This window comes from Pseudoalteromonas sp. GABNS16E, from assembly GCF_028598715.1.
GTDB lineage: Bacteria > Pseudomonadota > Gammaproteobacteria > Enterobacterales > Alteromonadaceae > Pseudoalteromonas > Pseudoalteromonas atlantica.
Window position 1 is genome coordinate 1 of sequence record NZ_JAQREZ010000019.1, and the last position, 57,671, is coordinate 57,671.

Consider the following 57,671-nt stretch of genomic DNA (forward strand, 5'->3'; position numbering starts at 1 on the left):
GTACTTATGTGCTGAGCATGTGGACTTTCGTAAATCCATCAATGGCCTTGCGGCGTTGGTGGAATGTGAGCTTGAATTACCCGTGCTATCGGGCGCGCTGTTTGTGTTTTGTAATAAAAAGCGCGACTGGTTTGAAACCATTACGTATGATAATAACGATGAACAAGTTGTACTCACATTAAAGCACGATGGAAAATTTGAGAGTGGAATTGCATCAAGCGAATTTAAAATAGTTGATAGTAGCCATGAATGTAGCCTAATAAGTAAAAGTGGCACTTTTAGATCCATAGAAGGAGGGAAAGCTATCTACCAAATTTCATAAAATTTTATAAAGCGGACAATGCTATTACGTCCGCTTGTCGCTCAAAACAGATCTTTAGAGTATTTGCGTTAACGCGAAATGAGTTAGACCGGAAGGGCATTTGGCACAAACTGGTTATTCATTTTCAGCCCTCAGCAAATAGAATCATTAAAAACTACATCGCATAGACATTAGTAACTCTATTACTATCAGTCACCGAATAGTAATAACTAGCCAATCTTTGTCTTTATTCGATTATAAAACTGTCTCTGTTTGAACCTAATTGTCTTCACTTAGAATCTAATAAACTAACTAAGCATTTTTTCCAGCAACCCATCCACTACTCCAAGCCCACTGAAAGTTGTACCCCCCTAGCCAGCCAGTTACATCAATCGCTTCTCCAATGAAAAATAGACCCGGAACAGATTTTACTTCCATTGTCTTAGAAGATAGCTGATCTGTATTTATTCCACCGATGGTTACTTCAGCTGTACGATATCCCTCAGTATTAGAAGGCTTTATTTTCCATGAATGTAAATTCTCAGATAATAACTGAACCTGCTTATGGTTGAGCTGTTTGATAGGTATATTAGGGATTTCAAATAAAGCTATCAGCTTCTCGGCAAATCTTTTAGCAAAGAAACTAGAAAGTAAATTTTTAGTCGAAATATTAGGTTGTTCTAATAAAGCTTTGTTGATAATTTCTTCTATATCGTGACTTGGAAGTAAATTAACCTCAACTTGATCTCCGGGGTTCCAATAAGAAGAAATCTGTAATATCGCGGGTCCCGATAAGCCTCTATGAGTAATAAGCATATCTTCTGAAAAGGATGTATTGTTTGTTGTTACAGTTACATTGGTTGAAATTCCGGAAACTTCTGAAAGTATTTCCTTTAAAATGGGGTCTAAAGTAAAAGGAACGAGTCCAGCTCTAGTTGGTAATACTGTAAGGCCGAACTGTTTGGCAACTTTATATGCAAAAGGAGTAGCTCCTAATTTCGGCATCGACAATCCGCCTGTCGCGATAATTAATGACTCACACTTATAGCTTTGTTTATTTGTAGATATACAAAACTTGCCATCACTCAGCTTTTCTATTTTAATTATTTCTGTTTGAAAGCTGAAATCAACATGATTTTTTTCACATTCAGCCATGAGCATATTTACAATATCCTTGGCTGAATCATCGCAGAATAGTTGGCCAAGTGTTTTTTCATGATAAGGGATCTGATAATCACTAACTAAACCGATAAAGTCCCACTGGGTATATTGACTAAGTGCAGACTTGCAGAAATGAGGATTTTGGCATAAGTACTTGTCAGGTTCTATATTATAGTTAGTGAAGTTACACCTACCGCCGCCTGAGATTAGAATCTTTTTTCCGGGCTTTTTCGCATGGTCTAATACTGTAACTTTTCTGTTATTTTTTCCTGCGGTAGCAGCTGCAAACAATCCCGCCGCCCCAGCACCAATAACAATTACATCTGCTGTTTCAAAATTCGTCATTAGGCAGCTTCTTTAAAATTAAGTGAATTCTCTTGCTTTGAATTGATCAACAACTTGAGTATTTGATCTGGTTTTTTACTGTTGATCTTATTTCCAGTATAAGTCATTGTATTTTTGATCATAAAAATAAATAAACGATTTTCCTTGCAATGTTTAGTTACCTCGGCGGTACGATAGCCCTCTGTGCCATTAGGTTTTATTTGCCATGCGTGAATATAGCTTGCTAACTCATCTATTTGAGCATGGGTAAGCTGATTAATATTACAATCTGGAATAGCTTTGCTGTCGTGCAGTATGTCTATAAAGCGTTTGGGTAAAATAGTCGCAAGGCTGTTTTTTAATGATTTTTGGGCTTGTGTTTCTCGCCAATCAGCCAGTTGCTGTTTTAAATCGAGATCAGGGAGCAAGTTTATGCTTACTGCCTGCCCTGCTCGCCAAAATGAGCTTATTTGCAATATCGCAGGCCCCGATAAACCTCGGTGAGTAAACAAAATATTCTCTTTAAATACAGTGCCGTCTTCGCTAGACACTTCGCACGGTATACTAATTCCTGAAAGCCCTTCAAAGCGTTCTTTATCGTGTTGATGCAAAGTAAATGGCACAAGCGCCGCCATGGTAGGTAGTACGTTTAAGCCAAACTGCTCTGCAATTTTATAGCCTATAGGAGTGGCGCCAAGCTTGGGCATTGTTAAACCGCCCGATGCGATAACTAGCGATTCACAAGTAAGTGTTTCTTGCTCAGTGGTAACACGGTAGCCAATGTCGGTTTTAGCCACATTTAACACTTCGCTGCGCAATTTAATATTAACACCAGCCCACTCGCATTCGGTAAGTAGTATATCGACTATATCTTGCGCGCTGTTATCGCAAAACAGCTGGCCTAAGGTTTTATGATGGTATGCCAAACCGTGGCGGTCCACCAGCTCAATAAAATCGTGTTGTGTATAGCGGCTTAAGCACGACTTAACAAAGTGAGGGTTACTGCATAAGTAGTTTTCTGGACTGGCATTTTCATTGGTAAAATTACAACGCCCACCACCACTTATTAAAATTTTTCGACCAGGCTTTTTGCCCATATCAAGCACTGTAACGCTACGCCCGCGATAACCTGCTTGTGCTGCACCCATTAATCCGGCTGCACCTGCGCCAATCACAATTACATCTACTTGATTCATTACTTCGCCCTACTCAAAAATTTGCCCGATTATAGCAAAGTTTGTTTAAACACTCTGAATAGAATTTATTATTAAATTTATAGCAACAAATGTAACCAAGGCTAGTTATGGGCTTTTCTAAACAGTGTAAAAATAACAATCCTTTATACTTATTTTTGTTTTATATGATAAATACTAAACAACGACAAAGGCACCGTACACCTAGGTTATAACTAAAAGAAATAGGTACATAAGCAATTATTATTTTAAAGAAATTAACAGATCATTTACCTTTGTTTCTGTTTCGTAATTTAATATTACGAACTAACTAATAACAACTAGGGATAATTATGACAACAAGTAAATCATTTAAGCGTTGCGCTATCGCGCTCACTATTAGTACGGTATTTGCAGCATCTGCAAGTGTTGCTCAAGATGTGTCTACCTCTATGGCAGAAACCACAGCCAAACTACAAAGCCAATCGGGTTTTGAAACTCAGTTTATTATTAAGTACAAAAATAGCGCGAACGATATGCTAAGCACCTCGTCTGCTGACGCAAGCCCTGCAAATATGAAAAAGCGTGCTCAACGCTTTGTAAAAAATTTCGCTTCTAAAAAAGGTAAAGTAAAAGCGAAGTACATCCGTGCAATGGCGCTTAATAACCACCATGTTATGCGCGCAGATAAAAAACTAAGCGCTGCAGAAGCACAAGAATTTATGCAAGAAATGGTTGATTCTGGCAATGTTGAATACATTGAAGTGGATCAAATGTTAAAACCATTTGCAACGCCTAACGACCCTCGTTACGGCGATCAATGGCACTACTATGAGCAAGCGGGCGGCCTAAACTTACCAACCGCATGGGATACTGCAACAGGCAGTGGCGTAGTGGTTGCGGTACTTGATACTGGCTACCGCCCTCATGTTGATTTAAATGCTAACATTTTACCAGGTTACGATATGATCTCTAACCTATCGGTAGCTAATGATGGCGGCGGTCGCGACAGTGACGCACGCGATCCGGGCGATGCTGTAGCTGCTGGCGAATGTGGAAATAACGGCGCACAAGGCTCAAGCTGGCACGGTACGCACGTAGCAGGTACGGTTGCGGCTGTTACTAATAACGGTGAAGGTGTTGCCGGTGTGGCTTATGGCGCTAAAGTTGTGCCTGTACGTGTACTTGGTAAATGTGGTGGTTTAACGTCAGACATTGCTGATGGCATTATTTGGGCATCTGGCGGAAGTGTATCGGGCATTCCTGCCAACTCAAACCCTGCTGATGTAATTAACATGAGCTTAGGTGGCAGCGGCTCGTGTAGCTCTACCACACAAAACGCAATTAACACAGCACGCAGCAACGGTGCAGTCGTGGTTATTGCTGCCGGTAATGATAACGATAACTCAGCAAACTATAATCCAGGTAACTGTAGTGGCGTTGTTAATGTTGCCTCTGTTGGCCGTAACGGCGGACGAGCATATTATTCAAACTACGGTAGCAATATTGATGTTGCAGCGCCAGGCGGCGCACAAAGCTTTGCAAACGACTCTGAAGGCGTCTTATCAACCTATAACTCAGGCTCGTCTACACCTTCAAGCGATAGCTATGCGTTCTCTCAAGGTACATCAATGGCGGCGCCTCATGTTGCCGGTGTTGCAGCCCTGATAAAGCAAGCTAAACCAAATGCTACCCCAGATGAAATAGAAAGCATTTTAAAATCGACCACCCGCTCATTCCCAGCAACGTGTACAAGTTGTGGTACAGGTATTGTTGATGCAGCAGCCGCTGTAGCCGCAGCAAGTGGCGGTACAACACCTCCTACCGGTGGCGATAGCGAACTGACAGATGGCGAAGCTAAAACAGGCTTAAGCGGCGCTGCAAGTTCACAAGCGTATTACACGATGACTGTGCCAAGTGGCGCAACGAATGTTACGTTTACAATGAGTGGCGGTAGCGGCGATGCAGATTTATACGTACGCGCAGGCAGCCAACCAACTACCTCAAGCTACGATTGTCGTCCGTACAAAGGCGGTAATAGCGAAGAGTGTTCTATTGATAACCCAACCGCTGGTACATACCATGTAATGCTTCGTGGCTACTCGGCTTATTCTGGCGTTAGTTTAGTGGGTAATATTACAGGTGGTTCTACAGGTGGCGGTTCAACTACACCAGAAGCCGGTGGCGGCACGGTGAGCGATGTAACGGCTACAACAGGTAACTGGAAGCACTATACCTTAGATGTGCCAGCAGGAATGAGCACATTTACAGTCACCACCTCAGGTGGTACAGGTGATGCTGACTTATTTGTTAAGTTTGGCAGCCAACCTACCGCATCTAGCTACGATTGTCGTCCTTATAAAAACGGCAACGCAGAAACATGTACGTTTAGCAATCCGCAAGCGGGTACGTGGCATTTAAGCGTTAACGCTTACAGAACCTTTTCGGGTTTAACATTAAGTGGCCAATACCAGCCATAATTAAAAAGGCCCTAAGTGCATGCACTTAGGGCTTTAATAAAGCGGTTATAGTTTTTCTAACACAGACTCAGCACGGCTTACTGAAAACTCTTTGTCTTTTTCAACAAACAGTCCTGTTACTACATTATCGTCGACTATCATTGCATAGCGCGTAGAGCGTGTTCCACCAAAACTGCCGGTGTCTTTATCAAGCCCTAATGCTTTAGTAAAACTGCCATCGCCATCTGCTAACATATCGATTTGTTGGGCATTTTGAGATTCTCCCCATGCTTTCATTACAAAAGCATCGTTAACCGATACACAGTAAATTGCCGCAATACCTTTTGCTTTAATTTTATCACTAAGGGTTATAAATTCAGGTAAATGCGCATTTGAACAGGTAGGCGTAAATGCACCCGGTACAGCAAAAAGCACAACCTTTTTACCATTAAAAAGCTCAGCGTTAGTGTGAGTTTGCATGCCTTCGTCTGTTAGCTGCGTTAATGTAACTGCGGGTAACGTTTGACCTTGTTCAATCATGATAAATCCTTAAAGCATTTGATTAATGAGCCTACAGTATAACGCTAATTACCTTTGTGTTAGCAGGTATTTACAAACCAAGGTTTACTTTTATGGTTTGCATTTGCTGTTGTAACTGGCTATGAATATCGTCAACAAGTAAGCTTGATTCGCTTACTTGGCCTTTCATACTTTGCATTGACTGGCTAAAGTTATCTAGCAAATTACTTTGCTGTTTAGCCAGCTCCATGGCCTCAAATGCCACTTTGTTGGCTTGCTGAGCGTTATCGGCCACGCCCTCTGAGTTTACTTTTAGCTCTTGCGCGTTTTGTGTTTGCGACTGCGCGCCATCTGCTAAGGCCGCAATTTGTGTAGATACTGTGCCCGACTTTTCGCTCAGTAGTGTGAGCTGCTCATTAATATCGCTCAATGAGCCTTGAGTTTGACGGGCAAGCTGGCGTACTTCATCAGCTACAACAGCAAAGCCTCGGCCATGCTCGCCAGCACGTGCTGATTCAATTGCTGCATTTAACGCTAGTAGGTTTGTTTGATCGGCAATATTGCGGATCACTTCAATAATTTGCCCAACGCCTTCAACCCCCGCGAGCAGCTCTTGTAGGTTTTGCATACTTTGCTCAACCCGTGTTTGCGTATCTGAACTGGCACTTAGCATGCTTTGTGCAAAGCCTAAACTTTGCTCCATTGCACTAAAAGTGTGTTGGGCGTTATCAGCCACTTGGGCATTAATATTATTTACCTGCTCGCCAATTTGTTGAATATCAGCAAGCAAATGTTGGTTTTGCTCCACTTGCCCATGACTTGTAGACGCTTTTTGACTAATAGTTTGCAAATGCTCACTCATTTGCTGCATAAAATCATTTACCACTTTTAGCATTTGGGCACGCTCTTGTGCCTCTTTGCGCTGTCGCTCAATTAATAAATTAAAGTAACTGGCTATTTCGCCAACCTCTGTTTTTGGGTTCTTACTTTCAATATTTTTAAGCTCGTTACTTTCAATTAAAAAGGCAAACCCGTCTCTGAGCTGCCTTAATGGGTTGAGCACTTGGTTACGCTGCACAATATAAACACCCGCGGCTAGCATCACCAAAGCGCCAATAGCAAAGCAAAATACCCAAAATACGTTTTCTTTGAGCGCCCCTTGTGCGTGTTTTAGTTGCTGCTCTGCATTAATAACGGTTTTAGAGAGCAAGCTAATTTGCTCACGCAATTCATTGGTGCCCGCTTCACGTTGCTGAGCTTGCGCTAAAGTACTGGCTAAATCGCGAGGGTAGCGGTTAGGCCAGCTGGTAATTTCAGATTTTATTTCATCGGCCAAATCTTCAGCTTCTTCGTCAAAAAATAAAGCATCTTCGTCAACTTCGCTCATAACACCTAAATTAGGGAGTTGCTCTATTTTGGCTGCTAACGCATTTAAATTAGCAATACTTTGCTGCAAACTTTGTTCAGTATTGCTGTCGTAACTTACGATTAGTTGATAAGTAAATAAGGCAAGGTTGGTCACCTCGTTATAGTAATCAGCGCCAAGTGTGTAATAAGCTTGCGCATCGCTATTTTGATTAGGGGATTTTTTTGCATAACCAATCAGTGACGAGGCTGAGCCCGCCATTTGGCGAATTGCATTATCAAGTAACGCCGTTTCGTTGCCCGATAATTTACCCAGCGCTCTGTACTTACCTTTAATATCGGTATCTAACGTGCTGAGCTGCTCATTTAATTGCTCGGCAAGTACCGAGGGGAGTACTGCGAGTTGCTGTGTTTTTACTTGTTCAATTAGGGCTGATGATTGATTTAAGTATTGGCTATCACCTTGTTCTAGATAACTGCCTAAGTCACCGGCTAAATCCACTAAAATCGTGTTTTTTAATTTACTGTATGCGCTGTCTTGTTGCTCAAGCTTAAGTAAAGTTTGGCTTGCCCAAAATAGTGTGATGGCTAATAAAATACTTGCCAATGTTAACAGTATGGCTAACAGCCGAGTAAAAGATGATACGCGCATAAATAACAACCCCTATTGTTTAAGCGCGTAGACTATTAACTATTTATGACAATTTTATGTAACTCAGGGAAAACACGTATATTTGCGGCAAATATACGAGTAAAGGCTTAGCGAATACAGCGCCTTTATTAAACCAAGCAACTTAATTTATATGCTATTAAAGATAAGAAACGCGGGTTAATTACAAGGTGAGAGTTTCATCACTTGGGTGTGCAAATTAAAATAGGCTTAATACAGCTATCACCATTACTAAAGCGCTGCGTATTAGCTAACGCCAGGCACAAAAAAACCGCGACCAGCGCGGTTTTTATTTTATTGTGTTAATTAAAGGCCTGCACGGTCTTTAATTACAGCAATTAACGGTGAGCCACCGTGGCCATTGCCTTCAGCCCATGCTATATCAGCGCCATCAGACAGTGCGCTTTTTGATAAGTTTTTAACTATGTACTCGCCCGAGTCAACAGCGTTACTAACTACAGCATGGCGAAGTAAATTATTACCATTACATTGAATAGCATCGTAAATATTGCGAATTTTTACACGTGAGCTTTTTAGTTTACTACGTAAACGGTTTTTATCATCAGCTGCGATATATTCACAAATAGATACTGCTAATTGATCATTGGCTTTAGCAGGCACGGTATACATTAACGAACCAGCAGCAACGGCTGTAATAACAATTAGCTTTGACAATTTAAACATGAAACACCCTTTATGGTACTTTTTACCTATGTTGATTGTCTAATATTGTACCAACCTGCTGTAAGTTTCGCAATAATGTTAATCTTTTTTATATAAAGTTACGAATTTATAACTATATTGATTCTTTTCGTCGGGTTTATTTGCCTGTTCGTCGACGTTTTCCCACGTTGCTACTGCTTGGTAATCTGGAAACTGCGTATCCCCTTCAACCTCTAAATCTATAAAGGTTAAATATAAACGATCGGCACTTGGTAAAAACTGCTGATAAATATTACCACCGCCAATTATCATCACCTCTTCTTCGGCTTTAACCAGCTCTAGCGCAGCCTCTGGGGTGGTGACCGTCTCAATACCTTGAGCGTTATACTGGCTATTACGGGTAATAATTATGTTGCGACGCCCAGGTAAAGGACGACCTATCGATTCAAATGTTTTACGCCCCATAACGACAGGTTTGCCTGTTGTTACCTTTTTAAAATGCTGTAGATCGGCGGGTAAATGCCACGGCATTTTATTATCAAGACCAATTACACGGTTGTTTGCCATTGCGGCGATCATTGAAATTATCACATCAAATACCTAGTACTTTATTCTTAAAAAATAAAAAAGGAGCTTATGCTCCTTTTTAAAATATGTTTTTTATTAACGCTCGTAGACCACTTCTACATCGTAGTCGTCTTCATCCCAGTCGTCCCAATCATCATCATCGCCTTTGGTTGCTTTTTGATGATAAGTATCCCACTTGAACTCAACTTCTTCGTCTTCAATCTCAACGAACTTCTCTTTAGGCATGCTATCAAGTAATGCCATAATATCGTGAATTAATGGCTGAGTATTAAGCTTATTGACTGCTGAAATACGGTAAACGTTTTCTTCTTCACCTAGCTCTTGCGCAATTTGCTCACACAAAGCTTGCGCTTCATCTTCTGGCAAGAGGTCTATTTTATTAAACACTAACCAGCGTGGCTTTTCTGCAAGCTTAGGGCTGTATTGGTGTAACTCGTTAATAATGGCAAATGCATTATCAACAGGGTTTGAACCATCAACTGGCATAACATCAATCACGTGTAACAATACACGACAACGCTCTAAATGCTTCAAAAAGCGAATACCTAGGCCAGCACCGTCTGAGGCACCTTCAATTAAGCCCGGAATATCGGCTATTACAAACGATTTGTTAGCCTCTGGGCGCACAACCCCTAAATTAGGAATTAGCGTGGTAAACGGGTAATCAGCTACTTTTGGCTTTGCTGCCGATACACTGCGAATAAACGTTGATTTACCTGCATTTGGCAACCCTAATAGGCCTACATCGGCAAGTAGCATAAGCTCTAATTTAAGGTTACGAACTTCACCTGGAGTACCTAACGTTTTTTGACGTGGAGCACGGTTAGTACTTGATTTAAAACGTGCATTCCCCAAGCCATGGAAACCACCTTTTGCAACCACAATTTTTTGACCATGCTGCGTTAAATCGCCTAACGCCTCTTGAGTGTCAACGTCGGTAATACGTGTACCCACAGGTACTTTTACTACCAAGTCTTCGCCCTTTTTACCTGTACAGTTACGGCTTCGACCATTAGTACCACGCTCGGCACGGTGAAAACGCTCAAACTGGTAATCAATTAGGGTATTTAAGTTTTCATCAGCTTGTAGATAAACACTACCACCGTCTCCACCGTCACCGCCGTCCGGGCCACCGTCTGGTACATATTTTTCTCGACGGAAAGACACGACACCGCTGCCGCCGTCACCAGCTTCTGCGCGAATTTCTACTTCATCTACAAACTTCATGATTACTCACTTTAGGGATTGGCTTTAATTTAACTATTATATACCCAAGCCAACGTAAATGCAGGCTTGGGTATATATTTGACGTTTCTGAAAACAAAAAACCCCGCAAAGGCGGGGTTTTTTACTACCTTACTGATTACTCAGCTACGATAGTTACGTATTTACGGTTTAAAGGACCTTTTTGTTCAAATTGAACTTTACCATCTGCTTTTGCGAAGATAGTGTGGTCTTTACCGATACCTACGTTTGCGCCAGCGTGGAAACGAGTACCACGTTGACGAACAATGATGCTACCCGCTAGAACTGATTCGCCACCAAAACGCTTAACACCTAGGCGTTTGCTTTCTGAATCGCGACCGTTACGAGTACTACCAGCTGCTTTTTTATGTGCCATTTCTAAGTACCTCTAATTAAGCGCTAATGCCAGTGATTTTAACTTCAGTGAACCATTGACGATGGCCCATTTGCTTACGAGAATGCTTACGGCGTCTAAATTTAACAACCTTAATCTTCTCACCGCGACCATGTGAAACAACCTCAGCTGTTACTTTACCACCGTTTACGAACGGTACACCGATCTCGATTTTCTCACCATCAGCAACTAAAAGTACTGAATCAAATTCAACTGCTGCACCAGTTTCAACGTCTAATTTTTCAAGACGAATCGTTTGACCTTCAGTCACACGATGCTGTTTACCACCACTTTGGAAAACCGCGTACATAATTAACTCCGTCTGTGCGCCCTCAAATCGACGCAACTAAAATATTCTTCGATAGGGCGCGAAGTTTACGCTAATGCATAAAAACTAGCAAGCCTATTTTGTAATTAAAATGAATAAAAAGTAGCTGCATTGAGAGCAATTCAATATTTCCCCCATTTTATATTAAATTGCCCTGTTGCCAAGCGCTTTTTAGTGCAAAGACAAAATAAATTTACGTGTCGCTATGCCTACTCCAGAACCCATTGACTGTGCAATAAATAGTCGCGCTTTGAGTGTGAAATATACAATTAAATACCCTAATTAAGCGCTAATTAAGGTTTTTAACTCGGTTTTTTTAATGAATCGTCACAAAATATCGAGCTAGTGCTTTTTTTGTTGTACAATCGGCGCCGTTCACACATAAAAATTGGCTCGGAGATCAATGGATATAAAAGCTATCCAGGCGTTAATCGAAAGCGATATGAATGACGTCAATCAACTTATACACGCGCAAATGCGCTCAGATGTGGCGTTAGTCAATCAACTTGGTTTGTACATCGTTAACAGCGGCGGCAAACGCGTACGCCCGATGCTGGCAATATTGGCAGCAAGAGCTTTGGGTTACCAAGGTAAAGATCACATTACTTTGGCAACGATTGTTGAATTTATTCATACTGCAACACTATTACATGATGATGTTGTTGATGAATCTAACCTGCGCCGTGGTACACCGACTGCAAATGCCGAGTTTGGTAATGCTGCCAGCGTGCTGGTTGGGGATTTTATTTACACCCGCTCGTTTCAACTTATGGTGGGGCTGGGCAAAATGCAAATTATGCAAGTGCTTGCTGATGCCACCAACGTGATTGCTGAGGGTGAAGTATTGCAACTTATGAATTGCAACGACCCTAATACCACCGAAGCAAGTTACATGCAGGTTATTTACTCTAAAACAGCTAAATTATTTGAAGCCGCTACAGGGCTTGCAGCTATTATTACCGAGCAAGATAACAGTGTGTTAGATGCGCTTAATTTATATGGTATGCACTTAGGTACTGCTTTTCAGTTAGTTGATGACGTGCTTGATTACAACGCGGACGCTGACCAATTAGGTAAAAATATTGGTGATGATTTAGCAGAAGGTAAGCCAACCTTACCGCTAATATATGCGATGAAGCACGGCAGTGATCAGCAAAGAGCCCTTATTCGCGATGCCATTGAGCATTGCAATGGTATGGATAACCTTGAGGCTATTTTAACGGCACTTAAACAAACCAACGCACTTGAATTTACAATGCAAAAGGCGCAGCAAGAAGCAGACAAGGCCATTGCCTGTTTAGACTTTTTAGCAGAGTCGCAGTACAAGCAAGCGTTAATCAGCTTAGCGCGTATAGCTGTAGAGCGAGATCACTAACTTTGCAGCCTCCCTTAATTAGTATTTAAGGGCCATAATTTTCGAGCAATAAAAAAGCCTGCATAAGCAGGCTTTTTTGTGCATAACTTGGCTATTACGCCATGAAATCAACACCTTCTTTGATGTCTTTTTTCAGAGTTTCAAGCATGTCGTTTTTAGCTTTTTCTTCAAATGCGCTTAGCTCGCCGTAAGAAAGAATTTCTTCTACGCCGTTTGTGCCTAAACGTACTGGGTGAGCAAAGTACTCTGCATCGCCATTTTCAACAGCAACGTATGCGTAATCTACTACGTCTTCACCTTGTAGGCCTTTAACTAAAGACATACAAAAACGTGCTGCAGCAGCACCCATAGATAATGTAGCTGAACCACCGCCCGCTTTAGCATTTACTACTTCAGTACCTGCATTTTGGATGCGTGGAGTAAGTGTAGCTACTTCTTCTTCAGTGAAGTTCACGCCTTCAACTTGAGAAAGTAGAGGAAGAATAGTTGTGCCAGAGTGGCCACCAATTACTGGTACTTTAACAGTTGCTACGTCTACGCCTTTAAGCTCAGCAACAAATGCTTCTGAACGAATTACGTCAAGCGTAGTGATACCAAATACGCGCTTAGCGTCGTAAGTACCTGCTTTTTTGAATACTTCAGCAACAATTGGCACAGTGCCGTTTACTGGGTTAGTGATAACACCCACTAACGCTTTAGGACAGCTAGCTACAATGCCTTCTGCTAATGTTTTGATGATACCTGCGTTTACATTAAATAAATCCGCACGATCCATACCTGGTTTACGTGGCATACCCGCTGGGATAAGTACGATATCACACCCTTCAAGCGCTTTATTTAAATCGTCTGCGCCAAAACCTGCTACTTTAACATCTGTAGGGATGTGAGATAGGTCAACCGCAACACCTGGTACAACTGGTGCAACATCGTAAAGTGATAATTCAGAACCAGCTGGTAAGCCTGTTTTTAATAATAAAGACAACGCTTGACCGATACCGCCTGCAGCACCTAATACAGCAACTTTCATTGGAATTCTCCGTAATTTGAGGTAGGAAATATTTGTGGCTCTTAAGATAATGAAATTAGCGACTAAAAACAAATTTATCCTGCTTATTTCAGGTATATTTTCGACCATAGTTGTAAACTTTGTTGGTTTATCGCAGCAAACTGGCAAGTTAACTAAACAACTGCTGCATAATTATTCATTTTTGTGTAGAATTTGCATTATAAATAACAAAAATGAATAAAGACTATGCAACCACAAGACAAACAAGAAGCGCTGGTAAAAGCGTTTAAAGCACTTTTAAAAGAAGAGAACTTTGGCTCGCAAGTCGAAATAGTCGAAGCATTAAAAGAGCAAGGCTTTGACAATATAAGCCAAAGTAAGGTGTCGCGCATGCTTAGCAAGTTTGGCGCTGTGCGTACCCGTAATGCTAAACAAGAAATGGTTTATTGCCTACCCGCAGAAATGGGCGTACCGACTGCTAAAAGCCCACTACGCCAGCTTGTTATTGATATTATGCATAACGAAATGATGATTATTATAACCACCAGCCCAGGCGCTGCGCAGTTAATTGCCCGCTTATTAGACTCACTAGGCAAAGCGGATGGTGTATTGGGCACAATTGCCGGAGATGACACCATTTTTATTGCGCCAGCAAAAATATCTGAAATAGACATTACACTAGAGCGCGTACGTATTTTATTTGATACGGTTTAAAGCTGTTTTAAAAAACTAACTGACGGCGCAAAAAACGCTGAACCCATATCGGCTTGAGTAAAATCAAGCCAGTGGTCGTAACACTCCCCTTTTCCTATGCGGCTGTTAAGTACCTTTTCAAACGCACTCCCCGATGCTGAGCATGTAATACTTAGCATGCCTTGCTCGTAAACATCACCATACGGCATGCTTTGGTTAAGCAGTATAGCTTGGCCGCTCTCATCTTTGAGCTCACTTCTAGTCGCGTGGCTAGTATCTACCTTTGGCTCAATTAAGGTGTTATCTAAACGTGTGCGCCCCATAATGTGCTCTTGCTCGCTTAGTGATAAATGCTGCCATACACTCAGGTCATGCTTATAACGCTGTACATGAATATAGCTGCCTTGGTGTTCAAAGCTGTCGGGGTTATTAACCAGCGCCGTGATTCGTTTTTGGCGTCCATGTGGGGTATCGCCTGCATAAATAAAGCCGTTAAAGTCTCGCCCATCTAAAAACCTAAAATTGCGAATTTGTTCAACCAGCTCTACATCGGGCGAAAACAACTTTAATATTTGCAATGCAAAAAGGTGATTAACATCTTCTCGGTCTGAGCGAATTTGTATGAATAAATCACATGGCTGTACGCGCATAACAAAATCACTGTGATTTATATTAGGAAAGCTTTGCAGCTCGCTTGGGATATATTCAGGTAGTATATGCGGCCAATATTGCGCGCCTATAGCCACCATGCAAGAGAGCATGGCTTCGGAAAACTGATCACTAAACTCTTCTTCAATTGCGCTTACGCGCTTAAGCTTTGCGCGCAATGACTCGTCTTGACCATCAAATACATTAAAAAATAAATGCAAACCGTGTAAGTTTGCTTCAGCACAAATCCCAGATTGCGCTTGCGCCATTGTTATTCCTTAGCTTTATAAAACACAGCGAATAACACATTTGTTATGATTCGAAAAAATTCACCGTGTGAGGTTTTATTTTTATTATAACCTGCTCATTTATTTCAAATGACTGGCCATATTGTGCGGCAACTTCAATCTCTTGCTCTGCAATTACAACAGTGTAAACATAAGCCGAGCCTATAAACCGACGGCTTAAAATGCTCACACCTTGAGGGTTATCGGCCTGCGTATTTTGCGCAAGCTCAATATGGTGCGGACGAATATACACCACCCCTTTTATTGCACTGTGCGTATGCTCATGCTGCGATTGCACGACACCAAAAGGCGTTGTGTATTCAGTTGCCGTTAACACTTCTGCGCCTAAGTATATGCCCTGACCCAGAAACTCTGCAACCTCCTTTGTCTTTGGCATGGCAAAAAGCTGCTCTGGTGTACCTTGTTGGGCTATTTTTCCTTGGTGCATAATGGCTAGCGTGTCTGAAAACGCAAAGGCTTCTTCTTTTGAGTGGCTAACAAATACCGCAGAAACCTGCTGCGCTTTAATAATGCGCCTAATATCAGCAATTAACTCAAAGCGTACTTGTGTATCTATGTTCGAAAAAGGCTCATCAAGAAGCAATAAACTTGGCTTATAAGCCAAAGCCCGCGCAATAGCCACGCGTTGCTGCTGGCCACCCGAGAGCTGATGAGGGTAGCGTTTTGCACACCCCGTTAAATGCACTAGCTCTAGCATTTCCTCTACCCGTTGCTGTTTTTGCGCTTTGCTTACTTTACCCAGCCCAAACGCAATATTATCGGCCACACTGAGGTGCGGAAACAGGGCATAATCTTGAAACATCATCCCTATATTACGATGCTCTGGTGATACAAATGTATGCTTGTCGCTTACACATTTGCCATCTATAAATACGCTACCTTCATTTATTTCAATAAGGCCAGCAATTGCTTTTAAGGTGGTTGTTTTACCGCAGCCGCTGGCTCCGAGCAAACACACAATTTCGTCTTGACCCACCGTTAAATCTAAATTGTGTAGCACGTGCGTGCCACTGTAGTTATAGCCCACACCTTGTAAATTTAAACGGCTCATTTAACTGCGTTGCTCCATAGAACGATTAATAAAATACAAGGGGATCAACCCAACCAAAACAATAAATAAAGCGGAAATAGAAGCAAGCTCAAGCTGCTCATCGCTCACATATTGAAATACATGTGTGGCTAAACTTTCAAAGTCAAAAGGCCTTAATAGCAATGCGGCTGGGAGCTCTTTCATACACTCAATAAATACAAGCAATGCAGCTGTTAAAAGACCCCGACGTAATAAAGGAAGGTGCACTAAGCGCAGTGTTTGCCCTTGGCTTTTACCCATAGATTGGCTAGCCATATCCAGTGATGGACTAATACGTACAAAGCTCGATTCTATAGCACCGTGCGCAATGGCATAAAAGCGCACTAAGTAAGCCAGTATAATAGTGATAATGCTGCCGGTTAGTAATAAACCTATATCTAGGTTGTAGCTCTCAAGGGCTGCATTTATTGAGTTTTCTAATGCGCTAAGCGGTAATAACACAGCAATAGCCAGTACCGTACCTGGCAGTGCATAGCCGGTGCTCGCTAAGCGACCAGGTATTAAAGAATAGCCTTGCTTTGCCACACGCTGATAAAAAACGATTAGTGTAGCGAGTATTATACTGGCTACGCTTACAATAATAGCTACTTGTAAACTTTGCCACGCGTAACTAAAAAATGCCGTGTTCCACGCTTTATCAAAGTAAGTTATTGCATAATTTAGCAATACCAACATAGGTATAATAAAAGCAATGAGCAAAATAACACTGCAAAATGACGTAGCCAGCCATGCTTGTTTACCTTCAAGTTTGTATAGCGACTCGCTATTAACACCTGATTGACGCTCAAACACGGCTTGGTTACGCCGACTAAAGCGCTCCGCCATTAAAGCTAAAAACAGCAGTAACAGCATAACGCCCGATATTTTCGCTGCAGCCGTGAGTGAGTAATAACCAAACCATGTATCGTACACCGCGGTGGTTAAGGTGCTCACTGCAAAGTAACTTACCGTTGCATAGTCGGCCATGGTTTCCATGCTTATGAGCGCAAGGGCTGCCACAATTGAGCCACGAGAAAGCACTATACTTACCTTAAAAAAGCTTTGCCGAGGCGATAAACCCATTAATTGACTAGCTTGCACTAGCTTAAATGACTGCTCTCGCAGTGCGGTTTTAAAAATTAAAAATAAATACGGATACAGCACAAGTGCGATCATCACCATAGCGCCGGGCAAAGTGCGAATATCAAAAAACCAATAATCCGTTGGCGAGTGCCAATCAAACCACTCTCTTAGGGCTATTTGCACAGGGCCTGCGTAATCTAGCAAATCGGTATACACATAGGCTATTAAATAGGTGGGCATTGCAAGGGGCAGCATAAGCGCCCATTCAAATTGCTTTTTTCCGGGGAAGGAGCAATACGCACTGAGCCAACCAAGCGGAAGCGCAATTGCACAGCTAAGCAGGCATACGCCAAAAATAAGCAGTACGGTGTTAGTAATATAATCCCACAGCACGGTATCCCACAGATGAGAAAATACCTCTGAGTCGCCTTGTAAAGATTCATATATCAGAAAAAACAGCGGGGCCGACAATAAAAGCCCTGTCGACCAAGCAAAGAGCTGCCATTTAGACAGCTTAAATATAAAATTCATTAAAGGTCGAACTTCACCTCATCTATTAGCTTAAGGGCTAACGGACGATATTTACTGATCTCATCAAGTGCTAGGCCGTCTTCTTTAAAGCTTCCCCAAGAGGCCACTAAACTTGATAGCTCAACGCCTTGCTTAACCGGGTACTCCATATTTACAGAGGCATACATATTTTGAGCTTTGGTTTCGCTCATAAACTCAATAAGCTTAAGGGCATTATCAGGATTTTTTGCATATTTAGTAATAACAGCACCCGAAACATTTATGTGTGAGCCGCGGTTTTGCTGATTAGGAAAATTAATATAAACAGACTCAGCCCACGCTTTTTGCTCGTCGTCTTGAAGCATTTTACCAAGGTAGTAACTATTACCTAAAGCAAGATTACACAAACCTTCTTTTACCGCTTTTACTTGCGCGCGATCGTTACCTTGTGGCTTACGTGCTAAATTAGCTTTTACACCTTCTAACCATGTTTTAGTTTTTGCCTCGCCGTGATGAGCAATCATCGAAGCAACTAAGCCAAGGTTATAAGGGTGCTTGCCAGAACGTGTACAAATTTGTCCTTTGTACTGTGGGTTAGCCAAATCTTCGTAGGTGAGTTCAGGTAAAGCACCTAGGCGCTCTTTTGATGAATACACATTACGAACCCGCTTAGTTAATGCCACCCACTGCCCGTCGCTATCTCTATACGACGCAGGAATATTGCTTTTAATGCGATCACTTTTAATACTTTGCGTTAAATTGAGATCTTCTAGCTGAATAAGCGCACTAAAATTAGATGTTAATACTAAATCGGCTTTACTGTGTTTTCCTTCACGCTTAACACGCTCTATTAACCCTTTTTTTGCAAAAACCACATTCGTTTTAATGCCTGTTTGCTTAGTGAAGTCAGTTAAAATAGGTTGAATTAAAAACGGTTGACGAAAAGAGTAAATATTAACAACATCGCTCGCAAACGCAGGCGAAGCGCTAATAATACAAGTAAGTATAGCCAGTGCAGTTCTCATATCAATTTACCTAAATAGTAATTATTTACAGGGGATTTTATCGTGATAAGTGAAAATATACACTCTTTACATAAATGTAAATAAGTAATTAATGACCAAAATGGAAATACCGCGTAAGACATCTCTTACAGAGCTGACAGCTAATGAGTAAAAAAACCTATAACAACCCAGAAAAAACAACATAAGCTGTTGTTTTTATTCTGTTTGTTATAAATACTCATTTTTTATAAGTAAATCTATAGCCGTTTTAACCTATTTTAGTTGCACCAGCACGCTACAATTACTACATCAACCAAGCAGTGATGCTTATCGAGTAAAAGGAAATGGACTGCTTACTCGAACAACCAATGATTAGGTTACTACGGACAACACGGAAATTAGGACAGGCTCAGGATGAGTATCGCAATGGATTGTTGCACAAAGGAACGTATCAGGACGATACAGCAAGGATAACAACAGCGGATAGTTGTTTAACAGGATGTGATAGGAATTAAATGGACAGGCCCTTGAGGCAACACAATGGAATTGTAAATTAATGGACTGCACTAGGATGTGCTAAAAGGAATAGGTAATAGTTTTTACCACTACAGGATGTACAGGGATTTAAAGGAGATAGGCCCGGATAGCCTAAATTACATAGAACTAAAAAGTAATATCGTAATCACATGGATAAGTAAAAATTGGAGTTGATTAAGTTCAATTGCAGGATGCAAAATTAGAAGATTCCGCAAGCGCGCCTAGAGATAGAGCGCGCTTTTCTTTGCCTAAAATTAAGTTACTGTGGCCTGCCCTTATTTCGCTTACCAAGTAAGTACGCATCACGAAATTTTATAAAGTGCTGTTCAAGTTTTAAGGCGGCATCTTGCTCACCTGCGAGCGCTAACACCATAATGCCTACCTCAGCAGTGCCTAACTGGTATGCGTGAGGTGCAACACGTAAACGGTAATCTGATAGTTTATCAGCGGTGATCGACAACACCGGTAAATTATCTAGATACGGGCTTTTGCGGATCATTTTTTTAGCTTCGCGCCAGGTGCCATCTAAAAATATAAATAATGGCTTTTTGCCAGGTTCAATGTTTACTTCGGTGGTTGCCCTGCCCGGCTCTACATCTTCAGCTGGAAATATCACCATAGGTTGATAATCAGCGTTGTTTAATAAAGCTAATAGCTCAGCGCTTGGCTCTGTTCTGTCCCATCTAAATGCATAGTTGTCAGGGACTATTTCAGCAATTAAACGCCCTGTGTTTGACGGTTTAAAGCTTTCATTATGATACATTAATAAACACACGCCAGCATCGCACTGCGCTTGTTCTACACCCTCACATATACAGTAATGCTTGGCAATTAAACACTGCTCACAGCGATCCATTTTGCCGCCACGGGCATTAAATTCGCGGCGCGATTCGCTAATTTGCTGAGCTCGCAAAACTAATACTGAGTTATGTTGGGGATTTTTCAAGGGGGCTATTACCTAAAATTTGTTCGGCGCGTATTGTAGCTAAAATAAAAGGGAATAGATATCAGCTATCAGCTATCTGATCTGACCCCGATAAAGTAGACACGGGGTTTTAATTCATTGATTCATATTGTATGGGGCTAACATTTCCAATCGCCCCATGCATTCGCACTGAGTTGTAGTAATTCTCAATATAAAAACCCAGCAAAAGCTGGGTTTTTAAAAACGAAATTAAAAAGTTAAATTACTTTTTCTTTTTAACCGCTTTTTTGTTTGGTAAATCAGTGATTGAACCTTCAAAAATTTCAGCTGCAAGGCCAATAGACTCGTTCAATGTTGGGTGAGCATGAATAGTAAGTGCTAAATCTTCACCGTCTGCGCCCATTTCAACTGCTAAGCCGATTTCGCCAAGCATTTCGCCTGCGTTAATACCCACCATAGCACCACCGATTACACGGCCACTGTCTTTATCAAAGATAAGCTTAGTAGAACCTTCAGTACGAGCAGATGCAATTGCGCGACCTGATGCTGCCCACGGGAATACCGCAGTTTCAATGCTTAAGCCTTGCTCTTTTGCTTCTTTCTCAGTAACACCTACCCAAGCGATTTCTGGGTCAGTGTACGCAATTGAAGGAATACATTTAGGATCGAAGAAATGCTTCTGACCAGAAATAACTTCAGCAGCAACATGGCCTTCATGTACCGCTTTATGCGCAAGCATAGGCTGGCCAACTAAGTCACCAATCGCAAAAATGTGGTTTACGTTAGTACGTAATTGCTTATCAACATTAATAAAGCCACGCTCATCTACATTAACACCTGCCTTATCAGCATCAAGCAAGTTACCGTTAGGCGTACGGCCTACTGCAACAAGTACTTTGTCGTAACGTACTGGTTCAGCTGGTGCATTTTTACCTTCAAAAGTAACGTATAAGCCATCGTCTTTCGCTTCAACGCCAACAACTTTAGTTGAAAGCATAACATTGAATTTTTTGCTTACGTATTTTTGGTAAATCTTGATGATATCTTTATCCGCAGCCGGAACTAACTGGTCTGCAAACTCAACAACATCAATGTCAGAACCCAATGCGCGGTAAACAGTACCCATTTCAAGACCGATAATACCACCGCCTAAAACAAGTAGCTTCTCTGGAATGTCTTTAAGCTCTAATGCGCCCGTTGAATCAATTACACGGTCATCTTCTGGGATGAACGGTAAGCTTACAGGTTTAGAACCCGCAGCAATAATTGCATTATCAAATGTAATAGTTGTTGTGCCGTCAGCACCTTCAACGTCTAAAGTGTTGCTGCCAGTAAACTTACCGTAACCTGGTACAACTTTAACTTTACGCATCTTAGCCATGCCGTCTAAGCCACCAGTAAGCTGGCCAACAACCGACTCTTTCCAAGAGCGAATTTTGTCTAAATCAATTTGCGGAGCGCCAAAAGTAACACCGTGAGATGACATTTCTGCAGCGTCATCAATCACTTTAGCTACGTGTAAAAGTGCTTTTGAAGGAATACAACCAACATTAAGACATACACCACCTAATGTTTCACGAGATTCTACTAATGTAACTTCTAAGCCCAAGTCAGCAGCGCGGAAAGCCGCAGAGTAACCACCAGGACCACCGCCTAGTACAACAACTTGAGTTTTTAATTCGTTGCTCATGCTATTACCTTAATTGTTTGAACGGGACACTGCCCTAAAATTTAACTGCCATGTTTCTGCATGGGCAGAAAATCAGAGCAATTCACAAATAGTGCAAAGATTGTATCATTGCATATAGTAAAAATCCCAGCTAAAAACAACTGGCTGGGATTTGATTTTGTTTTTTTGCAAACATCAATTGAATTAAATTAGCAAGCAATTATCGCGACAGCAAAATAGCGCTATAACAAGGTAGAAATTACGCTGTATAGTTTTTCCTATATAAGTAATTTCTGAAGCAGTTAAAGTGCTATTTAAATCGCTAGAATGATCGCCTTTTTAATAAAATTGGTGTCACATCACTAATTGACGTATGTCGCTCATGTAGCTAGCAAGCGTTGCGGTAAAGCGTGCAGCTAGAGCACCGTCAATCACACGGTGATCGTACGACATAGAAAGCGGAACCATTAATTTAGGTTCAAAGTCTTTACCATTCCACTTAGGTTTCATTTCAGATTTAGATACACCTAAAATAGCCACCTCTGGTGCATTAACAATCGGCGTAAATGCCGTACCGCCAATACCGCCTAAGCTTGAAATAGTAAAACAACCGCCTTGCATATCAGATGACGTTAACTTACCTTCACGCGCCTTTTTAGAAATATCCATCAGCTCGCGAGATAATTCAATAATGCCTTTTTTGTCCACATCTTTAAATACTGGAACAACTAAGCCATTTGGCGTATCTACTGCAACACCAATATTGATGTACTTTTTAAGGATAAGGCTTTCACCGTCTTCAGACAATGACGAGTTAAACGTTGGGAACTCAGCAAGTACTTTCGCTACCGCTTTCATCACAAACACAAGTGGTGTGATTTTAACGCCGAGCTTTTTCTTCTCGCTTAACACGTTTTGTTCTTTACGGAACACTTCAAGGCTGGTGATATCAGCTTCGTCAAACTGTGTAACATGTGGGATTTGCACCCAGTTACGGTGTAGGTTTTTACCCGACAGCTTTTGAATACGCGATAGTTTTTTCTCTTCAATTTCACCAAATTTAGCAAAATCTACTTTCGGCCACGGAATTAAGCCAAGCTCACCACCGCCCGCATTGCCTTTACCAGCAGGTAATTGGCCTGATTCAACTTGCTTAACTAGGTTTTTAACATAGTTTTGCACGTCTTCTTTAACTACGCGGTTTTTACGCCCTGAGCCTTTAACGTTTGCTAAGTTAATACCAAACTCACGCGCTAAGCGGCGAACAACTGGCGATGCATGAGCATATGCGCTGTTGTTTTCAAAACCTTCATCGCTTGCTTTAGCAGCAGGTGCAGCTTGAGCTGGCGCAGACTCGGTTTTTGCTGGTGCAGCCGCTGGCTTTTGCTCAGCCGGGGCTGCTGCTTTTACTGGCGCACTGCCTGCAACTTCAAAAACAAACACAAGTGAGCCAGTTTTGACTTTATCGCCAGCGGCCACTTTAATTTCTTTAACGGTACCAGCAAACGGGGCTGGTACTTCCATTGCCGCTTTGTCGCCTTCAACGTTTAAGATAGATTGCTCTTCTTCAACCGTATCACCAACAGCAACCATGATTTCAGTTACTTCAACTTCATCATCGCCAATATCAGGCACGTTTACTTCTTTTGTGCTTGGCTCGGCGCTTTGAGTAGTCTCTGCTGGCGCAGATTCTTGCTTTGGCGCATCTGATGCAGGTGCACTTGAGCCAGCTACTTCAAAAACAAACACTAAAGAGCCTGTTTTTACTTTGTCGCCTTCGGCTACTTTAATTTCTTTTACAGTACCGGCAAAAGGAGCTGGTACTTCCATAGATGCTTTATCGCCTTCAACACTTAAAATTGACTGCTCTTTATCTACGCTGTCACCAACAGCGACCATGATTTCTGTTACTTCAACTTCGTCGTCACCAATATCTGGTACGGTTACTTCTTTAGTTGAAGAACCTGAAGCTTCTGCAGGTGCAGATGCCTCAGTTTTAGCTGGCGCTTCTGGCTCACTTTGTGAGCCTGACTCTTCGCCTTCAAAAATCATGATTAACGACCCTGTTGTTACCGTGTCGCCTTCGCTTACTTTAATTTCTTTGACTGTACCTGCTTGCGCAGCAGGTACTTCCATTGATGCTTTATCGCCTTCAACGGTTAGTAGCGATTGATCAACATCTACTTTGTCGCCAACGCTTACTAAGATTTCGGTTACTTCTACGTCATCGCCACCGATATCTGGTACATTAATTTCAATACTCATTGCAAACCTCTTATGCGTACAGTGGATTTAGTTTGTTTGTGTCAATGTCGAACTTTTTAATTGCTTCAACAACCACTGACTTTTCAACATCACCACGTTTAGCAAGTTCAGATAACGTAGCAACAACCACGTAGCTTGCATTAACTTCAAAGTGACGACGTAAGTTTTCACGGCTATCAGAGCGTCCGTAACCATCTGTACCAAGCACTTTATAGTTGCTGCTTGGAATAAATGAACGCGCTTGCTCTGCGTAGTTTTTCATGTAGTCGGTCGCAGCAACAGTCACTGAGTCGTTTAATACGCTAGTGATGTATGGCGTTTTTTGCTCGCTTTCTGGGTTAAGCATGTTGAAACGCTCAACGTCTTGACCGTCACGGGTAAGCTCATTGAATGATGTTACTGAATAAACATCAGAAGCAATACCGTACTCTTCGCTTAAAATGGCTGCAGCTTTGCGTACTTCAGTCATAATAGTACCTGAGCTTAATAACTGTACGTTGGCTTTTTTACCTTCGTAGCTTTCAAGCTTGTAAATACCTTTACGAATACCTTCTTCAGCGCCTTCTGGCATTGCTGGTTGATGGTAGTTTTCGTTCATAAGCGTTAGGTAGTAGTAAATGTTTTCTTGGTTTTCACCGTACATACGACGAATACCATCTTGAATAATTACCGCTACTTCAAATGCGTACGTTGGGTCGTAAGAAATACAGTTAGGAACCGTATTTGCAAGAATATGGCTGTGACCATCTTCGTGCTGTAGACCTTCACCATTTAGCGTAGTACGACCTGCTGTTGCACCTAATAAGAAACCACGTGCTTGCTGGTCACCCGCCATCCATGCCATGTCGCCAACACGTTGGAAACCAAACATAGAGTAGTAAATGTAGAATGGGATCATAGGTAAATCGTTAGTGCTGTAAGATGTTGCAGCAGCTACCCATGACGACATTGCACCTAGCTCGTTAATACCCTCTTGAAGTACTTGGCCTGATGTAGCTTCTTTGTAGTAAGAAACAATATCGCGGTCCTGAGGGGTGTAGTTTTGGCCATGTGGATTGTAAATACCGATTTGACGGAATAAGCCTTCCATACCAAATGTACGTGCTTCATCAGCAATAATTGGCACAATGTTTTTGCCAATGCCTTTGTCTTTTAGTAACACGTTAAGTGCACGTACAAAGCCCATTGTGGTAGAAATATCACGTTTTTGCTCTTCAAGTAGCGGCTTAAATGCGTCTACTTCTGGCAGCTTTAGCTCTTCAGTAAATTTAGGAATACGTGTAGGTGTGTAACCTTTAAGTGCATCACGGCGAGCGTGTAAGTACTTGTATTCTTCCGAGCCTTCTTCAAGCGTTAAGTATGGAAGATCTTTAATTTGCTCTTCTGATACTAAATCTTGTAGGCCTAAACGGTCACGTAAGTGTTCAACATGGCTCATGTCCATTTTTTTCACTTGGTGCGCAATGTTTTTACCTTCGGCCGCTTCACCCATGCCGTAACCTTTTACAGTTTTAGCAAGAATCACGGTAGGACGGTCGTTGGTTTGCTCAGCTTTTTTAAATGCAGCATAAAGTTTTGATGGCTCATGACCACCACGCTTAAGCGCAAAAATTTCGTCATCAGTCATATCTGCAACAAGTGCAGCTGTTTCTGGGTAACGGCCAAAGAAGTGCTCACGTACGTACGCGCCATCTTTAGCTTTATATGTTTGGTAATCACCATCAATTGTTTCGTTCATCAATTGTAGTAATTTACCTGATGTATCTTTAGCTAGCAGAATATCCCATCCGCTGCCCCATACAACTTTAATTACGTTCCAACCAGCGCCTTTAAATAGGCCTTCTAGTTCTTGAATAATTTTACCGTTACCCATTACTGGGCCATCTAAACGCTGTAAGTTACAGTTAATTAAGTAACATAGGTTGTCTAGCTTTTCACGAGCCGCAAAAGAGATTGCGCCGCGTGATTCTGGCTCATCCATTTCACCGTCACCTAAAAACGCGTATACACGTTGGTTTTTAGTGTCTTTTAAGCCACGGCCGTCTAGGTATTTTAAAAAGCGTGCTTGGTAAATAGACGCAATTGGACCTAAGCCCATAGATACCGTTGGGAACTGCCAAAATTCAGGCATTAATTTAGGATGCGGGTATGACGGTAAACCTTTGCCATCTACTTCTTGACGGAAATTATCAAGCTGTTCAGCCGTAAGACGACCTTCAACAAATGCACGCGCATAAATACCCGGAGAAATATGACCTTGGTAGTAAACTAAGTCACCGCCGTCTACCTCATTCGGCGCTTTGAAAAAGTGGTTAAAACACACTTCATAAAACGCAGCTGATGATTGGTAAGACGCCATATGGCCGCCTAAGTCGAGATCTTTTTTCGATGCACGTAATACAATCATGATTGCATTCCAACGAATAATCGAACGAATACGACGCTCAAGGTTTACATCCCCTGGGTACGCCGGTTCTTGATCTACTGGAATAGTATTAACGTAGTTAGTTGTTGTGCCAGTTGGCATATCAACGCCGTCTAAACGGGCTTGCTCTAACACTTGCTCAAGTAAATACTGAGCTCGTTCAACACCTTCTTCGCGCACAACTGATTCAAGAGCTTGTAACCACTCTTGTGTTTCTAGCGCGTCTACGTCAATTTTATTGACTTCAGACATATGGAGGTTTCCTTATGTTTAAAATACGAATGTTGTTAATTTAATACCACGTATACCTAATTTAGTGTGTTCTAAGTACAGCGTATTAGCTTAATTTTGTTTTGTGCGTCTTAAACTACGTTCAATTCGCGAATGCTCTTTACCCGCTTCAAGTAATGCTTCTTCAATAAAGGCTAAATGGGCATTACTTGCTAAACGGGCTTGTTCTGGATTGCCCTCAATTACGGCATCCATTAATAAGCGCCTGTGCTGGGCTAATTGATTGCTAATATCTGGTTTTTTTAATAAAACCGTTAAGTTTTGCAATACATTTTGCTCCAGTAGCGCTTGCATGCCTCGCACTAAGTGAAGTAAAACCACGTTGTGTGAGGCTTCGGCTACACTAAAGTGAAACGCATTAATTGCTTTGGCTTTTAATTGTAAATCGTTATTAACTTGAGCAATTTTATCAAAGCTTTGTTTAACCTTGGTAAAATCGGTGCTGGTACCACGAAGCGCCGCATAATATGCAGCAATCCCTTCAAGTGCATGACGAAATTCAAGTAAATCGAACTGTGATTCAGGATGCTTACTGATCAAATCAAACAGCGGATCAGTGAGTCCCTCTTCAAGCTGATTTTTTACAAACGTGCCACCGCCTTGCCTGCGAGTGACCAATCCTTTTGCTTCTAGCTTTTGGATAGCTTCACGCAGTGAGGGGCGAGACACCTCAAACTGTTTTGCTAGTTCGCGCTCTGGCGGCAGTTTTTCACCTGGCGCTAATGAGCCCTCAAGAATCATATTCTCAAGTTGCTGTAAAATAACATCAGATAATTTTGCTGCTTTAATCTTTAAAGACATTAATCAACGTCCACGTTGCATAAATACTAAAAAGCCTAATTTTTAAGGCCTAGAGCTTGACGATTTACCCAAAAGGTAAATTGGTCATACCAAAAATTTTCAATAAGGTATCAAAAAGGCAAATAAGTGTCAATTTACGGGTTGTTTGAGCAATTAGAGTAGCGTAACGCATTTTGAACGAAGTTCAAACAATGCACAATTGAGGTTGTTTTATTCAAACGTTAACAAGATGAAAACAAATGGTCTGACCAGAGCGAATTAGAATATTCACTCTAGTTGAATTTATTGAAGAAATTAATTTTTGAATCAAAGAAGGTCGTAGCGGGTTTACCCCGCGACTAACTACCTCATCCCGAGACTACCCTAAACGAGTTACACATTGCGCGATGTAAAATCGCGACTACGATAAACCGCCAAATAAAGTAAGCAGTGCAATAAGTACTAAATAAAAGAGCACGTTGCGCTTAACTAATTTAATCATACAAGTGGCTTCAATAGCACATCCGTAATAACGCTGCTCTACTTGCTCAGCCGCAAGTGCTGTACACGTAACAACTTTGCGGTTTGGCGTTTTAAAATCTAATACATAATGCAGCCAGCAGCTTGTACCTTTATTAAAGTTACCAATGACTAAATAGCCAAAGCTTGCAACACGCGCTGGTAGCCAATCTAGCCAAAATAATAATTTATGCAGCAGCGTAAAACGATTTGCAAACACCACTTTATGGTTTTCTTTAACTAAATCGGCCAACGTACGCACTATTGCATACAACACGGCCCCTGGGGCGCCAAGCATTACAAACCAAAAAATAACGGCGCAATAAAATCTAAAATTAATCCACGCTAAGGTTTGCCCAAATGTTTCTCCGCCCTCTTCATCCTCTAGGTGTTTTTGCCCCATTTGTAGTGCGTATAATGAGGCCGCGGTTTTATCATCCCGCGTTAGTGCATTTAAATACGACTTATATAAAGCGCGGTGCTTAGCACAACCAAAACAAACCAATAAAACCACAACATTTATAGCTAATTGCCACAGTACAAAGTCAGAGAGTACATATATAAGCGCAACAGCCACTACCGGCAAAACTAACCAAATTAAAAAGCCAATTGCCGAGCTAAACAATCCGTTTTCACTAAGTAATTTACCCGAGCGATTTAAATAACCATTAACGTAATGGCTTATTTGCCAATACTGTGAGCGCGCACCTAAACGCTCAAGTATTAGTGCAATAATTATAGAAACTAAAATCATGATAGCGACTCACTTAATTTGCTTGTTCTAGCCTGCTTATATAAGCAGGCCAATTAAAACTTTCCCCAGGGTCGGTTTTTCGCCCAGGTGCTATATCGCAATGCCCTACTACTCTCTTAGTGGTTATAAGCGGGTAACGGGTCATAATTGCCTTTGTTAGATTATGTAAGCTGGTGTACTGCGCCTGAGTGTAAGGTGTGGTATCTGTACCTTCAAGCTCAATACCTATACTAAAGTTATTACATGCGCTTTGCCCTTCATATTCAGATTGCCCGGCATGCCACGCGCGTTTATTAAATGGCACATATTGAATAATCTCGCCTGTACGTTTTATAAAACAGTGCGCCGAGACTCTAAGCCCATTTAAATCACAAAAACTGGGGTGCGCATTACAGTCAATATCACCCATAAACAGTGCATCAACGTATTCGGTGCCAAATTGCCCAGCCGGCAATGAAATATTATGAATTACCAACAGTGAAATATCGGTATTTTCAGGGCGCTCATCAAAATGCGTACAGGGCCGCTGCGTTATATTAGCGGCAACTCCGCTTGAATCTATCTGCATTATTTTAATACCACGGTATACATAAACTTGATGCTAAAGGATTTATATAAAGAATGATAGCCATTGCGGTTAGCTAACATTCAGCTGGTAGCATTACTTTTAGCAGCCATGCTATATATGTAGGTGTAATAACCCCTGCTCATTTAAAAGCGCTTCTATTAGTTATTTAAACATAGTAAAATTTGCTTAATTTATTAACACTTATGAGCCTTCATATGTCAATTTCGCACACGCTTATTACTCAACTTGTCACCCTCGCCTTAGATGAAGATCTAAATTATCAATCAGCACAAGACGGCGACATTACCGCGCAGCTTATTCCACAAAACGAGCACGCAAATGCTAAAGTAATTACCCGCGAAGACTGCGTTTTTTGCGGTAAAGACATCATTATAGAAGTGTTTAAGCAAGTAGATCCAAGCGTTGAAGTAAACGTATTAGTAAATGATGGCGACTTTGTGCCAGCAAATAGCACCTTATTTACAGCTAAGGGCTCTGCCCGTGCTATTTTAACTGCAGAGCGTACCGCGCTTAATTTTGTACAAACGCTTTCGGGTACCGCAACCACAACTGCAAATTATGTAAAAGAGCTTAGCGGCACCACAACCCAACTGCTCGATACCCGTAAAACAATACCAGGACTCAGGCTACTTCAAAAATACGCTGTAAAATGCGGCGGCGGTGCAAATCACCGTATAGGCTTATTTGATGCGTTTTTAATTAAAGAAAACCATATAGCAGCGTGTGGCGGAATTGATAAAGCAGTCGCACAAGCCAAGCAAAACCACCCTACAAAACCCGTAGAGGTAGAGGTTGAATCGTTAAGTGAACTTGAGCAAGCCATTAATGCTGGCGCCGATATAATCATGCTCGACAATTTTAGCGTTGAACAAATTCAGCATGCTGTGGTCACTACTAATAAGCGCGCTAAATTAGAGGTTTCTGGCAATATGACACTAGAAACGCTTAAAACTTACTCGCAGGCAGGTGTCGACTTTATATCCAGTGGCGCACTTACAAAAAATTTACAATCAATCGATTTATCGATGCGTTTTGTATAAAAGTACGACAACAATTTAGTTTTATTGATGCTAATTAATTGACAAAACGCATGAAAAGACTTTTAATAATCCAAAAGGCTTACTTTGTAACATTTTGTTAAATAAAGTATCCTTTTTAGAAAATTTTGTGTGCTTTAAGCATACAAAAAGTGTTAGACTAACCCTGTTGTATTACTTCTTTGAAAAATATAGCAATAAGTAACTACTTTTTGTTTTAATCTTCAAAAAATACCTAAAAGATTAAAGCAAATGGTCAGTATGTTTCCTATATTTAGTCTACTTTGTATTTAGGTAGCCTACGCAAGTTGCAACATAATGAACTCACATTTAGCTTTTGTGTTTCATACCTAAGGCTAAAAGTACGTGAAAATTTATTTTTAAGTAAATCTGTAAAGTTAATCAGGTAATTTTAGCTTGGCACTGTCGCCACTAACCTGACTACTTTGCAAAACACTATCCTTTAGGAGAGGAACATGAAAACAATGACTCAAAAACAACAGGGTTTCACCCTAATCGAATTAATGATTGTTGTAGCAATCATCGGTATTCTTGCTGCGGTAGCATTGCCTGCTTACTCAAACTACCAAGCATCGTCTAAATTGACTGCTGGTTTAGCTGAAATTTCAGGCGCAAAAACTGAAATGGAAATTGAAGCCAATAATGGTGGTACAATTGCTGATGTAAAGGCACTTTCTGCAATTAAAGATGCCACTACACAAAATTGTACAATCACAGCAAGCCTAGCAGCTGACGGTACAGGCTCTATTGCTTGCGCAATTCAAAATGCACCTTCGCAAGTAAACAAGGCCGTAGTAACCTTAAAAAGAGATGCAGATGGCGTTTGGACGTGTGCTACAACTTTAGCTGGTGATAAAACTTTAGCACCAAAAAGCTGCCCACAAGCATAACCGTTAATATTACAAAAAACGCTCGTATGAGCGTTTTTTTTATGTATGAGCCCTTCCTATGCAACACACTCACTTATGATTCCAGCTGCAGTAATATAGGAAATTCACTTATGGCAAAAAAACAAGAAGATAAAGGCCTTGATACTTTTCAATGGGTAGGTGTTAGTGCTCGAGGTAAAAAGCTTGAAGGGGAGCTCACTGGCTCTAGTGTTTCGCTTGTTAAGGCGCAGCTTCGTAAACAAGGAATAACCCCATCTAAAGTTAAGCGCAAGCCTAAGCCGTTATTTGGCATACAAAGTGTTCAAAAAATCACCCCTAAAGATATTGCGTTAGTTACACGCCAAATTGCCACTATGTTGATGGCGGGCGTCCCATTAATTCAAGCCATTGAAATGATTGGTTCTGGCTCTACTAACAAAAGTGTTGGTAAGTTAATGGAAACTATTGGCGATGAAGTAAAAGCAGGACAACCTCTATCTACAGCGCTTAGAAAGCATCCGCGTTATTTTGATGATTTGTATTGTGATTTAGTCGCCTCAGGCGAACAATCTGGCGCCCTTGATAAAATATTCGACCGTGTTGCCCTTTATAAAGAGAAATCTGAAGCACTTAAATCTAAAATTAAAAAAGCCATGTTTTATCCTATCTCAGTATTGGTTATCGCTGGTATTGTTACCTCTATCTTACTTATTTTTGTAGTGCCTCAGTTTCAAGAGATATTTGCAGGCTTTGGCGCACAACTACCTGCCTTTACCTTATTTGTTATTGGTATATCTGAATTTATGCAGAAATATTGGTGGGTGATTTTAATAGCCATTGTCGGTTTTGGTTATGCTTTTAAAGAAGCTAAGCTCAGAAGTTTAAAACTCAGAGATGCAACCGACAGAGCTATATTAAAACTCCCTGTAATTGGAATGATTTTAAATAAAGCTGCTGTTGCACGATATGCTCGTACGCTTTCGACCACCTTTGCTGCGGGTGTACCACTTGTTGATGCACTGGACTCAGCTGCTGGTGCGTCCGGTAATGCTGTGTATCGCTATGCTATTTTAGATATTAAAGCAGAGGTGAGCTCGGGTAATCAAATGAACTGGGCGATGCGTAACTCTAAAATATTCCCTGATATGGTTATTCAAATGGTGGCCATTGGTGAAGAGTCTGGCTCGCTAGATGGCATGCTAGCCAAAGTGGCAACAATTTACGAACAAGAAGTTGATGATGCAGTTGATGGCTTATCAAGCTTATTGGAGCCGCTTATTATGGCTGTGCTGGGTGTGCTCGTCGGTGGCTTAATTGTTGCCATGTACTTACCAATTTTCCAGTTAGGCTCTGTAATTTAAAAACATAGCTGTAAGCTGTAAGCTGTAAGCTGTAAGCAAAATTTCAAACGCTAATTAATAGCTTGCAAGATAAAATGAATAGTAAGAACTATTCAACACAGCGAAATAAAATTGGCCTATAAATGGCCTGAAGTTAGGTATTTTAATGGAAAATCTTTTTCTTGATATAACCACTGCGATGCAAAGTCAGCAGTGGTTTTATTTAACCACGGTTGGCTTAATTAGTTTATGTGTAGGTAGTTTTTTAAATGTAGTTATTTATCGACTGCCGTTAATGATGCAGCGAGAATGGCAAAGTGAATGTAGGTTATTATTAGAAGATGAACTAACAGCCAAACCTACACAAGCCAGTAACAGTGAGCCATTTAATTTAGTAAAACCTAATTCTACCTGCCCTAAATGCAAAACCGCGATTAAGCCTTGGCAAAATATCCCTATTATTAGTTGGATTATGCTTAAAGGTAAATGCGCTAATTGCAGTAATCCAATATCAGCGCGTTACCCGATAGTTGAAGCCATTACCGCACTATTAAGTTTAGTTATTGCCTACAGCTTTGGCGCTACTGAGCACGCCCTTTTATATATTTTTGTAACCTGGATTTTAGTGGCGCTCACCTTTATTGATATTGACCACATGCTACTGCCCGATCAGCTCACTTTACCTTTAGTATGGCTTGCGCTTATAGCCGCTGTAATGGGTATAACAATAAGCCCGAGCGAAGCAATAGTGGGGGCAGCATGCGGCTATTTAAGCCTGTGGAGTGTATTTTGGCTATTTAAGCTATTAACCGGTAAAGAAGGCATGGGCTATGGCGATTTTAAGTTACTGGCCGTGTTTGGCGCACTGCTTGGCTGGCAGTCGCTATTAACCATTATTTTGCTTTCAAGTGTGGTGGGCGCCATTATTGGTATTGCCCTTTTAAGTATTCAAGGTAAAGACAAAGCAACACCCATTCCATTTGGCCCCTACTTAGCTATCGCGGGTTGGATAACCCTGCTGTGGGGCGCTCAAATTCAAGCTGCGTATTTTAATTTAATTGGTTATTAGTATGAATAAGCCAGCAACTAAAATAAACAATTGGGTATTGGGTTTAACAGGCGGTATTGGCTGCGGTAAAACGGCTGTTAGTAATATGTTTGAGGAACTAGGTATTTGCGTTGTTGATGCGGACATTATTGCCCGCCAAGTGGTAGCGCCTAATAGCACAGGGCTAAATGCAATCATTGAACACTTTAGCGAGGGTATTTTACTACCCGATGGCACATTAAACAGAGCAGCGCTGCGCACTAAAATATTTACCAACAATGATGATAAAGAGTGGCTTAACGCACTATTACACCCGCTTATTCGGGAAAAAATACTCACCGATTTAAATAATGCAACCAGTGCTTATGTTGTATTGGTTGCACCATTATTGTTTGAAAATAAACTTAACAAATACTGCAACCGTACTTTATTAATTGATGTACCACAGCCTGTGCAGATTGAACGTACGATAAAACGCGACAATATTAGCCTTGAGCAAGTAAATAGCATTATAGCGTCGCAAATGCCACGGGAAGAAAAACAACAAAAAGCCGATGATATTCTAAATAATGACCGCGATTTATCACTTGTTCATGCAGAACTTGTTGTTCTTCATAAAAATTACCTACAATATGCAGTATAAAATACAACTAATGCCCCTTAATGCGGTCATAACAACATAAACTCGTAATTTGGTTAGCAAAAAAGGTGTTGATAAGCACAGCGAATTTAATCACCTGCTTTTTTCTGATAAATTGTTAACTATTGAAGGACTAAAATAGGTGCGCAATGAATATTAACTCACCGTTATTGAGAAAATTTATAACGCTTGGCCGCATTGATGCCGATACCGTAAAAGCAAAACAGCAAGAGTTTGCCTCAACCGCTGAGCTTATATCTAAATGTGGAAAAATTGACAGCAACGACTTAGCTGAACAATGTATAGACTTATTTCGCGTACCGTATTTTGATTTAAAAGACTTCGACCCTGCACAAATCCCCGAAGACTTAATCAAAGAAAAACTAATACGTAAACACCACATTTTACCGCTGGTTCAAAAAGGCAGAAAAGTATACATTGCCGCCTCAGATCCAACTGACTACGGTGCCTTTGAAAACTTTGAATTTAGCACCGGCTTATCGTGCGAAATAGTCGTGGTTGACTATATTCAGCTAGATAACAAAATTGAGCAACTACTTGATGCTGCAGGCAGCTTAGATTTAAGCGCCGATGAATTTAAAGAGTTTGCCGACCTAGATAGTGAAGGCCCTAAAGAAACCACACCTAAAGATGATGATAAAGACGATGCGCCAATCATTGTTTATATCAATAAAATATTAATGGATGCCATTAAAAAAGGCGCTTCTGATTTACACTTTGAACCTTACGAGCACAAATACCGTATTCGCTTTCGTATTGACGGTATTTTGCATGAAGTTGCCAACCCACCAAATACATTAGCAAGTAAGCTATCGGCGCGTATCAAAGTAATGTCGAGGCTCGATATTGCTGAAAAACGTAAACCACAAGATGGCCGTATTAAATTAAAAATTACCGAGCGTAAAAGCATCGATTTTCGTGTAAGTACTATGCCTACGTTATGGGGCGAAAAAATAGTAATGCGTATTCTTGATTCATCAAGCGCTATGCTAGGTATTGACGTATTAGGTTACGAAGAGGATCAAAAAAAGCTCTACATGGATGCGCTTGGGCAACCACAAGGCATGATACTTGTTACCGGCCCAACGGGCTCTGGTAAAACCGTATCGCTTTATACAGGTTTAAATATACTTAACCAGCCAGAGCGTAACATTAGTACCGCCGAGGATCCGGTTGAGATAAACCTTGAAGGGGTTAACCAAGTACAAATTAACCCTAAAGCCGAAATGACCTTTGCTAACGCCCTGCGTGCATTTTTACGTCAAGATCCAGATGTAGTGATGGTAGGGGAAATACGTGACCTAGAAACCGCAGAAATTTCAATTAAAGCGGCGCAAACGGGTCACTTAGTACTATCAACACTACATACCAACTCAGCGCCAGAAACCATAACGCGTTTATTAAATATGGGCGTGCCTGCGTATAACGTGGCAAGCTCTATAAGTTTGATTATTGCCCAGCGCTTAGCTAGGCGTTTATGCCCTAAGTGTAAAACCCCTGAAACACTGCCAGCAGAAGAGTTGGCTCGTCAAGGATTTAGCACAACACAAATTGAAGACATGACACTATACGCACCCAAAGGCTGCGAAAACTGCACCGATGGTTACAAAGGCCGTGTGGGTATTTACGAAGTAATGCAAATTACCCCTGAAATTGCACAAATTATTATGCGAGGTGGCAATTCGCTCGAAATCGCAGAGGTATCGCTACAAGCTGGGTTTAATAACTTGCGATTATCGGGTTTACGAAAAGCCGCCGATGGTTTAACGTCTCTGGCTGAAATTAATCGCGTAACCAATATGTAGAAGTGATAGCCCTAATTAGGGCTAAAACACATTGTAGAGAGTAAAGTATGCCAACAATTGTTAACTGTCCAACCTGTAAAAACAAAGTTGAATGGTCACAGCAAAGCCCACATCGTCCTTTTTGTTCTAAGCGCTGTCAGCTTATTGATTTAGGTGAATGGTCTTTTGAGAACAATAAAATATCAACGCCTATTACCTCGGCTAACCAAATTAGCCAAGATATGATTGAAGATATTGAAGAGATGATGGCTAAAAACGATGACGACTTTTTTAAATAAGCGTTTTTCACCCTCTTAAACGACAAAAGCCAGCATTAAGCTGGCTTTTTAGTGTGTAATCTATAAATTAGTCTCTTTGCTTACGGTGTTTTTTACCCATACGCTTTTGCATTTTTGCAAACTTTTCTTGCTGCTCTGCGTTAAGTACCTGCATTACTTGATGCTGTGTTTTTAGCTTAATTAAGCCAAACTCAGTGCCTTTTTCGTGGCGTGCAGCTAATAGCTCTTTTGCAGCGTTTTCGTCAAATGTTGGTGCGCTAAGTAGAGCATCCATTTTCTCTTTTTGAGCCTTGCGCTGTGCTTTACGGGCTTCTTTATCATCGCCGCGCAGTGCTTTCATCTGTGTTTTTTGCGCTTCAAAAATAGCTTCAAGCTTAGTTTGCTGTTCTTGCGTTAAATCAAGCTTGTCGGCACCGCGCTCAGATAATAAAAAACGCGCTTGAGAATGGCCTTGCTTATCGTGCATGCCGCCTTTTGCTAATACGCTACCGGCGCCAAGTGTAGCCGTTGCTAGACCACAAATAAGTACTAATTTTGAAAGTGTATTTACTTTAGTCATAATCATCACCTTAATATTGGATGGATTGAATTTGGTTGTGGCTGCTTAGCCAGTGAGTTAACTATACCTCTTGCAACGCAAAGTAACGCAAAGCAGTGTAAAGGTTGTGTAAAGATTCACTTTTGCACAATTTAAGAAGTAAAATAACCATATAGAAATTGCCTAAGGGTTTGAAATGAAGCTATTAATGATTGATGACGACACAGGTTTGTGCGAACTACTTACTGAATATTTAGCCGCGCAAGGTTTTGACGTACAAAGCGTTCACGATGGCGAGCAAGGTTTAAAGCTTGCTCTATCAAATGACTACGCGCTGATATTGCTTGATGTCATGCTCCCCACCCTTGATGGCTTTGAAGTACTTAAACAACTTAGGCAAACAAAGCTAACACCGGTTATTATGCTTACTGCAAAAGGCGAAGACTTTGACCGCATTTTTGGCTTAGAGCTAGGCGCAGACGATTACATACCCAAGCCCTTTAATCACCGCGAGTTACTAGCCCGAGTAAAAGCCATTACCCGCCGTATAGAGCACATAAATAGCCTAAACGTTGCAACGCCTAGCAAAATGAATATAAATGGCATTACGGTTAATTTGGCAGCCCGAGAGGCCGCTATTAACGAGCACACCCTCACGCTTACTGGCACAGAGTACGAAGTACTGGTGTTATTAATTAAAAATGCCGGCGAAGTTGTCAGTAAAGAGCAAATAAGTGAAGAAGTGCTAGGCAGGCGCTTAGCTTCGTTCGACCGCTCAATTGATATGCACGTTAGCAATATTCGTAAAAAAATAGCTGAGCATATTCAAGGCGAGCGAATAAAAACAATGCGAGGTACAGGTTATGTCTTCATCCAAGGTGAGTAATAAACATTACTTTGCATGGCTAAAGCACCCTCGGCATTATTTATTTTTTAAAATATTTATTTGGTTTTGGCTAACAATAACAGGCACGGTGGCTGCGCTTATATTCTTAAGCAATATTACGGCAATTAATGCAGTAAGCACCGAGCCTTTGCGTGGGCCAATGAAAAAAAACCTAATTTATACTGCCAAAAGTATTGAGCGAAGTGCCACTAAACACAAGCGCACCCTTGCTGATGTTTTATCGCACCCTAGGCTTTCAAAACGAAAAATTTTATTTTTAGGCGCAGCACAACCCGAAGATGCATTAAGCAATAAAGAGATCCCCGCAGAAATAGATTTAAACTTACTTAGCTTTAGTCAAAACTTGGCGCCACAGGTCATTTTTACCGAAAAATACCAAGCTTTCGGCCCTGTTAATATTAGCGTGCCAGAGGGGCAGTTTTACCTCTACGAAATAGACATTAACCACCAACCTCCTTTGCTCATGCGCTTTAAGTTAATGCCAAATTGGATGAAAGTACTCGTGGCTATTTTTGCCTCTTTAATCCTGAGTTTTATTTTTAGTCGCAACTTAATCGCACCGATTAACAGCCTTAAAAAAGCAGCTATAAAACTTTCATCTGGCGATTTATCAGCGCGAGTTGCCATACCTGCAAGCAGAAAAGACGAGCTAGGGGTGCTTGGGCGCGACTTTAACAGTATGGCTAATCAGCTTGAACAACTTATTAGTGCCCAAAAGCGCTTACTGGCTGATATATCTCATGAGTTACGCTCCCCGCTTACGCGTTTAAAAATGGCAACGGGCCTTGCACAAATGCAAGCCAACGAGGCAAGCCAATCGTATTTATTACGTATAGAAAAAGAAGCAAACCAGCTTGATAAAATGATTGCCGATGTATTGCAAGTGTCGCGTTTAGAAGCGCAAAGCCAAACTCTGTCACTGCAAAAGCAATCGTTAAAAGATATAGTAGAGCACGTATTAAATGATGCGCAGTTTGAAGCCAAGCAAAATACTAAAACACTTACTTTTAGTGGCAATGCCGATGTAATGCTAAGCTGCGATGAATCATTAATTGCCAGCGCACTCGAAAACCTATTACGTAACGCAATAAAATACGCGCACAGCAACATTAGCTTTAACGTACACTATAACAACCAAATCTATATAGAGATTTGCGACGATGGCCCTGGCGTTCCAAATGAGCAACTGAGCAAGCTTTGTGAGCCCTTTTTTAGGCAATCTGACGCTCGCGACAGAGTAAGTGGCGGCACAGGGCTTGGCTTAGCTATCGCTAAAAATGCTATTATTGCCCACGGCGGTAGTTTAGCGCTATCTAATAAAGAAAAAGGCGGGCTTTGTGCCAATATCACCCTGCCACTAATTAAAGAGTAAGCATGTTTTACAGTACCGAATCAGCGCTTGAAAGTAACCAAGCACGCATTAATCACTTTTACGAAAATGTACTTAATAAAAACTATTTTAATGCATCTGAAGGTAAACTGTTTTTTGCTTACGCAGTGCCAGAAACAGCTAACACTGCCATAGTAATTAGCTCTGGACGCATAGAAGGGCTTGAAAAATACAAAGAGCTGCTGTGGGAGCTTTACACTAATAATTATGCGGTATTTATAGCCGACCACCAAGGGCAAGGCCGCTCGTATCGACCGTTAAAAAATAAGCACAAAGGGTATGTAAAACGCTTTAGTGACTACAGTGCCGACTTAGATTTATTTAATCAACATATTGTAAATAAACACTGGCAAGGCAAAAAAATATTATTAGCCCACTCCATGGGCGGCGCTATAGCGTACGATTATTTTGCAAATTACCCGCATACTTTCAGCGGCGCGTTTTTATCTGCGCCCATGTTTGATATTTACACTAAAGGTATTCCTAAACCGGTAGCTAAATTTATAGCCCGCGCCGCCACAAAGCTCGGTTTTGGCTACAGTTATGCGCTAGGGCAAAACGATTACAACCCAGAAGAATTTGCGCTTAATACCTTAACCAGCAGCCATGTGCGGTACAACCTATTTAGGCTCACTTATCAACAACAGCCTCTTTTACAGTTAGGTGGCGTTACATATGGTTGGTTAAATGCAAGCTTTGCTTTTATGTCTGCCGTGGATACCCACACAATCAACCTCCCTATTTTTATTGCCAGCGCACAAAACGATGAAGTGGTTGATAACAACGCGCAACAAAAGCTCGTAAATAGGCTCCCTAATGCCGAGCTGAAAAGCTTTGCAGGGGCTAAACACGAGTTATTGTTTGAACGCGACGAAATTAGAAAACCTGTGCTTATGCGCTTGTATCAGTTTTGTTCTTCGTTTGATACTTAGGTACGACCGAGAGCGGATCTAGATGAATTAAAATATCAACCTCAGAGTCAAAGCGCTCGGCAAGCGCCTTTTCTACATCGTCAGCTACATTGTGGGCACGTATTAAACTTAAATGGTCATCAAGCTCTAAGTGCATTTGCATAAACTTAATTTTACCGCCTTGGCGAGTGCGGATATCATGTACACCGTGTACATCTTTATGTGCATTAGCAATATCTAAAATACTTTGCTTTTCATCATCTGGGAGTTCTTTATCCATAAGATGATCGGCACTCTCACACGCAATATCCCAACTGTTATAAAGTAAGTAACCGGCAACGCCTATGGCAAACAGCGGATCTGCGTATAACACCCCATAGTACGAGAGCAAAATAGCAAGTAATACCGCGGCATTTAAAATTAAATCCCCTTTGTAATGCACCGAGTCTGCTTTAATAGCGATGGATTCGGTATGCTTAACCACTTTGATCTGAAAAAACACAATCACTAACGTACAAGCAATAGCAAATATACTCACCCACACACCTAACAGTGAATGATTAAGCACAATTGGGTTAAATAATCGCTCAATACCATGAAACGCCAATAAGCACCCCGACCCTGCTATAAACGCAGCCTGGCCAAGTCCGGCTAGGGCTTCTGCTTTGCCATGACCAAAACGGTGATCGTCATCTGCTGGGCGCAGTGCATACCCTAGCACTAAAAAGCTCATGGCCGTGGCGGTAATATCCATTAATGAATCGGTTAATGAGCCAAGCATAGAAGCTGAACCCGATGCCAACCATGCCCAGGTTTTAGCAGCTATCATTAAGCTAACCATAACCATGGTAACTATGCTTGATGTTTTAACCCAAAATTCGTAACTACGGTGATGCACGTTAATATTCACTACTTGCGGTATTCAATGGCGCGAGTATATCATTTTTTTTACCGGTTTCGTGTATACTGCCACTCGTCAAATTATAGATTAATAGAAAGGCGCATTATGCTGGATATCGTTTTATATCAACCTGAAATTCCACCAAATACAGGAAATATCATACGCTTGTGTGCAAACACAGGTTACTCATTGCATTTAATTGAGCCATTAGGTTTTGAGTGGGACGATAAGCGAGTAAAACGTGCCGGGCTAGATTACCACGAGTTTAGTAACGTACAGCGCCATGCCTCGTTTGAAGCCTACCTTGAAAAGTGCCAACCTAAAAAAGTGTATGCATGCACCACTAAAGGCAGCCAGTTTCATCACGAGGCCAGTTACCAAGCAGGTGATTGCTTGGTGTTTGGGCCAGAAACTCGCGGCCTCCCCGATGAGATGATTCAAGCGCTACCTAACGATCAGCGGGTGCGCATTCCAATGCAGCCCAATAGCCGTAGTATGAACCTATCAAACGCTGTGGCGGTATTCGTTTATGAATCATGGCGCCAGCTAGGCTTTCCTAACGCGCAATAAGCACCTTGTACCAAACAATAAAAAAACCGACATAGCGTCGGTTTTTTAATAACAAAGCATGTTCATGCTTTTAATAAAGTGAGCATTATATGCTCATTTATTCGGCGCGCTGCTCTCGGCCTAATAGTGCCATGGCGGCTTCTTTCATATCTTTATTTTCATAAAGTACTTTATAAATTTGCTCAGTAATGGGCATTTCTACACCGGCGCGTTGTGCTAATAAATACACTTCTTTTGTGTTTCTAAAGCCTTCAACAACTTGCCCGATAGACTCAATAGCAGCATCAACCCCTTCACCTTTACCTAAAGCCAAACCAAAGCGACGGTTGCGCGATTGATTGTCGGTACATGTTAAGATTAAATCGCCAAGTCCAGCCATACCCATAAAGGTTTCTTGCTTTGCACCTAAGGCACACCCTAAGCGCGTTAGCTCAGCTAAGCCGCGAGTGATCAGTGCAGTACGCGCATTAGCACCAAAGCCCACCCCATCAGACATACCTGCACCAATGGCTATTACGTTTTTAACCGCGCCACCTAACTGAATGCCAATAAAGTCATCGTTGTTATACACGCGGAACGAGCGCCCACAATGGAGTAAATCTGCAAGTTGTTGCGCAAACTCCGTTGAGGTAGACGACACCGATATCGCAGTAGGTAGCCCTATTGCCATTTCTTTTGCAAAGGTTGGCCCTGATAAAACCGCAAGCGGCATCTCATCACCTAGTTCCTGCAGGGCAACCTCTTGTAACAAGCGACCAGTATTTGGCTCAAGCCCTTTTGTTGCCCACGCAACTTGCGCACCTTCAACCAGCGCAGGTTTAATTTGCTGCAATGTATCTGCAAAGGCATGGCTTGGCACAACCACAAGTACAATGGCACTGCTGGCTACGGCTTGTTGTAAATCGGCTTGTAATAAAAGAGTGTCGGGGAATGGTACATCAGGAAGGTAACGTTGATTTTTCCGCTCAGCTGCAAGCGTGGCAACGTCGTCGCTATTGCGACCCCAAAGTGTCACTTGGTGACCATTTCGGGCTAAGCAAATAGCAAGAGCGGTGCCGTAAGACCCCGCTCCTAATACAGTAACAGCTGAAGTTGCTGTACTCATAAATTATGCGTCTGCTGAAACCTGCTCAGCTTGCGCAGTACGTTGTTGCATGTATTGTGCAAATAACGCATCAAAGTTCACTGGCGCAAGGTTAAGCTGTGGGAAAGTACCACGGTTAACAAGATTAGATACGGCTTCACGCGCGTATGGGAATAACACGTTAGGGCAGTATGCACCTAGCATATGTGCTAGTTGTACTTCTTCAAGCTCACCAACTGTAAAAATACCGGCTTGCTGAATTTCACATAAAAACGCAGTTTCTTCACCAATAGAAGCAGTAACCGTTAATGCTAAAACCACTTCAAACACACCTTCGTCTAGCTTATTAGAGCGCGTGTCTAGGTCTAGCTTAACTTCTGGCGTCCATTCTTTTTGAAAAATCGCAGGCGAGTTAGGCGTTTCAAACGATACATCTTTAGTGTAAATACGTTGAATAGTAAATTGTGCGCCACCTTCTTGTGCTGCTGCGTTTTGATTTTCTTCGTTCATTGTGCTTCCTACGTGTTAGTTTTTATAATTAAAATTAAGCATTTAGCTTAGCGTCAAGTTTACCTTGCGCTTCAATAGCCATCATGTCGTCGCAGCCACCGATATGTTCATCATTAATAAAAATTTGCGGTACTGTGCTTGCACCACCTGCTTTAGCAATCATTTCATCGCGAAGCTCTGGTTGAACACCAATATCAATATTTGTGTACTCAACGCCTTTACTGTTTAAAAGTGCAAGAGCACGTTGGCAAAATGGACAGTACGCTTTGGTGTATAAAACAACATTACTCATAATAAATCCTCTATCGGTACTACTAAACTGATTAGCGACCTGTTGTAGTTGGAAGGCTGGCAGATTGCCACGACCCCATACCACCTGATAATACATAAACCGATTCAAAGCCTGCTTTATGCATTGCATTAGCAATACCTTGAGCAGTCATGCCTGTGGCACATACTAGTATAATGGGTTTGCTCTTGTGCTTTTCAAGGCTTGAAAAATCAGATTGTTTTGCTTTTTCAGGGCTTAAGTGTTCAGCACCCGCAATACGACCTGCGTTAAATTCTTTTTGAGCACGAATATCAACTACTTTGCCATCTTCACGATTAATAAGAAGTGTTAATTGCTGTGGGTTTATTTCTCTCACTGCTGAAAACTTGCTCTTTATCCAGCCGCTTACAATAAGAAATACAAGACCAACCCAAGCTAGGCTTAAAATAGGATGATTTGTAATAAATTCAATATATTGATCCATTCTACTTCCACTATGAAATTATGTTCTAAACCTAGGGCGTGTTGGCCTTTGTGGATTGAAATTTGTTCAATCTAGGGGCGATTAAATCGCGGCGCGAGATTTGTAACCTAGTGGGCTAAGTAAAAACCAAGCAAAGCTTCCGCGTCCTGCTCACGCCCCTTACCTACATCCATGTAGGCAACAAAAAGGTAATAGTCCCTAGAAAGAACCCAATGGGCAGCGCATGTTTGGTATTTATGCTACGTTATCGCCTATTTATGGGGGGTAACCACACTTCATAGACTCTGCCTTACCTAAAAACCAAACATACTGCTGCAAATTCAGCCACCAAAGTGCAACACGCCCTAATATTCTAGGTATTTTGTACTTTAGCCACGCAAGTATACCCAAACCAAGTTAAAATGCGAGTTTGCTGCGCTTTAAAAACACATAAAGCACCCCATATATGAAAGTAAGTAAAAAATTTAATATCTTGTTCTCAGTGCTGATTCTGGCGCTAAAACACGGTATGCTAAAACTAACCAGATAACCTTTCGGCGCACAGTACCCATCAACAGGTGCTAATTTTCAGGAGCTATTATGACAGAGCATAAAAAACCACTGGTATTAATGATTTTAGACGGTTGGGGATACCGCGAAGATGAGCAAAGCAATGCGATTCTTGCAGCCAACACCCCCGTTTTAGACAACCTATGGGCAACCCGTCCACGCACATTAATTTCAGGCTCAGGTTTAGATGTAGGCTTACCTGAAGGGCAAATGGGTAACTCAGAAGTAGGCCATGTAAATTTAGGTGCTGGTCGTGTTGTTTATCAAGATTTTACTCGCATTACCAAAGCAATCAACGATGGCGAATTTGACTCAACTCCTGCACTTGTTGAAAACATCGATAAAGCAGTCGCTGCAGGCAAAGCCGTGCATATTATGGGTTTATTAAGCCCAGGTGGTGTTCACAGCCACGAAGATCATATTGTCGCAAGTATTCAATTAGCCGCTAAACGCGGTGCAAAAGAAGTATATTTTCATGGCTTTTTAGATGGCCGTGATACACCACCACGCAGTGCTAAAGCATCAATAGAGCGTATAGAAGCCTTATTTGCCGAGCTAAATTGTGGCCGCTTAGCGTCTCTTGTGGGCCGTTATTACGCCATGGACAGAGACAACCGTTGGAACCGTGTAGAAAAAGCCTACAATGTAATGACATTAGGTGAAGGCGAATTTAATTATGCTGATGGTGTATCGGCATTAGAAGCCGCCTATGAGCGCGACGAAAACGATGAATTTGTAGCTCCAACCACCATCACGCCACAAGGCACTGAAGCAGCACAAATTAATGATGGCGACACCATCATCTTTGCTAATTTTAGAGCCGACCGTGCCCGTGAAATTACCCGTGCCTTTGTAGAGCCAGGCTTTGATGGGTTCGAAAAGAAAAAATCACCACAGTTAAGCGCATTTGTAATGATGACAGAATACTCAGCCGATATTGATGCCCCTGTCGCATTTGGTCCTACGCCACTGGTAAACGTATTAGGTGAATGGCTTGAAAAAAATGGCAAAACGCAGCTACGTATTTCTGAAACAGAAAAATACGCTCATGTTACGTTTTTCTTTAGTGGCGGACGCGAAGATGAATTTGAAGGCGAATCACGCGAATTAATTCCTTCTCCACAGGTTGCCACTTACGACCTTCAGCCAGAAATGAATTCTGAAATGCTAACCGACAAACTTATTGAAGCCATTAAAAGCGGTAAGTTTGATGCCATTATTTGTAATTACCCGAATGGCGATATGGTGGGTCACTCTGGTGTGTTTGAAGCCGCGGTTAAAGCCTGTGAAGCAGTTGATGCATGTATAGGCCGCGTGGTAGAAGCGCTAGATGAGTTTGGTGGTGAAGCGCTTATCACAGCCGATCACGGTAATGCAGAGCAAATGGCAAATACTGCCACGGGCCAAGCTCATACCGCTCACACGAGCGAGCCAGTGCCGTTTATTTATGTAGGACGCGATGCAACGCCAAGTGAAGGCAAAGCATTAAGTGATGTAGCACCTACTATGCTACACCTTATGGGCATGGAGCAACCAAGCGAAATGACCGGTACGCCAATCATGACGTTGAAATAAAACATGAGCAAACCAGTAAATTGGTTTAGTGTTTATACATTTGTATTGGTTTCGTTAGTGGTTGCCCCTGCAACCGCTAACGAAAACCGCACTAAAAAAGACCTATCTGAAGTGCAATCTGCATTAGAGCAAAGCCAAGCAGAGTACAACGCACAGCGAAAAAAAATTGCCGCACTGCAAAAAAACTTAAAAAAACACGAGTTAGAAATAGCTAAAAATGCCAAAGCCCTCAATATGGCTGAGCAATCAGTAAAAGAAACCGAGCAAAAACAACAAGCACAGCAACAAAAAGCACAGCAATTAAAAGCGCAACACGCGCAATTTCAAGCCATTTTAGCGGCCCAGCTAAAAAGTGCCTACATGGCTGGGGGCGACGACTACCCCAAAATGCTTTTAAACCAACAAGACACAGCTAAATTTGAGCGTACCGTAAGCTATTACAACTATTTAAATAAAGCGCGCATAGAGCAAATTGAAGAGCTTAAAGTACTACAACAACAAATTGCAGAAAACCAAGCTGCACTTGCCAAAACCAAACAAAAATTAGCCGCCTTATTTGAAGAACAAAAAAGACGCCAAAGCGCGCTAGTAAATGCCCAAAGCGAGCGCCAAACTAACCTTAAAAACTTACAAGCACAGCTCAATAGCACTAAAAGCTCGATTAATTACTTAAAAGACAACGAGCAAACATTAATCACCACCATTGAAGAACTTGAGCAAGAGAAGACTCAAAAAATTGAATTGCTCGGCCTTAATAAAAGCAAAGGCAAGCTTAATTGGCCCAGCAAAGGAAAGCTAAAACACACATTTGGTCAGCGCAAACATGGCGGCATAGACTGGAAAGGCGTGTTAATTGGTGCAAAAGAAGGCACTAATGTAAACAGTATTAATAATGGCCAAGTTGTTTTTGCTGATTGGCTTAAAGGCTTTGGCTGGGTTATTGTGGTTGATCATGGTGAGGGCTTTATGAGCCTATACGGCCATGCTCAAACATTATTAAAAGATGTGGGCGACATGGTTCGAGAAGGCGAAACGCTGGCATTAGTAGGTCAAAGCGGCGGACAGTCGAGTTCTGGTCTATACTTTGAAATACGCCACAAAGGACGCGCAGTAAATCCTGTTAAATGGTGCAGACGTATTTAAGTGAATAAAACAGCTGCACCGCATTAGGAGCAGCTGATGACTCAAAAAATACCACAAACACGCTCATTTCCCTCTTCCCGTACGCGCTATTTGTTTTTATTGTGCGCATTGACCTGTATTGCTATTTTTTGTTTTAGCAATTCATTACTTGCCAGCTCAGTTAAAGATCTTAAAAGTCAGCAAATTTCTGAAATACTCTTCAACATTAAAGCCTATTATGTTGATGACTTATCACTGACAAAAGGTGCACAGGATGCCTTTAATAATCAGCAAGTAGAAATTTTACTCGACCAGCTAGACCCTTATTCTAAATACCTCAATGAAAATGACTTAGACGCTTTGTTTAATAATACAAATGGCCATTACACTGGCGTGGGCATTGAAGTGAAAGACATTGACAGTGACATTACTATTGTTGGTGTTGTTAAAAACTCCCCAGCCAAAAAGGCCGGTATTTTAGCGGGCGATATTATAGTTAGTGTTAATGATACAAACACGCAAACAGGTAGCTTAGAGCAAGTAGCTGCGTTGATAAAAGATACCCGCTTTAACGCGGTTAAACTAACAATACAACGCGCAGGGCAGCAGCAACCAATTAGCTTTGCGGTAAATCGCAAAGAAATAAACTTAGAAAGCGCCACTAGCCAATTACTCGACTCAGGCACTGGGTATTTAGCCATAAATAATTTTTCTAATCACACCTTACATGAAGTGGCGCTGCAGGTAGCTGCACTTAAAAATGATTATCGCACGCCCCTTAAAGGGTTAGTCATTGATTTACGTGACAACCCAGGTGGTACTTTACAAAGCGCAGTGGCGGTAGCGGATCTATTTTTACAAAGCGGCACTATAGTCACTACTAAAGGGCGCTATTACGACGCTAACCAAGCCTACTACGCCAAACGAGGTGACATACTAAAAGGCTTGCCTATTGTGGTGCTTATTAATGAAAATTCGGCCTCTGCGGCTGAAATACTCGCCGCTGCTTTAAAAGATAATAAGCGTGCTACAGTGGTTGGTAATCAGTCTTATGGCAAAGGCTCGGTGCAATCTTTGATCCCACTTGGTGATGGTAATACAGCGCTAAAATTAACAACTGCTAAGTACTTTACACCTGCGGGCGTATCGATTGAAGGCGTAGGAGTTACCCCCGATGTAGCAATTGCGCAAGCAACCCTTCCACAATCAAATAAAGCCGTTATAATAAAAAATGAGCAGAACAAAAATGCACCACAATTTGAACATGAAATACTGGGCGACTTGCAGTTAGTAAAAGCTAAGCAATTACTTAGCATGCAATAGTAAATAATCTAAACTCTAGGTAAGCGATTTAATAACAGAATAAATATTAACACTATTAGATTGTGCTGTTCTTTAGCTATAAATTTTAAGTAAATTCAAGGCAGTTAGCGCTAAAAATGGCTGCTGAGATAGCTTTATTACCCGGCGCTGAGATTAAAAAATACCCTTAATAAATTAAAAAGATAATAAAAACTATAAACGTGAAAATAATAAAATGGCTGTTGTTGGCTATCTGCTTTGTATCTAGCACTGCTTGGGCAAAGCAAATAGCCATCGTAATTGATGATATTGGCTATCATCAGCGAGATTTAGAATTTCTTACCTTACCAGGGCAATTGTCGTATTCAATTTTGCCCCACACACCCTACTCTCAAATTTTTGCCACGCTTGCCAGCCAAGCAAATAAAGAGCTTTTATTGCATGTACCTATGCAAGCCTTAAACGGTAAAGCACTCGGCCCTGGCGGGCTCACCATAAATATGGATAAAGAACAGCTACAAAAAACTTTAGGCACTGCATTGGCAAGCTTACCGCAAGTAAAAGGGGTTAATAACCATATGGGGTCGGCACTCACTCAACAAAGCCAAGCCATGAAGTGGACTATGGAAGTACTTAAAAAACGTAATTTATTCTTTTTAGATAGCCGTACTACCGACTTAAGCCAAGCGCAAAATGCGGCAAATTTTATCGGGGTTGAAAATATTGGCCGCCATGTGTTTTTAGACAATATAACCACGCATGAGCAACTGCAGCAAAGGCTGGATGAGCTAAAATATAAAGCGACTAAACATCACTTTGCCATAGCGATTGCCCACCCCTACCCAGAAACCATCGACTTTTTACGCCAAGCGCTACCTGAGCTCACCGAGCAAGGCTTTGAGTTAGTTCCGGTATCGCAACTAGTGCATAAAAAATACATACAATTAGCACAGGCGCAAGGTAAAGGGATCAACGCTAGGTAGCTTTAAGCGGTGTTTTAAGTATATTTAAGCCATACAACTAAGCTAAAAAAAGCAATATTAATAGCTAAAACCTTGATTAAGATACTTATAGCCACAAAGCAAAAGCCCCGCATATTAATGCAGGGCTTTTTAAGTTTTACATTTTTTGCGCTATTAGCTCATAGCACTTTGCAGCTTTTTCATCGCTGTTTTTTCTAGCTGGCGAACACGCTCAGCAGATACACTGTATTTTTCAGCAAGCTCTTGTAGTGTTGCTTTGTCATCAGACAACCAGCGTGCACTTACAATGTCTTGTGAGCGTTCGTCTAGCGTTTTAAGCGCGCTAAATAAACGAGTATGTGACTGCTCTTGCCATTGCTGCTGCTCAATATCGTCAGCTAAATCAGCTGAGCCGTCTGTTAAATATTGTACTGGTGAATAAGTACTTGTTGGTGCGTCGTCGTTATCGTCGCCCGTTAAGTCAAAGCCCATGTCTTGGCCGCTCATGCGCGATTCCATTTCACGAACTTCTTTTTCACTCACGCCTAGCTCATTCGCTACAGTGCTTACTTCAGCTTGGTTAAACCAACCTAAACGTTTTTTGTTTTTACGAAGATTAAAAAACAATTTACGTTGCGCTTTAGTGGTCGCAACTTTTACGATGCGCCAGTTTTTAAGCACAAACTCATGAATTTCTGCTTTAATCCAATGAACAGCGAACGACACTAAACGTACACCCACACTCGGGTCGAAACGCTTAACCGCTTTCATCAGGCCTATATTGCCCTCTTGGATTAAATCGGCTTGCGGTAAACCATAACCCGAGTAGCTTTTAGCAATATGTGCTACAAAGCGTAAATGCGACATAATGAGTTGCTTTGCAGCACTAAGATCGCCTTCTTCTTGAAGTCGTGTTGCTAGCTCTTTCTCTTGCTCAGCTTTAAGCATAGGAATTGTGCTAACCGCTTGAAGGTAGCCGTCCATACTTGCGCTTTGTTGCCCAACTGTAAGTGCCATTGCGTATAAATCTTTACTCATTTTTCACCTCGGTGATAAACATTTGAAACCATCTTAGCACTCTTTCTCTAAGAGTGCTAACCCCAATTTAAAACTTTTTTTAAGCGTAAATCAAGCGGTTTTTTAGTGTATGTTAAGTCTACTACATGCGACTGAATAAGTGATGAACTAAGGGATTGCAAGAGATTAGCGCAAGCGTAACAGCGCATTTACAACTAATCTCATTTGAGGATAATAATATACAAACATGACATTTTTGAGTCAGCCATTAGCAGCCATACTTATACTTTATCAGGCTCAATTTCTTTTATATATCGGTTAACCGATAAGTAAGAACCAATAAAGCCTAAGCTGGTTGCTAGCAATACTAATGCGCCAAACTCATTAAGCGTTAAACCAATTAACGAAAAGCTTGTTTGATACACGCCTGCAACGCTGCTTACTGCGCTAGTTAACCACCACATCATTAAGGCAATACAAATAAATGCAAACAAGCCCCCTATAACGCCATACCAAATGCCGGTCCACAAAAACGGAGCGTGTATAAACGTATTGGTAGCACCTACTAACTTCATTACTTGTATTTCTTCTTTTTTATCCATAATCGATAAACGAATCGTATTACCAATAATAAGCGTGACAGAGGTAAGAAGTAATAAAGCAATTGTGATAACGCTTTCTTTTAATAAGTCTAATAATGCATTTAGGCGCTCAAGCCAAGCAATATCAAGCTTACCAAAATCTACTTCGCGCTCGTTCTCAAGCTTTGTAAGCAGCGCTTTAGCCGCATTAGGCTGGCGATGCCGCTTAGTAGGTGTCACTAATACAACATCGGGTAGCGGGTTGCTATCTAGGTACTCTAAAGCTTGCCCAAACCCCGACACATCTTTAAATTCAGTTAATGCTTGCTGCTTAGAAATAAATTCAACACTTTCTACCTCGGCGTAAAGTGCTAAACGCTTTACTAAGGTTTGTGTTTCTTGTTCGCTCATACTTTCTTTTACAAAAAGCGATATTTCACTGGCTTCTTCAAACCCGCTACTGACTTGCTGTACATTTTTTACGACTAAATAAAGTGTTGCAGGCAATGTTAAACTTAGCCCAAGTACAGCAATTGTCATTAATGATGCAAGTGGCGTACGCCACATTTCACCTAAACTGTGCACCCCTTGGCGAAAAATATTAATAACAAAAAAATAACCACCCGCGATAGCTGATTTTTTTTGTTTATCGTTTGAGTTTTGGCGTCCTTTAAATAACAAGCTCACAGCGTGCCCTCCGCAAGTGGGTCTTCAAGCATACGGCCATCTTTTAAAGTCAGACTACGGTATTTTAAACGCGACACCAGACCAAGGTCGTGTGTTGCTATAAGTACTGTCGTACCGTGTTTATTAAAATCTTCAAATAGCCTTAATATTTCCATAGAGAGCTCGGGGTCAAGGTTACCCGTTGGTTCATCAGCTAATAAAATAGGCGGAGAATTTACAATCGCTCTGGCAATACCTACGCGTTGCTGCTCACCACCTGATAGTGTAGAAGGATGGCATTTAACTTTATCTAACAGCCCCACTTTATCTAGCGCACCATGAACTCGTTTAGCGATTTGTTTATGATGAGTGCCTTCAATAATCAACGGCAGTGCAACGTTATCAAACACAGTGTAACGCTCTAACAAACGATGATTTTGAAAAATAATACCAATATCGCGGCGCGCATAAGGAATTTGCCGAGAATTAACTTTATTTAAATCAACACCATTAATTAACACGTTGCCTGCAGAGGGGCGTTCCATTAAGCTAATGAGCTTTAATAAGGTACTTTTACCCGCACCACTGTGGCCTGTTAAAAAAGCCAGTTCGCCAGGCTTAATATGAAATGTAACTTTTTCGAGAGCGCGATGCCCACCCGGATAGGTTTTACTTACTTGCTGAAAATTTATCATTTTTTATTATGCCAGTCCCAAATTAGTAAAATGGAATTCCTTAGCTAGGGCCTGTTGACCTTTCAGGATTGAAATTTGCTTTGCCTAGAGACTATTTAATCGCGGCGCAAGGTTTATAGCCCAGAAGGCTAAGTAAAACCGAGCAATAAAAAGTAAATAGTCCAAAGGGCAGCGCATGTTTAATCTCAAAAGATAAACAGACCAAAAAAGGGAGCAAGCTCCCTTTTATGTATTAAGCGTCATCCTCATCTTGGCTAAATAAAGCGTCAATAAAGTCATCGCTTTTAAATGCGCGTAAATCATCAATACCTTCGCCAACACCAATGTAACGAATAGGAATATTAAACTTATCTGCAACCGCAAATATAACCCCACCTTTAGCAGTACCATCAAGTTTTGAGAGGGTAATACCGGTTAACCCAACACATTGATTAAATAAGTTTACTTGGCTAATTGCATTTTGACCTGTACCCGCATCAATGGTTAGCATAACTTCATGCGGTGCATCAGGGTCAATTTTCTTCATTACGCGGGCTATTTTTTCAAGCTCTTGCATTAAGTTGTCTTTATTTTGCAAGCGCCCTGCTGTATCAGCAATTAATACATCTACATTACGCGCTTTAGCGGCTTGAAATGCATCAAACACCACCGAGGCACTATCTGCACCAGTATGCTGGGCAATAACAGGAATGCTGTTACGCTCTCCCCACACTTGCAGCTGCTCTACGGCTGCTGCACGAAAGGTATCACCTGCGGCCAACATAACCGACTTACCTTCATTTTGAAATTGCTTAGCTAACTTACCAATGGTTGTCGTTTTACCTACGCCGTTTACACCGACCATTAATATAACAAATGGTTTTTTATCAGCACGTACCTCAAGCGGTTGCTCAGCTGTTTTAAGCATTGCGGCCATTTCTTGCTTCATTAATTCATAAAGCGCATCGCCATCTTTAAGCTGCTTGCGATCAGCTGCATCAGTAAGGCTATCAATCAGCTTCATGGTGGTATCAACACCTAAATCGGCGGTAAGAAGCTGTGTTTCTAAATCTTCAAATAAATCATCGTCTATTTTTTTACCACTAAAGATAGATGCAAAGCCAGAACCTATATTTACACGGGTTTTTAATAACCCTTTTTTAAGACGTGAAAAAAAGCCTTCTTTTTTAGGCTTTTCGGCAAGTTTAGCTTCTTCTTTTGCAAGCTCTGCCGTAATGCGCTCTTGCTCTAAACGATCAGCTTCGGCCTCTGCTGCAATACGTTCTTGCTCTGCACGTTCAGCTTCTGCCTGTTCTTGTGCAATACGCTCTTGTTCTAAGCGTTCAGCCTCTGCTTGCTCGGCGGCAATTCGCTGTTGCTCTAAACGCTCGGCCTCTGCTTGCTCTGCTGCAATACGCTCTTGCTCTACACGTTCAGCTTCTGCTTGCTCTGCGGCAATTCGTTGTTGCTCTACACGTTCAGCTTCTGCTTGCTCTGCGGCAATTCGTTGTTGCTCTAAACGCTCAGCTTCTGCTTGCTCTGCGGCAATACGCTCTTGCTCTACACGTTCAGCTTCTGCTTGCTCTGCGGCAATACGCTCTTGTTCTAAGCGATCAGCTTCTGCCTGTTCTTGTGCAATACGCTCTTGTTCTAAACGCTCAGCTTCAGCTTTTTCTGCTGCAACACGCTCTTGTTCTAAACGCATTTGCGCTTCTTGCTCTGTTAAACGAGCGGCTTGTGCTTGTTGTTGTACCTGTGCTTCAGCTTGCTCCTTCGCAAGCAACTCAGCATTGGCTTTTTCAATTGCTAATTTTTCATCTTGCTCAGCTTGCTCACGCTCTGTGTCTAAACGTTGTTGCTCAGCTCGCTGTGCAGCCATGCGCTCTTGCTCTAAACGCATTTGCGCTTCTTGCTCAGCTAGACGAGCAGCTTGTGCTTGTTGTTGCGCCTGTGCTTCGGCTTGCTCTTTTGCAAGCAACTCTGCATTAGCCTTTTCAATTGCTAAACGCTCTGCTTGTGCTTTTTCAGCAGCAATACGCGCTTGTTCTTCTCGCTCTGCTTCGGCCTTTTCTGCCGCTAAGCGCTCAGCTTCTTGTTGCTGAGCTAATGCCTGTTGTTTATCAGCTTCTGCTTGTTTTTTATCTGACTTACCAAAACCGAGCCAAGACATGAATTTACTTTTTTTTGCCATACTTGCTAATAACCACTTATAAAAATCTGATAAACTAAAATTTGAAATAGCTTGGTGTGGCTCCGCAAAGCGTGCCGGCCAAACAACCGTTCAAAACGTAAGTGCTAAATAGTAACACTTTTAATGCGGTTGAAAAATGAAGCTAAACGTAAACTACGCACAATATTATCTGAGCTAGATCCCTTATACCATTTTTTAGTGACCTAAATGAGAAAAAAAACAACGAAAAATAAAGCAATTAGCAAATCTACTGACGGCTTTATTAGAGTAATCAGCGGGCAATTTCGTGGCCGTAAACTGCCGGTAAAAAATGTAGAAGGGCTACGCCCAACAACAGACCGCATTAAAGAAACCGTGTTTAATTGGTTAATGCAAGATACGCGCGATGCAACAGTACTCGATTGCTTTGCAGGCTCTGGCGGGCTTGGCTTTGAGGCGCTTTCTCGGTTTGCTAAAAGCACCACGTTTATCGAACTAGATGCCTCGGCTGCTAAGCAAATTGAGCAAAATATTAGTACCTTAAAGCTTGAAAATGCACAGGTAAAACACACTAATTCACTCTCATATTTAGAGCAAAAGAATACAAATTCACCATTTAATTTAGTTTTTGTTGACCCACCATTTCGTAAAAACTTAGCGCAGAGTAGCTGTGATTTATTAGAAAATAACCAATGGCTTAGCGAAGACGCGCTCATTTATGTTGAGGTAGAAACCGAACTAAGCAGCTTTTCACAACCAGATAACTGGCTGTTAATTAAAGAAAAAAAAGCAGGGCAAGTATTCTGTAGGCTATACCAACGCCAGCCAAATTAACACTATTTAAGCCGCTGCATTTCTGTTAATATTATCCTTTACATGTGGTGTTGCTTCGGATTACAATACCGCACCATTTTTGAACCACTTGATCAATGTTTGATCAACTTGAGCAACGCTCATAATTTAGGTAGGTGAATTTTTAATGCCAGTAATTAAAGTAAGAGAGAACGAACCGTTTGACGTAGCACTTCGTCGCTTCAAGCGTTCATGTGAAAAAGCAGGTATCCTTTCAGAAGTTCGTCGTCGCGAGCACTATGAAAAGCCAACAGCTGAGCGTAAGCGTAAAAAAGCTGCAGCGGTTAAGCGTCACATGAAGAAGCTTTCTCGCGATAACGCACGTCGCGTTAAATTATACTAATAGTATTAGGTCTTGTATAAATGAGCCTTTTAATAACGCTAAAAGATGCGCAAAAAGATGCGATGAGAGCGAAAGACAAACAACGTCTTAACCCTATTCGCATGGTGCTTGCCGCAATCAAGCAACGTGAGATTGATGAGCAAATAACACTAGACGACGCAGGTATTACCTCCGTTATAGTGAAGCTTGTTAAACAACGTCGTGATTCTTACACTCAGTACAAAGATGCTGGGCGTGAAGATTTAGCCGAAATTGAAGCCAATGAGATCGCAGCACTAGAAACTTTTTTACCTCAACAATTGAGTGAAGAAGAAATAGTTGCTCTTATTGATGCGGCTATTGCTGATACTAATGCAGCAGGTATGCAAGACATGGGTAAAGTAATGGGCATAATCAAAAGCAAAGCCGAAGGACGTGCCGATATGGGCAAGCTTTCTGGTTTAATTAAGCAACGATTAACAGCCTAATACTCCCACATACACAAAGTATGATTAAAGCAAACCGAGCCTAGTGCTCGGTTTCTTCGTTTAAGTAGACAAACAAAACGCTTTTAAGTAATGCTCGTGCATGTAATTAAGTGATTTATTGTGTAGCTACAAAAGCACATCGAAGGCTAGGTAAAATGGGTTATTTAGGGCTATCACTTACTACGCCTGCACTGCTCTACCTTCAATATCCTAGCTTTGCACGCTGTTAGCGTCAGGCTTAGCACCTGAAAATGATTAAGTATTATTGCCCATGGATATAATGTAGCTTTTTAGCTTACCGATACCTCTTTTATAAATGCGCGCATTGTGTTGAAATTACACCTCACCAATTGTTAGGACTACTTACAAAACATGGCTGGAAAGATCCCACGAAATTTTATTGACGATTTACTCGCCAGAACAGATATTGTAGAGCTAATAGACTCTAAAGTTGGTCTTAAAAAAGCAGGCAAAGACTACCAAGCTTGCTGCCCTTTCCATAACGAAAAATCTCCCTCGTTTACTGTTTCTCAAGATAAACAGTTTTACCACTGCTTTGGCTGTGGTGCTAATGGCAACGCTATTTCGTTTGTTATGGAATACGACAAGCTTGAATTTGTTGATGCCATAGAAGAGCTCGCAAGCCTTTTAAATTTAGACGTACCTCGCGAGAAAGGCAGTAGCTCAGCACCTGAGCGCACGGCAGCGCAAAAGCGCTCAGATTACGATTTAATGTTACACACAGCACGCTTTTACCAGCATCAATTAAAGCACCACAGTAACTCTGCTGCGGTGATTGACTATGTAAAAGGGCGTGGTTTAAGTGGCGAAACCGTTAAAAAGTTTATGATTGGTTATGCGCCGAGCGAATGGGAAGCGCTGTGCCAACAACTTGGCAGAACAAAAGAGCAAAAAGAACAGCTGGTCGAGCTTAAGCTCGCCTCAGAAAAAACACCAGGTAGGCAGTTTGATTTTTTCCGCGATCGGTTAATGTTCCCTATTCGTGACAAACGTGGCCGTGTTATCGCCTTTGGCGGGCGTGTAATGCAAGCCGACCAAGGGCCAAAATACCTCAACTCACCAGAGACCCGTATTTTTCACAAAGGCTTTGAGCTATATGGTCTTTA

55 protein-coding genes (1 of these 55 running past the window's edge) are annotated in these 57,671 nt (G+C 41.6%); 23 read left to right on the forward strand and 32 right to left on the reverse strand.

Annotation, left to right across the window (positions count from 1 at the left end):
• Window positions 1–322, forward strand: a 322-nt coding sequence (gene tnpB, locus PSI06_RS09555) for an IS66 family insertion sequence element accessory protein TnpB (protein WP_273603649.1), incomplete at its 5' end; no start/stop codon positions are given.
• 291 nt (window positions 323–613) lie between these two features.
• Here tnpB and PSI06_RS09560 read toward each other — a convergent pair.
• Entirely contained in the window at window positions 614–1,807 is a 1,194-nt protein-coding gene (locus PSI06_RS09560) for an NAD(P)/FAD-dependent oxidoreductase (protein ID WP_273603650.1), read from the reverse strand.
• On the reverse strand, window positions 1,807–2,982 hold the full coding sequence (locus PSI06_RS09565) for an NAD(P)/FAD-dependent oxidoreductase (RefSeq protein WP_273603651.1): 1,176 nt from the start codon (window positions 2,980–2,982) through the stop codon (window positions 1,807–1,809). Before PSI06_RS09565 ends, PSI06_RS09560 begins: the two co-directional genes overlap by 1 nt.
• A 329-nt stretch (window positions 2,983–3,311) precedes the next feature.
• Between PSI06_RS09565 and PSI06_RS09570 the strand changes: the two genes are divergently transcribed.
• Window positions 3,312–5,438, forward strand: a complete 2,127-nt coding sequence (locus PSI06_RS09570) for a S8 family peptidase (RefSeq protein ID WP_273603652.1) — start codon at window positions 3,312–3,314, stop codon at window positions 5,436–5,438.
• A 45-nt stretch (window positions 5,439–5,483) separates the two neighbouring features.
• Here the strand turns inward: PSI06_RS09570 and PSI06_RS09575 are convergent, their stop codons facing one another.
• The 7 genes from PSI06_RS09575 to rplU form a co-directional block, all read right to left on the reverse strand.
• A complete protein-coding gene (locus PSI06_RS09575) occupies window positions 5,484–5,957 on the reverse strand; it encodes a peroxiredoxin (RefSeq protein ID WP_055252698.1) in 474 nt (157 codons plus the stop codon).
• A gap of 70 nt (window positions 5,958–6,027) precedes the next feature.
• Window positions 6,028–7,953 carry a methyl-accepting chemotaxis protein gene (locus tag PSI06_RS09580; RefSeq protein WP_273603653.1) on the reverse strand — a complete coding sequence of 642 codons (1,926 nt, stop codon included), beginning with the start codon at window positions 7,951–7,953 and terminating at the stop codon, window positions 6,028–6,030.
• A gap of 324 nt (window positions 7,954–8,277) precedes the next feature.
• A complete protein-coding gene (locus tag PSI06_RS09585) occupies window positions 8,278–8,655 on the reverse strand; it encodes a DUF3718 domain-containing protein (RefSeq protein WP_004587925.1) in 378 nt (125 codons plus the stop codon).
• Window positions 8,656–8,733: 78 nt separating this feature from the next.
• Window positions 8,734–9,225, reverse strand: coding sequence for a type 3 dihydrofolate reductase (gene folA / locus PSI06_RS09590; protein WP_054982282.1), 492 nt, complete (start codon window positions 9,223–9,225; stop codon window positions 8,734–8,736).
• A gap of 72 nt (window positions 9,226–9,297) precedes the next feature.
• Window positions 9,298–10,449 (reverse strand): Obg family GTPase CgtA, encoded by a 1,152-nt coding sequence (gene cgtA, locus PSI06_RS09595; protein ID WP_273603654.1) that lies wholly within the window; start codon window positions 10,447–10,449, stop codon window positions 9,298–9,300.
• A gap of 136 nt (window positions 10,450–10,585) precedes the next feature.
• Entirely contained in the window at window positions 10,586–10,843 is a 258-nt protein-coding gene (gene rpmA, locus PSI06_RS09600; RefSeq protein ID WP_004587922.1) for a 50S ribosomal protein L27, read from the reverse strand.
• 16 nt (window positions 10,844–10,859) lie between these two features.
• Window positions 10,860–11,171: a 50S ribosomal protein L21 gene (gene rplU, locus PSI06_RS09605; protein WP_004587921.1), complete on the reverse strand. Its 312-nt coding sequence runs from the start codon at window positions 11,169–11,171 to the stop codon at window positions 10,860–10,862.
• 421 nt (window positions 11,172–11,592) lie between these two features.
• Between rplU and ispB the strand changes: the two genes are divergently transcribed.
• Window positions 11,593–12,564 carry an octaprenyl diphosphate synthase gene (ispB, locus tag PSI06_RS09610; RefSeq protein WP_054982281.1) on the forward strand — a complete coding sequence of 324 codons (972 nt, stop codon included), beginning with the start codon at window positions 11,593–11,595 and terminating at the stop codon, window positions 12,562–12,564.
• Window positions 12,565–12,658: 94 nt separating this feature from the next.
• Here ispB and mdh read toward each other — a convergent pair whose 3' ends face one another.
• On the reverse strand, window positions 12,659–13,591 hold the full coding sequence (mdh, locus tag PSI06_RS09615; RefSeq protein WP_248463391.1) for a malate dehydrogenase: 933 nt from the start codon (window positions 13,589–13,591) through the stop codon (window positions 12,659–12,661).
• Between the two features lie 225 nt (window positions 13,592–13,816).
• Between mdh and argR the strand changes: the two genes are divergently transcribed.
• Entirely contained in the window at window positions 13,817–14,284 is a 468-nt protein-coding gene (argR, locus tag PSI06_RS09620; RefSeq protein ID WP_273603655.1) for a transcriptional regulator ArgR, read from the forward strand.
• On the opposite strand, the gene PSI06_RS09625 is transcribed toward argR, so the two are convergent.
• The 12 genes from PSI06_RS09625 to ampD all read right to left on the reverse strand — a co-directional run bounded on the left by PSI06_RS09625 (window position 14,281) and on the right by ampD (window position 29,618).
• On the reverse strand, window positions 14,281–15,180 hold the full coding sequence (locus PSI06_RS09625; protein ID WP_004587917.1) for a Dyp-type peroxidase: 900 nt from the start codon (window positions 15,178–15,180) through the stop codon (window positions 14,281–14,283). The genes argR and PSI06_RS09625 overlap by 4 nt on opposite strands.
• A 43-nt stretch (window positions 15,181–15,223) precedes the next feature.
• Window positions 15,224–16,270, reverse strand: coding sequence for an ABC transporter ATP-binding protein (locus PSI06_RS09630; protein WP_273603656.1), 1,047 nt, complete (start codon window positions 16,268–16,270; stop codon window positions 15,224–15,226).
• Complete coding sequence (locus PSI06_RS09635) at window positions 16,271–17,902, reverse strand: ABC transporter permease (RefSeq protein ID WP_273603657.1); 1,632 nt, start codon at window positions 17,900–17,902, stop codon at window positions 16,271–16,273.
• Entirely contained in the window at window positions 17,902–18,906 is a 1,005-nt protein-coding gene (locus PSI06_RS09640; protein ID WP_273603658.1) for a Fe(3+) ABC transporter substrate-binding protein, read from the reverse strand. Before PSI06_RS09640 ends, PSI06_RS09635 begins: the two co-directional genes overlap by 1 nt.
• A 775-nt stretch (window positions 18,907–19,681) precedes the next feature.
• A complete protein-coding gene (locus PSI06_RS09645) occupies window positions 19,682–20,368 on the reverse strand; it encodes a tRNA-uridine aminocarboxypropyltransferase (protein ID WP_029773351.1) in 687 nt (228 codons plus the stop codon).
• A 109-nt stretch (window positions 20,369–20,477) separates the two neighbouring features.
• A complete protein-coding gene (locus tag PSI06_RS21685) occupies window positions 20,478–20,573 on the reverse strand; it encodes an IS3 family transposase (RefSeq protein ID WP_369128027.1) in 96 nt (31 codons plus the stop codon).
• Between the two features lie 36 nt (window positions 20,574–20,609).
• Window positions 20,610–22,037, reverse strand: coding sequence for a dihydrolipoyl dehydrogenase (lpdA, locus tag PSI06_RS09650; RefSeq protein ID WP_055014755.1), 1,428 nt, complete (start codon window positions 22,035–22,037; stop codon window positions 20,610–20,612).
• Between the two features lie 333 nt (window positions 22,038–22,370).
• A complete protein-coding gene (gene aceF / locus PSI06_RS09655) occupies window positions 22,371–24,281 on the reverse strand; it encodes a pyruvate dehydrogenase complex dihydrolipoyllysine-residue acetyltransferase (RefSeq protein ID WP_273603659.1) in 1,911 nt (636 codons plus the stop codon).
• 10 nt (window positions 24,282–24,291) lie between these two features.
• The gene (gene aceE / locus PSI06_RS09660) at window positions 24,292–26,958 is read right to left on the reverse strand and encodes a pyruvate dehydrogenase (acetyl-transferring), homodimeric type (protein ID WP_024031395.1); all 2,667 of its coding nucleotides are present in this window, start codon (window positions 26,956–26,958) and stop codon (window positions 24,292–24,294) included.
• A 90-nt stretch (window positions 26,959–27,048) separates the two neighbouring features.
• Entirely contained in the window at window positions 27,049–27,798 is a 750-nt protein-coding gene (pdhR, locus tag PSI06_RS09665; protein WP_004588597.1) for a pyruvate dehydrogenase complex transcriptional repressor PdhR, read from the reverse strand.
• A gap of 400 nt (window positions 27,799–28,198) precedes the next feature.
• Window positions 28,199–29,050: a beta-lactamase regulator AmpE gene (gene ampE / locus PSI06_RS09670; RefSeq protein ID WP_004588598.1), complete on the reverse strand. Its 852-nt coding sequence runs from the start codon at window positions 29,048–29,050 to the stop codon at window positions 28,199–28,201.
• A 13-nt stretch (window positions 29,051–29,063) separates the two neighbouring features.
• A complete protein-coding gene (gene ampD, locus PSI06_RS09675; RefSeq protein WP_273603660.1) occupies window positions 29,064–29,618 on the reverse strand; it encodes a 1,6-anhydro-N-acetylmuramyl-L-alanine amidase AmpD in 555 nt (184 codons plus the stop codon).
• Between the two features lie 215 nt (window positions 29,619–29,833).
• On the opposite strand from ampD, the gene nadC reads away from it, so the two are divergent.
• From nadC to yacG, 7 genes are all read left to right on the forward strand, one after another.
• Window positions 29,834–30,679 carry a carboxylating nicotinate-nucleotide diphosphorylase gene (nadC, locus tag PSI06_RS09680; protein WP_273603661.1) on the forward strand — a complete coding sequence of 282 codons (846 nt, stop codon included), beginning with the start codon at window positions 29,834–29,836 and terminating at the stop codon, window positions 30,677–30,679.
• A 473-nt stretch (window positions 30,680–31,152) separates the two neighbouring features.
• Window positions 31,153–31,587: a pilin gene (locus PSI06_RS09685; protein WP_273603662.1), complete on the forward strand. Its 435-nt coding sequence runs from the start codon at window positions 31,153–31,155 to the stop codon at window positions 31,585–31,587.
• A gap of 110 nt (window positions 31,588–31,697) precedes the next feature.
• Window positions 31,698–32,927: a type II secretion system F family protein gene (locus PSI06_RS09690; RefSeq protein WP_273603663.1), complete on the forward strand. Its 1,230-nt coding sequence runs from the start codon at window positions 31,698–31,700 to the stop codon at window positions 32,925–32,927.
• A gap of 145 nt (window positions 32,928–33,072) precedes the next feature.
• Window positions 33,073–33,975 (forward strand): prepilin peptidase, encoded by a 903-nt coding sequence (locus tag PSI06_RS09695; RefSeq protein WP_273603664.1) that lies wholly within the window; start codon window positions 33,073–33,075, stop codon window positions 33,973–33,975.
• A 1-nt stretch (window position 33,976) separates the two neighbouring features.
• Entirely contained in the window at window positions 33,977–34,597 is a 621-nt protein-coding gene (gene coaE / locus PSI06_RS09700; protein ID WP_273603665.1) for a dephospho-CoA kinase, read from the forward strand.
• Between the two features lie 146 nt (window positions 34,598–34,743).
• A complete protein-coding gene (pilB, locus tag PSI06_RS09705) occupies window positions 34,744–36,420 on the forward strand; it encodes a type IV-A pilus assembly ATPase PilB (protein WP_004588605.1) in 1,677 nt (558 codons plus the stop codon).
• Between the two features lie 47 nt (window positions 36,421–36,467).
• Window positions 36,468–36,698 carry a DNA gyrase inhibitor YacG gene (gene yacG / locus PSI06_RS09710; protein ID WP_024031401.1) on the forward strand — a complete coding sequence of 77 codons (231 nt, stop codon included), beginning with the start codon at window positions 36,468–36,470 and terminating at the stop codon, window positions 36,696–36,698.
• Between the two features lie 67 nt (window positions 36,699–36,765).
• On the opposite strand, the gene PSI06_RS09715 is transcribed toward yacG, so the two are convergent.
• Complete coding sequence (locus PSI06_RS09715; RefSeq protein WP_004588607.1) at window positions 36,766–37,257, reverse strand: Spy/CpxP family protein refolding chaperone; 492 nt, start codon at window positions 37,255–37,257, stop codon at window positions 36,766–36,768.
• A 175-nt stretch (window positions 37,258–37,432) separates the two neighbouring features.
• Between PSI06_RS09715 and PSI06_RS09720 the strand changes: the two genes are divergently transcribed.
• Genes PSI06_RS09720 through PSI06_RS09730 form a run of 3 tightly spaced genes read left to right on the forward strand, consistent with a single transcriptional unit; the run spans window position 37,433 to window position 40,465 of the window.
• On the forward strand, window positions 37,433–38,122 hold the full coding sequence (locus PSI06_RS09720) for a response regulator (RefSeq protein WP_004588608.1): 690 nt from the start codon (window positions 37,433–37,435) through the stop codon (window positions 38,120–38,122).
• Window positions 38,100–39,515 (forward strand): ATP-binding protein, encoded by a 1,416-nt coding sequence (locus PSI06_RS09725; RefSeq protein ID WP_039972343.1) that lies wholly within the window; start codon window positions 38,100–38,102, stop codon window positions 39,513–39,515. Before PSI06_RS09720 ends, PSI06_RS09725 begins: the two co-directional genes overlap by 23 nt.
• A 2-nt stretch (window positions 39,516–39,517) precedes the next feature.
• The gene (locus tag PSI06_RS09730) at window positions 39,518–40,465 is read left to right on the forward strand and encodes an alpha/beta fold hydrolase (RefSeq protein ID WP_004588610.1); all 948 of its coding nucleotides are present in this window, start codon (window positions 39,518–39,520) and stop codon (window positions 40,463–40,465) included.
• On the opposite strand, the gene PSI06_RS09735 is transcribed toward PSI06_RS09730, so the two are convergent.
• On the reverse strand, window positions 40,425–41,291 hold the full coding sequence (locus PSI06_RS09735; RefSeq protein ID WP_273605015.1) for a cation diffusion facilitator family transporter: 867 nt from the start codon (window positions 41,289–41,291) through the stop codon (window positions 40,425–40,427). The two genes, PSI06_RS09730 and PSI06_RS09735, sit on opposite strands and share 41 nt — an antisense overlap.
• A gap of 159 nt (window positions 41,292–41,450) precedes the next feature.
• Here PSI06_RS09735 and trmL point away from each other — a divergent pair, with 159 nt between their 5' ends.
• Complete coding sequence (gene trmL / locus PSI06_RS09740; RefSeq protein WP_004588612.1) at window positions 41,451–41,915, forward strand: tRNA (uridine(34)/cytosine(34)/5-carboxymethylaminomethyluridine(34)-2'-O)-methyltransferase TrmL; 465 nt, start codon at window positions 41,451–41,453, stop codon at window positions 41,913–41,915.
• Window positions 41,916–42,012: 97 nt separating this feature from the next.
• Here trmL and gpsA read toward each other — a convergent pair whose 3' ends face one another.
• From gpsA to PSI06_RS09760, 4 genes are read right to left on the reverse strand one after another with little or no spacing between them, the layout of a single operon-like run.
• Entirely contained in the window at window positions 42,013–43,020 is a 1,008-nt protein-coding gene (gpsA, locus tag PSI06_RS09745) for an NAD(P)H-dependent glycerol-3-phosphate dehydrogenase (protein ID WP_029773367.1), read from the reverse strand.
• 3 nt (window positions 43,021–43,023) lie between these two features.
• Window positions 43,024–43,509, reverse strand: a complete 486-nt coding sequence (secB, locus tag PSI06_RS09750; protein ID WP_004588614.1) for a protein-export chaperone SecB — start codon at window positions 43,507–43,509, stop codon at window positions 43,024–43,026.
• 34 nt (window positions 43,510–43,543) lie between these two features.
• Window positions 43,544–43,801, reverse strand: coding sequence for a glutaredoxin 3 (grxC, locus tag PSI06_RS09755; RefSeq protein ID WP_004588615.1), 258 nt, complete (start codon window positions 43,799–43,801; stop codon window positions 43,544–43,546).
• Between the two features lie 31 nt (window positions 43,802–43,832).
• Window positions 43,833–44,264, reverse strand: coding sequence for a rhodanese-like domain-containing protein (locus tag PSI06_RS09760; RefSeq protein ID WP_004588616.1), 432 nt, complete (start codon window positions 44,262–44,264; stop codon window positions 43,833–43,835).
• Between the two features lie 579 nt (window positions 44,265–44,843).
• Between PSI06_RS09760 and gpmM the strand changes: the two genes are divergently transcribed.
• The 4 genes from gpmM to PSI06_RS09780 all read left to right on the forward strand — a co-directional run bounded on the left by gpmM (window position 44,844) and on the right by PSI06_RS09780 (window position 49,795).
• Entirely contained in the window at window positions 44,844–46,388 is a 1,545-nt protein-coding gene (gene gpmM, locus PSI06_RS09765) for a 2,3-bisphosphoglycerate-independent phosphoglycerate mutase (protein ID WP_055252656.1), read from the forward strand.
• A gap of 3 nt (window positions 46,389–46,391) precedes the next feature.
• Window positions 46,392–47,531: a murein hydrolase activator EnvC family protein gene (locus PSI06_RS09770; RefSeq protein WP_273603667.1), complete on the forward strand. Its 1,140-nt coding sequence runs from the start codon at window positions 46,392–46,394 to the stop codon at window positions 47,529–47,531.
• Between the two features lie 36 nt (window positions 47,532–47,567).
• Window positions 47,568–48,833 (forward strand): S41 family peptidase, encoded by a 1,266-nt coding sequence (locus PSI06_RS09775; protein WP_273603668.1) that lies wholly within the window; start codon window positions 47,568–47,570, stop codon window positions 48,831–48,833.
• 200 nt (window positions 48,834–49,033) lie between these two features.
• Complete coding sequence (locus PSI06_RS09780) at window positions 49,034–49,795, forward strand: divergent polysaccharide deacetylase family protein (protein ID WP_095206707.1); 762 nt, start codon at window positions 49,034–49,036, stop codon at window positions 49,793–49,795.
• A 153-nt stretch (window positions 49,796–49,948) separates the two neighbouring features.
• Here PSI06_RS09780 and rpoH read toward each other — a convergent pair whose 3' ends face one another.
• The 4 genes from rpoH to ftsY form a co-directional block, all read right to left on the reverse strand.
• Entirely contained in the window at window positions 49,949–50,812 is an 864-nt protein-coding gene (gene rpoH / locus PSI06_RS09785) for an RNA polymerase sigma factor RpoH (RefSeq protein ID WP_004588621.1), read from the reverse strand.
• A 260-nt stretch (window positions 50,813–51,072) separates the two neighbouring features.
• Window positions 51,073–52,059 (reverse strand): permease-like cell division protein FtsX, encoded by a 987-nt coding sequence (gene ftsX, locus PSI06_RS09790; RefSeq protein WP_273603669.1) that lies wholly within the window; start codon window positions 52,057–52,059, stop codon window positions 51,073–51,075.
• Window positions 52,056–52,733, reverse strand: a complete 678-nt coding sequence (gene ftsE, locus PSI06_RS09795; protein WP_004588623.1) for a cell division ATP-binding protein FtsE — start codon at window positions 52,731–52,733, stop codon at window positions 52,056–52,058. Before ftsE ends, ftsX begins: the two co-directional genes overlap by 4 nt.
• A 232-nt stretch (window positions 52,734–52,965) precedes the next feature.
• A complete protein-coding gene (gene ftsY / locus PSI06_RS09800) occupies window positions 52,966–54,903 on the reverse strand; it encodes a signal recognition particle-docking protein FtsY (RefSeq protein ID WP_273603670.1) in 1,938 nt (645 codons plus the stop codon).
• Window positions 54,904–55,110: 207 nt separating this feature from the next.
• On the opposite strand from ftsY, the gene rsmD reads away from it, so the two are divergent.
• The 4 genes from rsmD to dnaG all read left to right on the forward strand — a co-directional run.
• Complete coding sequence (gene rsmD, locus PSI06_RS09805; protein ID WP_004588625.1) at window positions 55,111–55,716, forward strand: 16S rRNA (guanine(966)-N(2))-methyltransferase RsmD; 606 nt, start codon at window positions 55,111–55,113, stop codon at window positions 55,714–55,716.
• Between the two features lie 145 nt (window positions 55,717–55,861).
• Complete coding sequence (gene rpsU / locus PSI06_RS09810) at window positions 55,862–56,077, forward strand: 30S ribosomal protein S21 (RefSeq protein WP_002957797.1); 216 nt, start codon at window positions 55,862–55,864, stop codon at window positions 56,075–56,077.
• Between the two features lie 20 nt (window positions 56,078–56,097).
• The gene (locus PSI06_RS09815) at window positions 56,098–56,544 is read left to right on the forward strand and encodes a GatB/YqeY domain-containing protein (RefSeq protein WP_004588626.1); all 447 of its coding nucleotides are present in this window, start codon (window positions 56,098–56,100) and stop codon (window positions 56,542–56,544) included.
• A gap of 372 nt (window positions 56,545–56,916) precedes the next feature.
• Window positions 56,917–57,671, forward strand: partial view of a DNA primase gene (gene dnaG, locus PSI06_RS09820; protein ID WP_024031414.1) — the 5' portion only. It continues 997 nt past the right edge of the window; only the first 755 of its 1,752 coding nucleotides appear in the window; the start codon lies at window positions 56,917–56,919; its stop codon lies beyond the right edge, outside the window.

Bases quoted from the DNA above. Each gene is read 5' to 3' on its own strand.
- PSI06_RS09560 (WP_273603650.1), bottom strand. From the start codon at position 1,807: ATGACGAATTTTGAAACAGCAGATGTAATTGTTATTGGTGCTGGGGCG.
- PSI06_RS09565 (WP_273603651.1), bottom strand. From the start codon at position 2,982: ATGAATCAAGTAGATGTAATTGTGATTGGCGCAGGTGCAGCCGGATTA.
- PSI06_RS09570 (WP_273603652.1), top strand. From the start codon at position 3,312: ATGACAACAAGTAAATCATTTAAGCGTTGCGCTATCGCGCTCACTATT.
- PSI06_RS09575 (WP_055252698.1), bottom strand. From the start codon at position 5,957: ATGATTGAACAAGGTCAAACGTTACCCGCAGTTACATTAACGCAGCTA.
- PSI06_RS09580 (WP_273603653.1), bottom strand. From the start codon at position 7,953: ATGCGCGTATCATCTTTTACTCGGCTGTTAGCCATACTGTTAACATTG.
- PSI06_RS09585 (WP_004587925.1), bottom strand. From the start codon at position 8,655: ATGTTTAAATTGTCAAAGCTAATTGTTATTACAGCCGTTGCTGCTGGT.
- cgtA (WP_273603654.1), bottom strand. From the start codon at position 10,449: ATGAAGTTTGTAGATGAAGTAGAAATTCGCGCAGAAGCTGGTGACGGC.
- rpmA (WP_004587922.1), bottom strand. From the start codon at position 10,843: ATGGCACATAAAAAAGCAGCTGGTAGTACTCGTAACGGTCGCGATTCA.
- rplU (WP_004587921.1), bottom strand. From the start codon at position 11,171: ATGTACGCGGTTTTCCAAAGTGGTGGTAAACAGCATCGTGTGACTGAA.
- ispB (WP_054982281.1), top strand. From the start codon at position 11,593: ATGGATATAAAAGCTATCCAGGCGTTAATCGAAAGCGATATGAATGAC.
- mdh (WP_248463391.1), bottom strand. From the start codon at position 13,591: ATGAAAGTTGCTGTATTAGGTGCTGCAGGCGGTATCGGTCAAGCGTTG.
- argR (WP_273603655.1), top strand. From the start codon at position 13,817: ATGCAACCACAAGACAAACAAGAAGCGCTGGTAAAAGCGTTTAAAGCA.
- PSI06_RS09625 (WP_004587917.1), bottom strand. From the start codon at position 15,180: ATGGCGCAAGCGCAATCTGGGATTTGTGCTGAAGCAAACTTACACGGT.
- PSI06_RS09630 (WP_273603656.1), bottom strand. From the start codon at position 16,270: ATGAGCCGTTTAAATTTACAAGGTGTGGGCTATAACTACAGTGGCACG.
- PSI06_RS09635 (WP_273603657.1), bottom strand. From the start codon at position 17,902: ATGAATTTTATATTTAAGCTGTCTAAATGGCAGCTCTTTGCTTGGTCG.
- PSI06_RS09640 (WP_273603658.1), bottom strand. From the start codon at position 18,906: ATGAGAACTGCACTGGCTATACTTACTTGTATTATTAGCGCTTCGCCT.
- lpdA (WP_055014755.1), bottom strand. From the start codon at position 22,037: ATGAGCAACGAATTAAAAACTCAAGTTGTTGTACTAGGCGGTGGTCCT.
- aceF (WP_273603659.1), bottom strand. From the start codon at position 24,281: ATGAGTATTGAAATTAATGTACCAGATATCGGTGGCGATGACGTAGAA.
- aceE (WP_024031395.1), bottom strand. From the start codon at position 26,958: ATGTCTGAAGTCAATAAAATTGACGTAGACGCGCTAGAAACACAAGAG.
- pdhR (WP_004588597.1), bottom strand. From the start codon at position 27,798: ATGTCTTTAAAGATTAAAGCAGCAAAATTATCTGATGTTATTTTACAG.
- ampE (WP_004588598.1), bottom strand. From the start codon at position 29,050: ATGATTTTAGTTTCTATAATTATTGCACTAATACTTGAGCGTTTAGGT.
- ampD (WP_273603660.1), bottom strand. From the start codon at position 29,618: ATGCAGATAGATTCAAGCGGAGTTGCCGCTAATATAACGCAGCGGCCC.
- nadC (WP_273603661.1), top strand. From the start codon at position 29,834: ATGTCAATTTCGCACACGCTTATTACTCAACTTGTCACCCTCGCCTTA.
- PSI06_RS09685 (WP_273603662.1), top strand. From the start codon at position 31,153: ATGAAAACAATGACTCAAAAACAACAGGGTTTCACCCTAATCGAATTA.
- PSI06_RS09690 (WP_273603663.1), top strand. From the start codon at position 31,698: ATGGCAAAAAAACAAGAAGATAAAGGCCTTGATACTTTTCAATGGGTA.
- PSI06_RS09695 (WP_273603664.1), top strand. From the start codon at position 33,073: ATGGAAAATCTTTTTCTTGATATAACCACTGCGATGCAAAGTCAGCAG.
- coaE (WP_273603665.1), top strand. From the start codon at position 33,977: ATGAATAAGCCAGCAACTAAAATAAACAATTGGGTATTGGGTTTAACA.
- pilB (WP_004588605.1), top strand. From the start codon at position 34,744: ATGAATATTAACTCACCGTTATTGAGAAAATTTATAACGCTTGGCCGC.
- yacG (WP_024031401.1), top strand. From the start codon at position 36,468: ATGCCAACAATTGTTAACTGTCCAACCTGTAAAAACAAAGTTGAATGG.
- PSI06_RS09715 (WP_004588607.1), bottom strand. From the start codon at position 37,257: ATGACTAAAGTAAATACACTTTCAAAATTAGTACTTATTTGTGGTCTA.
- PSI06_RS09720 (WP_004588608.1), top strand. From the start codon at position 37,433: ATGAAGCTATTAATGATTGATGACGACACAGGTTTGTGCGAACTACTT.
- PSI06_RS09725 (WP_039972343.1), top strand. From the start codon at position 38,100: ATGTCTTCATCCAAGGTGAGTAATAAACATTACTTTGCATGGCTAAAG.
- PSI06_RS09730 (WP_004588610.1), top strand. From the start codon at position 39,518: ATGTTTTACAGTACCGAATCAGCGCTTGAAAGTAACCAAGCACGCATT.
- PSI06_RS09735 (WP_273605015.1), bottom strand. From the start codon at position 41,291: ATGGTTATGGTTAGCTTAATGATAGCTGCTAAAACCTGGGCATGGTTG.
- trmL (WP_004588612.1), top strand. From the start codon at position 41,451: ATGCTGGATATCGTTTTATATCAACCTGAAATTCCACCAAATACAGGA.
- gpsA (WP_029773367.1), bottom strand. From the start codon at position 43,020: ATGAGTACAGCAACTTCAGCTGTTACTGTATTAGGAGCGGGGTCTTAC.
- secB (WP_004588614.1), bottom strand. From the start codon at position 43,509: ATGAACGAAGAAAATCAAAACGCAGCAGCACAAGAAGGTGGCGCACAA.
- grxC (WP_004588615.1), bottom strand. From the start codon at position 43,801: ATGAGTAATGTTGTTTTATACACCAAAGCGTACTGTCCATTTTGCCAA.
- PSI06_RS09760 (WP_004588616.1), bottom strand. From the start codon at position 44,264: ATGGATCAATATATTGAATTTATTACAAATCATCCTATTTTAAGCCTA.
- gpmM (WP_055252656.1), top strand. From the start codon at position 44,844: ATGACAGAGCATAAAAAACCACTGGTATTAATGATTTTAGACGGTTGG.
- PSI06_RS09770 (WP_273603667.1), top strand. From the start codon at position 46,392: ATGAGCAAACCAGTAAATTGGTTTAGTGTTTATACATTTGTATTGGTT.
- PSI06_RS09775 (WP_273603668.1), top strand. From the start codon at position 47,568: ATGACTCAAAAAATACCACAAACACGCTCATTTCCCTCTTCCCGTACG.
- rpoH (WP_004588621.1), bottom strand. From the start codon at position 50,812: ATGAGTAAAGATTTATACGCAATGGCACTTACAGTTGGGCAACAAAGC.
- ftsE (WP_004588623.1), bottom strand. From the start codon at position 52,733: ATGATAAATTTTCAGCAAGTAAGTAAAACCTATCCGGGTGGGCATCGC.
- ftsY (WP_273603670.1), bottom strand. From the start codon at position 54,903: ATGGCAAAAAAAAGTAAATTCATGTCTTGGCTCGGTTTTGGTAAGTCA.
- rsmD (WP_004588625.1), top strand. From the start codon at position 55,111: ATGAGAAAAAAAACAACGAAAAATAAAGCAATTAGCAAATCTACTGAC.
- rpsU (WP_002957797.1), top strand. From the start codon at position 55,862: ATGCCAGTAATTAAAGTAAGAGAGAACGAACCGTTTGACGTAGCACTT.
- PSI06_RS09815 (WP_004588626.1), top strand. From the start codon at position 56,098: ATGAGCCTTTTAATAACGCTAAAAGATGCGCAAAAAGATGCGATGAGA.